At 55.8% G+C, this 57,671-nt stretch carries 52 protein-coding genes (2 of these 52 only partly in view); 16 read left to right on the top strand and 36 right to left on the bottom strand.

Annotation, left to right across the window (positions count from 1 at the left end; all coding sequences use genetic code 11):
- On the bottom strand, positions 1 to 451 hold the beginning of the coding sequence (locus G7064_RS10870) for a serine protease (RefSeq protein WP_166073595.1). Its footprint begins 707 nt before the window's first position; 451 of the gene's 1,158 nt are visible here — the first part of the coding sequence; the start codon lies at positions 449 to 451; its stop codon lies beyond the left edge, outside the window.
- Positions 452 to 500: 49 nt separating this feature from the next.
- Positions 501 to 1,088, bottom strand: coding sequence for an RNA polymerase sigma factor (locus tag G7064_RS10865; protein WP_133271326.1), 588 nt, complete (start codon positions 1,086 to 1,088; stop codon positions 501 to 503).
- 132 nt (positions 1,089 to 1,220) lie between these two features.
- Between G7064_RS10865 and G7064_RS10860 the strand changes: the two genes are divergently transcribed.
- Complete coding sequence (locus G7064_RS10860; protein WP_133271327.1) at positions 1,221 to 1,451, top strand: hypothetical protein; 231 nt, start codon at positions 1,221 to 1,223, stop codon at positions 1,449 to 1,451.
- A 154-nt stretch (positions 1,452 to 1,605) separates the two neighbouring features.
- Here the strand turns inward: G7064_RS10860 and G7064_RS10855 are convergent, their stop codons facing one another.
- The 7 genes from G7064_RS10855 to G7064_RS10825 all read right to left on the bottom strand — a co-directional run bounded on the left by G7064_RS10855 (position 1,606) and on the right by G7064_RS10825 (position 9,907).
- A complete protein-coding gene (locus tag G7064_RS10855; protein ID WP_166073594.1) occupies positions 1,606 to 3,417 on the bottom strand; it encodes a hypothetical protein in 1,812 nt (603 codons plus the stop codon).
- A gap of 12 nt (positions 3,418 to 3,429) precedes the next feature.
- The gene (locus tag G7064_RS10850) at positions 3,430 to 3,609 is read right to left on the bottom strand and encodes a hypothetical protein (RefSeq protein WP_166073593.1); all 180 of its coding nucleotides are present in this window, start codon (positions 3,607 to 3,609) and stop codon (positions 3,430 to 3,432) included.
- Entirely contained in the window at positions 3,585 to 5,711 is a 2,127-nt protein-coding gene (locus G7064_RS10845) for a DUF4175 domain-containing protein (protein WP_166073592.1), read from the bottom strand. The genes G7064_RS10850 and G7064_RS10845 overlap by 25 nt, the downstream gene beginning before the upstream one ends.
- Positions 5,708 to 7,285 (bottom strand): BatA domain-containing protein, encoded by a 1,578-nt coding sequence (locus tag G7064_RS10840; protein ID WP_166073591.1) that lies wholly within the window; start codon positions 7,283 to 7,285, stop codon positions 5,708 to 5,710. Before G7064_RS10840 ends, G7064_RS10845 begins: the two co-directional genes overlap by 4 nt.
- A gap of 54 nt (positions 7,286 to 7,339) precedes the next feature.
- A complete protein-coding gene (locus G7064_RS10835; protein ID WP_166073590.1) occupies positions 7,340 to 8,215 on the bottom strand; it encodes a DUF58 domain-containing protein in 876 nt (291 codons plus the stop codon).
- An 11-nt stretch (positions 8,216 to 8,226) separates the two neighbouring features.
- The gene (locus tag G7064_RS10830; RefSeq protein WP_166073588.1) at positions 8,227 to 9,204 is read right to left on the bottom strand and encodes an AAA family ATPase; all 978 of its coding nucleotides are present in this window, start codon (positions 9,202 to 9,204) and stop codon (positions 8,227 to 8,229) included.
- A 79-nt stretch (positions 9,205 to 9,283) separates the two neighbouring features.
- Positions 9,284 to 9,907 carry a DUF4159 domain-containing protein gene (locus tag G7064_RS10825; protein ID WP_133271332.1) on the bottom strand — a complete coding sequence of 208 codons (624 nt, stop codon included), beginning with the start codon at positions 9,905 to 9,907 and terminating at the stop codon, positions 9,284 to 9,286.
- Positions 9,908 to 10,151: 244 nt separating this feature from the next.
- Between G7064_RS10825 and G7064_RS10820 the strand changes: the two genes are divergently transcribed.
- Positions 10,152 to 10,796, top strand: a complete 645-nt coding sequence (locus tag G7064_RS10820) for a porin family protein (protein WP_166073587.1) — start codon at positions 10,152 to 10,154, stop codon at positions 10,794 to 10,796.
- Positions 10,797 to 10,874: 78 nt separating this feature from the next.
- Here G7064_RS10820 and G7064_RS10815 read toward each other — a convergent pair whose 3' ends face one another.
- From G7064_RS10815 to G7064_RS10790, 6 genes are all read right to left on the bottom strand, one after another.
- The gene (locus G7064_RS10815; protein ID WP_166073586.1) at positions 10,875 to 12,200 is read right to left on the bottom strand and encodes a TldD/PmbA family protein; all 1,326 of its coding nucleotides are present in this window, start codon (positions 12,198 to 12,200) and stop codon (positions 10,875 to 10,877) included.
- An 83-nt stretch (positions 12,201 to 12,283) separates the two neighbouring features.
- Entirely contained in the window at positions 12,284 to 13,936 is a 1,653-nt protein-coding gene (locus G7064_RS10810) for a TldD/PmbA family protein (RefSeq protein WP_166073585.1), read from the bottom strand.
- 85 nt (positions 13,937 to 14,021) lie between these two features.
- Entirely contained in the window at positions 14,022 to 15,359 is a 1,338-nt protein-coding gene (locus G7064_RS10805; RefSeq protein ID WP_166073584.1) for a TldD/PmbA family protein, read from the bottom strand.
- A gap of 63 nt (positions 15,360 to 15,422) precedes the next feature.
- A complete protein-coding gene (locus G7064_RS10800; protein ID WP_166073583.1) occupies positions 15,423 to 17,075 on the bottom strand; it encodes a TldD/PmbA family protein in 1,653 nt (550 codons plus the stop codon).
- A 267-nt stretch (positions 17,076 to 17,342) separates the two neighbouring features.
- Complete coding sequence (locus tag G7064_RS10795) at positions 17,343 to 18,374, bottom strand: 5-methylcytosine restriction system specificity protein McrC (RefSeq protein ID WP_166073582.1); 1,032 nt, start codon at positions 18,372 to 18,374, stop codon at positions 17,343 to 17,345.
- Between the two features lie 9 nt (positions 18,375 to 18,383).
- Positions 18,384 to 19,697 carry an AAA family ATPase gene (locus G7064_RS10790; protein WP_166073581.1) on the bottom strand — a complete coding sequence of 438 codons (1,314 nt, stop codon included), beginning with the start codon at positions 19,695 to 19,697 and terminating at the stop codon, positions 18,384 to 18,386.
- Positions 19,698 to 19,900: 203 nt separating this feature from the next.
- Between G7064_RS10790 and G7064_RS10785 the strand changes: the two genes are divergently transcribed.
- On the top strand, positions 19,901 to 20,275 hold the full coding sequence (locus tag G7064_RS10785; protein WP_166073580.1) for a hypothetical protein: 375 nt from the start codon (positions 19,901 to 19,903) through the stop codon (positions 20,273 to 20,275).
- Between the two features lie 148 nt (positions 20,276 to 20,423).
- Here G7064_RS10785 and G7064_RS10780 read toward each other — a convergent pair whose 3' ends face one another.
- Positions 20,424 to 21,662 carry an alpha/beta hydrolase family protein gene (locus tag G7064_RS10780; protein ID WP_240935448.1) on the bottom strand — a complete coding sequence of 413 codons (1,239 nt, stop codon included), beginning with the start codon at positions 21,660 to 21,662 and terminating at the stop codon, positions 20,424 to 20,426.
- Between the two features lie 189 nt (positions 21,663 to 21,851).
- Between G7064_RS10780 and G7064_RS10775 the strand changes: the two genes are divergently transcribed.
- The 4 genes from G7064_RS10775 to G7064_RS22360 all read left to right on the top strand — a co-directional run bounded on the left by G7064_RS10775 (position 21,852) and on the right by G7064_RS22360 (position 24,832).
- Positions 21,852 to 22,253, top strand: a complete 402-nt coding sequence (locus G7064_RS10775; protein ID WP_166073578.1) for a BlaI/MecI/CopY family transcriptional regulator — start codon at positions 21,852 to 21,854, stop codon at positions 22,251 to 22,253.
- Positions 22,231 to 23,655: a M56 family metallopeptidase gene (locus G7064_RS10770; protein WP_166073577.1), complete on the top strand. Its 1,425-nt coding sequence runs from the start codon at positions 22,231 to 22,233 to the stop codon at positions 23,653 to 23,655. The genes G7064_RS10775 and G7064_RS10770 overlap by 23 nt, the downstream gene beginning before the upstream one ends.
- A gap of 155 nt (positions 23,656 to 23,810) precedes the next feature.
- Entirely contained in the window at positions 23,811 to 24,617 is an 807-nt protein-coding gene (locus G7064_RS10765) for a hypothetical protein (protein ID WP_240935447.1), read from the top strand.
- Positions 24,587 to 24,832: a hypothetical protein gene (locus G7064_RS22360; protein WP_240935446.1), complete on the top strand. Its 246-nt coding sequence runs from the start codon at positions 24,587 to 24,589 to the stop codon at positions 24,830 to 24,832. The genes G7064_RS10765 and G7064_RS22360 overlap by 31 nt, the downstream gene beginning before the upstream one ends.
- Before the next feature lie 95 nt (positions 24,833 to 24,927).
- Here G7064_RS22360 and G7064_RS10760 read toward each other — a convergent pair whose 3' ends face one another.
- The 5 genes from G7064_RS10760 to G7064_RS10745 form a co-directional block, all read right to left on the bottom strand.
- On the bottom strand, positions 24,928 to 26,499 hold the full coding sequence (locus G7064_RS10760) for a DHA2 family efflux MFS transporter permease subunit (protein ID WP_166073576.1): 1,572 nt from the start codon (positions 26,497 to 26,499) through the stop codon (positions 24,928 to 24,930).
- Positions 26,500 to 26,507: 8 nt separating this feature from the next.
- Entirely contained in the window at positions 26,508 to 27,410 is a 903-nt protein-coding gene (locus G7064_RS10755) for an HlyD family secretion protein (RefSeq protein WP_240935445.1), read from the bottom strand.
- Complete coding sequence (locus tag G7064_RS22355; protein ID WP_240935444.1) at positions 27,374 to 27,616, bottom strand: hypothetical protein; 243 nt, start codon at positions 27,614 to 27,616, stop codon at positions 27,374 to 27,376. Before G7064_RS22355 ends, G7064_RS10755 begins: the two co-directional genes overlap by 37 nt.
- Positions 27,617 to 27,720: 104 nt before the next feature.
- Positions 27,721 to 28,152, bottom strand: coding sequence for a universal stress protein (locus tag G7064_RS10750; RefSeq protein WP_166073575.1), 432 nt, complete (start codon positions 28,150 to 28,152; stop codon positions 27,721 to 27,723).
- A gap of 28 nt (positions 28,153 to 28,180) precedes the next feature.
- Positions 28,181 to 29,455 (bottom strand): TolC family protein, encoded by a 1,275-nt coding sequence (locus G7064_RS10745; protein ID WP_166073574.1) that lies wholly within the window; start codon positions 29,453 to 29,455, stop codon positions 28,181 to 28,183.
- Between the two features lie 268 nt (positions 29,456 to 29,723).
- Here G7064_RS10745 and G7064_RS10740 point away from each other — a divergent pair, with 268 nt between their 5' ends.
- Positions 29,724 to 31,811, top strand: a complete 2,088-nt coding sequence (locus tag G7064_RS10740; protein ID WP_166073573.1) for a sigma 54-interacting transcriptional regulator — start codon at positions 29,724 to 29,726, stop codon at positions 31,809 to 31,811.
- A gap of 71 nt (positions 31,812 to 31,882) precedes the next feature.
- The gene (gene pulA / locus G7064_RS10735) at positions 31,883 to 33,907 is read left to right on the top strand and encodes a type I pullulanase (RefSeq protein WP_166073572.1); all 2,025 of its coding nucleotides are present in this window, start codon (positions 31,883 to 31,885) and stop codon (positions 33,905 to 33,907) included.
- Positions 33,908 to 33,934: 27 nt separating this feature from the next.
- Here pulA and G7064_RS10730 read toward each other — a convergent pair whose 3' ends face one another.
- The 6 genes from G7064_RS10730 to ruvX form a co-directional block, all read right to left on the bottom strand.
- Positions 33,935 to 34,537 (bottom strand): pentapeptide repeat-containing protein, encoded by a 603-nt coding sequence (locus G7064_RS10730; protein WP_166073571.1) that lies wholly within the window; start codon positions 34,535 to 34,537, stop codon positions 33,935 to 33,937.
- A 34-nt stretch (positions 34,538 to 34,571) separates the two neighbouring features.
- Entirely contained in the window at positions 34,572 to 36,854 is a 2,283-nt protein-coding gene (locus tag G7064_RS10725; RefSeq protein WP_166073570.1) for a patatin-like phospholipase family protein, read from the bottom strand.
- Positions 36,855 to 36,995: 141 nt separating this feature from the next.
- On the bottom strand, positions 36,996 to 37,367 hold the full coding sequence (locus G7064_RS10720) for a DMT family protein (RefSeq protein WP_166073569.1): 372 nt from the start codon (positions 37,365 to 37,367) through the stop codon (positions 36,996 to 36,998).
- A 22-nt stretch (positions 37,368 to 37,389) separates the two neighbouring features.
- Positions 37,390 to 38,358, bottom strand: a complete 969-nt coding sequence (locus tag G7064_RS10715; protein ID WP_166073568.1) for a zinc dependent phospholipase C family protein — start codon at positions 38,356 to 38,358, stop codon at positions 37,390 to 37,392.
- A 31-nt stretch (positions 38,359 to 38,389) separates the two neighbouring features.
- Positions 38,390 to 39,013: a peptide deformylase gene (gene def, locus G7064_RS10710; RefSeq protein WP_166073567.1), complete on the bottom strand. Its 624-nt coding sequence runs from the start codon at positions 39,011 to 39,013 to the stop codon at positions 38,390 to 38,392.
- The gene (gene ruvX, locus G7064_RS10705) at positions 39,010 to 39,420 is read right to left on the bottom strand and encodes a Holliday junction resolvase RuvX (protein WP_166073566.1); all 411 of its coding nucleotides are present in this window, start codon (positions 39,418 to 39,420) and stop codon (positions 39,010 to 39,012) included. Before ruvX ends, def begins: the two co-directional genes overlap by 4 nt.
- 370 nt (positions 39,421 to 39,790) lie before the next feature.
- Between ruvX and G7064_RS10700 the strand changes: the two genes are divergently transcribed.
- A complete protein-coding gene (locus tag G7064_RS10700) occupies positions 39,791 to 41,473 on the top strand; it encodes a S41 family peptidase (protein WP_166073565.1) in 1,683 nt (560 codons plus the stop codon).
- Between the two features lie 192 nt (positions 41,474 to 41,665).
- Positions 41,666 to 42,340: a HEAT repeat domain-containing protein gene (locus G7064_RS10695; RefSeq protein WP_133271357.1), complete on the top strand. Its 675-nt coding sequence runs from the start codon at positions 41,666 to 41,668 to the stop codon at positions 42,338 to 42,340.
- A 169-nt stretch (positions 42,341 to 42,509) separates the two neighbouring features.
- Here the strand turns inward: G7064_RS10695 and G7064_RS10690 are convergent, their stop codons facing one another.
- Positions 42,510 to 43,526 (bottom strand): transglutaminase-like domain-containing protein, encoded by a 1,017-nt coding sequence (locus G7064_RS10690; RefSeq protein WP_240935443.1) that lies wholly within the window; start codon positions 43,524 to 43,526, stop codon positions 42,510 to 42,512.
- Positions 43,527 to 43,788: 262 nt separating this feature from the next.
- On the opposite strand from G7064_RS10690, the gene G7064_RS10685 reads away from it, so the two are divergent.
- Positions 43,789 to 44,991, top strand: coding sequence for a homogentisate 1,2-dioxygenase (locus G7064_RS10685; protein WP_166073564.1), 1,203 nt, complete (start codon positions 43,789 to 43,791; stop codon positions 44,989 to 44,991).
- 64 nt (positions 44,992 to 45,055) lie between these two features.
- Positions 45,056 to 45,580 carry a hypothetical protein gene (locus tag G7064_RS10680; RefSeq protein ID WP_166073563.1) on the top strand — a complete coding sequence of 175 codons (525 nt, stop codon included), beginning with the start codon at positions 45,056 to 45,058 and terminating at the stop codon, positions 45,578 to 45,580.
- A gap of 73 nt (positions 45,581 to 45,653) precedes the next feature.
- On the opposite strand, the gene G7064_RS10675 is transcribed toward G7064_RS10680, so the two are convergent.
- The 5 genes from G7064_RS10675 to G7064_RS10655 all read right to left on the bottom strand — a co-directional run bounded on the left by G7064_RS10675 (position 45,654) and on the right by G7064_RS10655 (position 50,683).
- A complete protein-coding gene (locus G7064_RS10675) occupies positions 45,654 to 46,448 on the bottom strand; it encodes a hypothetical protein (protein ID WP_166073562.1) in 795 nt (264 codons plus the stop codon).
- A gap of 69 nt (positions 46,449 to 46,517) precedes the next feature.
- Entirely contained in the window at positions 46,518 to 47,246 is a 729-nt protein-coding gene (locus G7064_RS10670) for a hypothetical protein (protein ID WP_166073561.1), read from the bottom strand.
- Between the two features lie 83 nt (positions 47,247 to 47,329).
- Positions 47,330 to 48,889, bottom strand: a complete 1,560-nt coding sequence (locus tag G7064_RS10665; protein WP_205711109.1) for a hydroxymethylglutaryl-CoA reductase — start codon at positions 48,887 to 48,889, stop codon at positions 47,330 to 47,332.
- Between the two features lie 122 nt (positions 48,890 to 49,011).
- Positions 49,012 to 49,770: an energy transducer TonB gene (locus tag G7064_RS10660; protein ID WP_166073560.1), complete on the bottom strand. Its 759-nt coding sequence runs from the start codon at positions 49,768 to 49,770 to the stop codon at positions 49,012 to 49,014.
- Positions 49,771 to 49,855: 85 nt separating this feature from the next.
- Entirely contained in the window at positions 49,856 to 50,683 is an 828-nt protein-coding gene (locus G7064_RS10655; protein ID WP_166073559.1) for a WG repeat-containing protein, read from the bottom strand.
- 100 nt (positions 50,684 to 50,783) lie between these two features.
- Here G7064_RS10655 and G7064_RS10650 point away from each other — a divergent pair, with 100 nt between their 5' ends.
- Complete coding sequence (locus G7064_RS10650; protein WP_166073558.1) at positions 50,784 to 52,103, top strand: amidohydrolase; 1,320 nt, start codon at positions 50,784 to 50,786, stop codon at positions 52,101 to 52,103.
- Positions 52,104 to 52,249: 146 nt separating this feature from the next.
- Positions 52,250 to 53,122 (top strand): RimK family alpha-L-glutamate ligase, encoded by an 873-nt coding sequence (locus G7064_RS10645; protein WP_166073557.1) that lies wholly within the window; start codon positions 52,250 to 52,252, stop codon positions 53,120 to 53,122.
- Between the two features lie 84 nt (positions 53,123 to 53,206).
- On the opposite strand, the gene G7064_RS10640 is transcribed toward G7064_RS10645, so the two are convergent.
- A complete protein-coding gene (locus G7064_RS10640; protein ID WP_166073556.1) occupies positions 53,207 to 54,004 on the bottom strand; it encodes an SDR family oxidoreductase in 798 nt (265 codons plus the stop codon).
- A gap of 272 nt (positions 54,005 to 54,276) precedes the next feature.
- On the opposite strand from G7064_RS10640, the gene G7064_RS10635 reads away from it, so the two are divergent.
- Positions 54,277 to 56,745: a M4 family metallopeptidase gene (locus G7064_RS10635; protein WP_166073555.1), complete on the top strand. Its 2,469-nt coding sequence runs from the start codon at positions 54,277 to 54,279 to the stop codon at positions 56,743 to 56,745.
- Positions 56,746 to 56,836: 91 nt separating this feature from the next.
- Here the strand turns inward: G7064_RS10635 and G7064_RS10630 are convergent, their stop codons facing one another.
- Both G7064_RS10630 and G7064_RS10625 read right to left on the bottom strand, forming a co-directional pair.
- Positions 56,837 to 57,568 carry a hypothetical protein gene (locus G7064_RS10630; RefSeq protein ID WP_166073554.1) on the bottom strand — a complete coding sequence of 244 codons (732 nt, stop codon included), beginning with the start codon at positions 57,566 to 57,568 and terminating at the stop codon, positions 56,837 to 56,839.
- A 79-nt stretch (positions 57,569 to 57,647) separates the two neighbouring features.
- Positions 57,648 to 57,671, bottom strand: partial view of a tetratricopeptide repeat protein gene (locus tag G7064_RS10625; protein ID WP_166073553.1) — the 3' end only. 702 nt of this gene lie beyond the right edge of the window; 24 of the gene's 726 nt are visible here — the last part of the coding sequence; its start codon lies off the right edge, out of view; it ends in the stop codon at positions 57,648 to 57,650.

Genomic DNA, 57,671 nt, shown 5'->3' with positions numbered 1-57,671 from the left:
CGCGCCGCAGCACCGTGTAGCCATAAAGCGAGGGCTTTTGCTGAGCGGTGCGCCACATTTCCAGACCAAGCAAGGTGGCGAATACCGCCAGTATAGCGACCGAAGCCGCTACCGCGATAGTAGCGCGATGGCTGCTCCAGAACTCCCGCAGGTGCTGCTCCGTGCGCGAAATGCGCATGACCGGCATGGTGGGGTGGCCCGTTTCGATAATGGCTTCCGTGGCGGCTTTCTCTGCATCAAGCGCAGCCTGCATGGCCCGTAGCTTACGCCGCGTAGTCAGGCGCCGGCCGTAGCCATGGAGCGTAGCGGTCAGCTCGTTGAAATCAGCAAGCTGCTGGGCTAAATCCGGTTCGGCGGCCAAGCGGCGCTCCAGAGCAGCCTGCTCCTCGGAAGGCAGCTGTCCGCTCTGGTAAGCGTCAAATAAAGCGTAGTAATCAGCTTCAGTTTTCATAGGACTTGTCGGAAGCGAGCTTCCTCTATACTGGGAACCGAGCTTGCCGCTAAAAAGATTCTTCTTCCTTATAATGGGTGAAAAACAGCTTTTTAAGACGCACTAGGCACTTGTATTTTTGATTTTTGGCGTTGTCGGCATTGGTATAGCCAAACTCAGCCGTGAGTTGCTGCATGGATTTCTCCTGCAGGTAAAAACCTTCAAGCAGCGACCGGCAAGGCTCTCCCAAGTGGTTGAGGGCTTCGGCCATCGTAGCGAAGCGCTGGTCGCGCTCTTCCGCCTGGTCGACATCCGCCTCCGCACCGGTTTCGAGGTAGGGCTCATGGTCTTCGAGACGACCGCCAAAACGGTTTTTCTCAGCCAACCGTTTGAGCCACAGTCGCCGACACACCGCGTAGAGGTAGGTTTTGATCTGGCAGCTCAGCTCCAAAGAGCCCTCGCGCACCTTTTCATAAAACACCATTACGCCCTCCTGATACACGTCCTTGGCCTCGTCCTCGGTGCCACTATTTTGCAGCACCAAGTGCGAAATCATGGGCAGATGCAGGCGGTAAAGTTGTGCCAATGCCCGATCGTCGCCGTCCTGAATGGCAGCCACGAACTCTTCATCAGTGTAGGAAGGTTGACCCTTACCCATTCGCTTTGGTCTTTAATACACAGAGGATGACTTAGTAACCCTCCCTAAAAATTATTTTCTATCGCCGGGTTACCTTTTGACCGAATGGGAATGAAGGAAGTTTTTAGACAACTTTTCAAACCTAACACCAAAATGAAGAACTTCCTGAAAGTATCTGCCCTGGCTTTTGTATTTGCTGCTGCCCTGACTTCTTGCGAGTCGAAGCCTGCTGAGACTGAAACTACTACCACCGAAGTAAGCACTGAGACTACCGTTCCGGCTACTACCGACACTACGATGGCTGCTCCTGCTGACTCTGCTGCTATGACAGCTCCAGCTGACGGCACTTCGACTTCGACTACCACTACGACGACCCAGCAGTAAAAGTAAGCAGCTACCGGCTTACACCGGTAAGTTGCCAAACGGCCCGGTTTCCTTTAATAGGAAGCCGGGCCGTTTTTTTGTGTAGATATTCTTTTGTAATCGCTTCAGCTATAAAGCGGTAGGCGTACTAGGTAGGACGGCGTTAGCACTGAGGCTACAGTTTCTCTTCTAACCATAAAAAGCCTGCCCCCAGCAAAAACAAGCCGAAGAACCAAGCTGCCGGCCACGCCTGACGAGTGAGAATAGGCGAAGCCGCAACGGAAGCAGATGGGTCGGCTATCCAGGCTTGCGCTGCCTGCTGACGCAGCTCGGTTTCGGGGCCGAGCCAATTTTGCCCCCCAAACACGTAAAATGAATGTGCTGTCTTTTCGGCCAGCGTCACGCGGTGCCACCCTGTTGAATCGGGCCAAAACTGGCCGGTACTCCACTCGGACAGACGGGTATCTTGACGCATAGCTAAGCGTATGGGCTGCGGACCAGCCCCTTGCACGGTGGGCGCAGTGACAGGAAAGCTCGCCGCTGTTAGCTGTACCTCTACGGGAGTATTGGGGCGAGGCCAGGCTGTTGTTACGCGCCAAGCGGCTGTTACCGGTTCGGGCCGCGCTACGGCAGTCAGCAGGCGGCTCCAATAGGCATTATAGGTCAGTGAATCGTTCTGCAAGGCCCAACGGAAGGTTTCGGGTAGTACCGATACGACCATTGTTCCGGCGCCCAAGCGCTGAGATGCTACCACAGCTTGTCCCTGCCCAGTTGTGATGATGGGCCGCAATCGGGCCGAGGGCCGCAAGGTAGCCGGCACGGTAGCGGTGGTGCGGCCAGGAGCCCCCGGCCACAGAACAGGCTGCGGCTTCGCAGATGCGGCCGTAGCAACGGGCACAATACTAAAGGCGGCCCGAGCAGGCGTGAGGCGCGGCAACGGAGCAGCATCGGCCAGCACGATAAGACCGGGCCCACCGGTGCGCAGCGCGGATGTTAGATGTTGTACTTCGCCCCCGGAAAGTGTGGCCAGCGTACCGACATCGGCAATGACTGCATCGTAGCGTGCTAGCAAGGCGGGCGTTAGGCGGGAAATGTCGTGGGTAGATTGATTGAGAAACTCGGTTTGCGTCAGTCCACGACTAATGCCCACGCGCAAGGCTACCGCATGCTGCCGCGTGCCAAGCTGGTTTTTGAGGAATTTGAATTCAAACGATGGGGTACTTGCCAATAATAGTAACCGCAGGGCGCGGGTGGGCACTACCTCCACGGGTACGGGCTCAGTAGTTAAAATTTGCCCCCCACGTCGTGCTATCAGCTTGTACACGGCTAAGCCCGCCGCCTTCGGTACGTAGCTCAACCGAAAAGCCCCCCGCCCGCTCGTTAAGCGCACCGAATCGCGTGGCGCGCCTACTGCGCGCAGGTGTATCCACGTGGGGGCATTATCGCCTGCTTTGGAAGGCAAATTATCGAAGTAGCCTGCTACTTCCAGCGGTTGCCCTAGCTCTACGCGGGATGCCCAATTAGCTGTTCGGAAGCCCGCTCGGGTTGCAGGCGCATGCGGCACTAGCCGGACCGGACCAAGCAGTGTCAGGTCAGCGACGGGCAATCCCTTTCCAACTACATGCAGGCGGCGCAGGCTGGGCTGTTGCTCCCTGATTTGTAAAATGTTGGCTACCGTCACCGTGTCAGCTCCGGCTACTGCATGGGTACGCCACAAGCGGGTAGCGGGCCCCAAGCGGCGCAGCAAAGCGCGAACGGTATCGGGTTGGAAATTTTCGGTGAGCAGAATGGTTTCGTAGGACGAGCTTGGTACGCTGCGGTAAGGCGGAAAAGCTGTAAACCACAAGCCCGCCCCGGTTAGTACGCCCGCCAATAAACGCAAGACAAGCCGCTGTCGGTTAGGCCGGCGCAGGGCGCTCCAGGTCAAGCCAACAACCAGCAGCATGCACAGCGTAAGCAGGGCGTAATAAAGAAACGTGGGGGGCATTTTAGACAAAACTTACCGGCTTAATTCCTGGAAATACCGCTGGGCCAGCGGGTTGGCAGTCGGCACCCGTGTAGGCGCTGCCGGTGGGGCTGGCAGCAAACCGGTAAGCGCGCGCTCCACGGATGGTACCAACTCAAGACGCAGGGACCGGCCGGCGCGAACATCGGCTACCAGCCCACGCAGGTCACGCAAGGCGGTGAGGTAGGCCCCGGACGCTCCAGCGCGGCTTGCGCCAAGGCTTGACCGGCCTGTTCAAGTAACAAGGCGTCAGCCGGTTTGGCGACTTGGCCGCGGCGGGTAGCCCCTAGCCAACGCAACGCGGTGCGCACGGTTGGTTGCGTAGGCGGGGGGGCAATTTTCTGCTCCCGGCGCGGCGCGGCGGCATTGCCCATTTCGCCCGTAAGCCGCAGCGTAGCCTCCGGTAATACCGGCGGCGTAAAGCCCGATTTCTTGACGTAAGCACGGGTCTGCTGCTGCACTTGCTTAAGCAGACGCAGAGCGCGGTACTCGTACGGCAAGGCTTCCTTCAAACGACTGGTGCGCAGGCGCAACTCCGCTTCCCACATTTGAGCCAGCACGCCGCGCAGCTTGGCCTTCACCTCTGGTTCCAGAAAGTCAGCCGTTTCGCTGTCGTCGTGCAGGTGCATGTAAGGCTCCATGAGGGCGGCCGTGGCAGCCTCACCAGGAACGTCAGTGGCGGAGGGGAACTTGTCGCCGCTGTGGTCGTGGCCATCGTCGGCCGAGTGCTCTTCCGGCTCGGTGGTTTGCTCTTGCTCGGCGGTGGCAGGGTTATCTTCCTCCTTCTTCGCTGCGGGCGGACGAGTGGCCGTCTCGCCAATACCTTGCTCAAACTCTTCACCTAGAAACTTGCCGTAGCGCATACGCAGAATTTTCTGGTCGAAACCCAGGTTATTGCCGCGCTCTGCAACGGTGGCGGCGGGCAGGCGAGGCTGCTCGGCAATCAGCTTTTCGGTGTCGATAATGATCTGACGCTGGCTCCGAAAGTAGGCTGGCACCACATTCACCCCCAACGACAGGTCGGAAGTGCCATCAACAACAGCCGTGTCTTCCCACTGCACCAAATAGGTGTCGGAGCGGGTGCTGCCCCGGGCGTTGTCCCAGGCTTGCACGTAGAAATACACTTCGTCACCATATGTCAAACCGAGCTTTGGCAAGCTAAGCAGGTGAGTAGCCGTGGCTTGCTCAGGCTGTCCGCGCAGCGGACCGCTTAAGTCCGTCACGACTTCCGTAAACTTCACTGCTTCACCCTGCCCTTGCGCAACCGTGGCTACCAAACGGGCCCGACTCAAGCCGTAATCGTCGCGCAAAGCCACTCGAATCGCTATTTGTGGCTTGTCGCCAAACTCGATAAGAGTGTATGGTTTAGGATTCTGAATCTGGACTACGGGCGCTTGGTCAGGCTGCACATCAATGGCATAGTCATCGGAGGCTTTGCCCGCAAAACGCACCCGATAAAGCACCGATGCCGTCAATACTTGCTCAGCCACAAAGGTGTTGGTTTGCCCTGGCATAGCCCGAAAAGCCACCCGCCGCGTGCCTAGCTCTAGTTGAGGCGGCGCGTCGGCCGCTCGGTTTACGCGCACCGTCCACCGCACCCGCGACCCACTAGGACAGCGGAAAGAAGCCATAGCGGCATTCGTAGCAGGGCGGCGGGTATAGGCCGGCGGCGTCACGTTGATGCGCGTATCAGTAATTCGCGGCGCGGCTTGGGCCGCAGGGCTAAGCTTTTCTTCGGGAAAATTCAGCGCTACGGCAGGAGCGACAGTTGGGGCTACGGCCTGCGAAGTTGGCCGCAGCCACCACCCTGCTCCCGCCAGAGCAAGTAGCAGTCCCGCAACACCCAGCGCCGGCCGAACATCAAACGGTAGCAAGGTCTTTTCCGCTGCTTGCAATTCCTGCAAGCGACTACTCACCCGCTGATGCTGTAGGCTTTCAAGCAAATTCAATTCGGACGGCTCACGGAGCAACAGACCAGTGCTATCCTCCAGCTGCGCAAAACGCCGGTCGAGCTGCCGCGCTATGGGCGCCAAGTCAGAGTTCCAGAAGCGCCGTAGCTGGATAAGGGCGTAAGCAGTCAACAGCAGCGCAGCTCCTCCTATGGCCCACACCGGCACAGGCCAATAGTGGGCAACTACCGCCAGCAAAATGCCCCCCGCCACGATGGGCAACAGCAGCGCGCCCGTCCGGCGCAAAGCATAACGGCGCCACTCGGCCCTGAGTGCGGACGAGGCGACCAAAGAAGGCGCTACAGCAGCTTGGGTAGTGGGTGTCATGCGGGAGAAACGGGGGAAGAAATGGGTCGCTGCCGGGCCAGTAAGCGCTCCAAACCAAAGAGCAACGCGGCGAAGAGTACTGCCCAAGCACGCAAATCAGTGAATGTGTCAGGAGCTAGTCGAACTGCTTTCTGGGGAGCTTTTTCGGTAGAGTTTGAGCTACGCTGAATGGCTGCCTGAACTTGGCTCGGAGCAACTGCCCGCTGGTCATTACGGGCTAAATCAAGAGTTGATATAACTGGCTGTAGCAACCCAAGCAGCAAGGCCGGCAATTCTGGACTATCCGGAAAGCCACTCCACGTTGGATTCAAGCGCGTGTGCAGCGTGTATACCTGGCCGCGCCCTTCCGCCCGCCGCGACAGTACAGGCTGCCCTGAGCCATCTGTCCAAATAGTAGTGGCGGCGGGCAAAATAGCGGCCGTATCACGGCGCGAAATCGGAATAAGTGTCTCCGCTCCAACAGGTCCAAATGGAGCTGTAACGGGAGTGCCCATTCCTGTCGCTTGCTGCCACCAGTTCAGCCCTTCGCCCACCCGCAGTTTCCACGCGGCTGGCATAGGCGCTTTGCTCAGCCAGAAAACCCAAGTCAGCGAGTCAGAAGGGGAGGGCGCGGTGGCCGAAACGGTAATGACTGGCGGCACTAACAGGCCACTACTCGCCGCTCGTAACGCCGCTGCTAAGTAGCGCGCATCCTCGGCCTGGTCTGGGGTGTAATGCACGCGCAGACGCATAGGGGCCTGCACAGGTGTAGCTACGGAATCAGATACGAGGTGCACAGCCGCCTGATTGTTAGCGCGTGTTTCATACCGAAAGGCCGGCAAGCCCGGCACTGGCAGAGTACCAGCCGTAGTTGGCCGCGCGACCGTAACCGCCTGAAAAGTGGTTTTTTCTTCATCACTACGCCCAATTAGTAGACGTAGCTTGTCTACCCCACTGAGGCCCGCTGCTTGCACCCACGCACTCGAATCAGGAGTAGGAATAAGCTGCCAAGTTAGGTTAGGGGGCAAATTAGGGCGGGTGCCTTGCAAGTCGGCTAGTTTAGCTGGCGTGAGTAAGTGCACGGGCCGATCCGCAAAACGCTGCGCGGCTTGGGCTGCGCGGGCCCACAAAAAACCTGGTTCGGTTGAATAGCTAATAGAGTTAGAGGCCGCTGGATTCGCTACTAAAGTAGTCCACTCTTCTGCTGAGATTGACGGAAACCCCTTCTCCAAACGACTTACCTCGTACCCACGGCGACGTAGCGAATCAACTAGCGGGCGTACGCTTGGCAGCGCAGCGGAGGTTAGCAGTTCGGGGCTCACTATTACCTGGCCACGGGCCGGCGGCGCGGGCCGCTGCCACGCAGGCCCGGCCAAAGCCACCGCTAATACTGCTACTACAGCCGCCCGCAACAGCAACAGTAGCAACTGCTCCAGCTTCAGGCTGCGCAGGCGCCGGTTGGCCGACGCCGCCAGCCACCTCACGCTGCCCACCTGCACCGTGCGGCCCGGCCGCCGGTTCCAAAGGTGGATAGCCAAGGGCACCAGCAGCCCCAGCAAAGCCAACAACGCAGATGGAGTGAGAAGGGTGAACAAGGTTGACGTAAGAATTAGAATTGAAATGGCTACTCAATAAGGCAGAGCAAGTATTTACATCTGCGCCTCGCGGCGGCGCAAAAACTCGCGCATCGCCTGATCTAGCGGGTCAGTGGTGCTGAGTTGGTGGTAGTCGAAGCCGTGGCGCCGGGCCGATTGGGCCGTGATACGCAGCCATTCTTGGTGGTTCTGCTGATAAGCAGCCCGCTGCTGATCGGCATCAAGCTGGAGAATCTGGCCGGTTTCGAGGTCCTCAAACGTGATGGAGCCCCGGTAGGAAAACTTCAGCTCGTTCTGAGCCACCAAGTGCAGTACTAACACCTCGCCGGCTACCGCCTGCAAACGGGTGAGCAGGCGTTCCATCTCGGCTTCTTCCTCATATAAGTCGCTCACAAAAACGGTCAGGGCCCGCTGGCGCCGGGACGTAAGCGGCGCCAGCGTAGCCGTGCTCGGAAAACGTCCCACTCCCTCCGTCTTCTCTAACATATGGTAAAGACGAGGTAGCTGCCGCGTCTCAGCCCTGGGGGGCAAATGTTGGAGCCCTTCCGGCCGCAGCACGCTGAGCGCTACCGCATCACCCTGATTAGTGGCCAGATACGCCATACTTGCCAACACCAGCCGGGCATAATCCAGCTTGGTCAGGCCGTTGTCGTCGCGGTGATTCATACTGGCACTCGCGTCGAGCAGCAGATGAATCATCAGACTGGTCTCCACCTCCGATTCGCGGATGTAGTAGCGGTCGGAGCGGGCAGCCAATCGCCAATCGAGGCGGCGCAAGTCGTCGCCGGGCTGGTAGGGGCGGTACTGGCTGAACTCCAAGCCCACGCCCCGCCGCCGACTCCGGTGCTGACCAGCCAGAAAGCCCTCCGCCGCCAGTTTGGCAGCCAAAGGCAAGTTGCGCAGGGCGTGAAGGGTTTCTGGAGCCAGCATATAGTTCTTGGCTAAACGGCTACGGCTTTCAGCAATTCGGCTACGGCGTCATCGGCCGTGATATTCTCGGCTTCGGCATTGAAGTTCAACAGCACCCGATGCCGCAATACCGGCGGCGCCAGCGTCCGCAAATCGTCTATGGTAACGGCGAAGCGGCCTTGCAGCAACGCCCGCGCTTTGGCGCATAAAATGAGCGCTTGTCCGGCCCGCGGGCCCGCACCCCAACGGCCGTAGTCCTGAATAAACTTTACCTGCGTAGTAGCTGGCCGTGTAGCCCGCACCAAACGGTTTACGAAATCAAGTAGCTCTGGGCTCAAACTCACTTGGCGCACAAGCTGCTGCAACTGCCGGATATCCGCGCTGCCCAGCACTGGTTTTACTTCGGCGCGGGCTGTGCCCGTTGTGCCGCTGAGTACCGCTAGTTCTTCCTGCTCCGATGGGTAGCTGATGCGCACGTATAGCAAGAATCGGTCAAGCTGAGCTTCGGGCAACGGATACGTGCCAGCCTGTTCAATCGGGTTTTGGGTTGCCAGCAGGAAGAAAGGCTTCGGTAGCGCATGCTCTTGGCCCGCGTACGTCACGTGGCCTTCCTGCATGGCTTCCAGCAACGCTGCCTGCGTCTTGGGTGGCGTCCGGTTGATTTCGTCGGCCAATACCAAGCTGGCGAAAATTGGTCCCTCGTTAAACTTAAACGAACGATGACCGGTGCCGTGGTCTTCCTCCAATACTTCGGTGCCCAAAATATCAGTCGGCATCAAGTCGGGCGTGAACTGAATGCGCCGAAACGACATATCGGTGGCCGCCGCTAAGGTGCGAACTAGCAGCGTTTTGGCTAGTCCCGGCACGCCTTCCAACAGGGCGTGGCCGCCCGCCAGCAGCGCGACGAGCACCTCATCGAGTACTTCACTTTGCCCTACAATGACCTTGGCAATTTCTTCTTTGAGCGGCGGCAGTTTAGCAAGCAGGCGGTGTACTTCTTGTTCGGTCATGCAGGGAGAAGGTTTCTAGCGATGGTCGGGTGTTGGTTCCCGCTCAAGTCGAGGAGTTCGAAGGTTACTGAATTACTGGTTAAGCCGTTAGCGCGTACATTAAGATGTTGACACCAAACTTGGTGTTGTCTTCCGCCAGCCAGCGCTTGTTGCGGTAGTCGTAGTCCCACTCACAGCCGTAGTCTTTGTTGGAATACAAAACCCCAATGCGGCCGTTAATTTCCACCGCTTTCAGGTAGTCGTGGATGAGGTCGTCGCCCCAGCCATTGAGCTCGAAGGCAGTAGGCGGCGGACCATCTTTGAAGGTGAAAAACGACTTATAGATGGCGTGCGTCTTAGGAATCTTCTTGAGCGCCCCAGCCCCAAAGCACTGCCGCATCTGCTCCTCAAACGAGCGGGCAAACAGGCCGTCAATGTCGTGGTTGCAGTCGTCCACAAACACGAAGCCGCCGTTGCGCACGTACTGGGTGAAATTCTGCTTTTCGGCCGCCGAAAACTGCACCAAGCGGTGCCCCGATAGGTAGCAAAACGGGTAACTGAACAGATCGGGGCTGTCTAGGGCCACCACCTTTTCCTTCTGATTGACGGGCACCGTCGTGTACTGAATCAGCGAGTGAAGCAAGTTGGTGGGCATTCGCTCATCCACAGAATCCCAGTCGCCGGAACGGTATTGGAGGCGCACGAAGGTAAACGGAGCGGGCATAGAAGCAGGTAAGCGACGGAAAAGAGACGGCGCGGGGCCAACAAAGTTGCCTGGGGGGCAAATTCTGACCGGAAAATACAACCTGCCGCTGACTCATCCGCAGGAGTTTAAGAAGCTATTCTTGGCTTATGAATTTATTCTGGCCCAATTAATGCAAATCAATCATGTATAAATAATACGCCAATGCCTACAATACAATTTGGCATTTCAGCGTATTAGGTTTTTACTCCAACCTGCAACTACTATGAAACGCACTGTCCTATTGCTGTTTAGCTTATTTTCTCTAGTGCTTAGCGCGCACGCCCAATTCGGTTTGAAAGGCGGAATTAACCGCGCCGTACTCAGCGGCAACGTCGGCGACGATGCGGAGTATCAAACCTCCTATCATGCCGGTATTTTTTATGAACAGAAAATCTTCGGCCCCATTTCTTTGCAACCCGAGTTGCTCTACTCCATGCAAGGCGCCCAAGCCCGTAGCCTCATTCGCGACCAGTCGCTGGAGGAGTTTGATACCAAACTACACTACCTCACCCTGCCCGTACTAGCGAAGGTAAACCTCGGCCCCGTATTCGTGGAGGCTGGTCCGCAGTTCAGCTATTTGGTTTCGGCTCAGGATAACGGCCGCTTGCAGGTAGATATGACCAGCTCCGGCCCACAGGAATACCTCGATTTTGACCGTGATTCGAGTGGCGATTTCAAGAAAAGCGACCTCGGCGTAGCTGTTGGCGCAGGCATCAAATTGCCGCTGGGCTTATCCGTGGGTGGCCGCTTTACCACCAGCCTCAACAACATCAGCGACTACCGCAACATCAGCGGCGTCAACGACCCAGAGCTAAAAAACCGCGTGTTTCAAGCCTATGTGAGCTTTCAGCTAGGGCGAAATAACTAACCTAATCTTTCACACAGCTTCATAAAAAAGCCCCCCAGATAAGTTCCGGGGGGCTTTTTTATGGCAATAATCTACCGATTACACAGCGTCCGATAAGCTAGTGAAGGTGAAGTCGCGAATCTTCAGGGGCGGCACCAAATTGCCCCCCAGTCGTTGCGGCTTGCCTATTGCCTCTATATTATTCAGCATAATAATGGGCGACTCATTGAAGCGGAAGTTCTTCACGGGATGCTTGATCTTACCGTTCTCAATGTAAAAGGTACCGTCGCGCGTCAGGCCCGTAAAGAGCAAGGTTTGAGGGTCTACGTCGCGGATATACCACAAGCGCGTAACCAGAATACCTTTCTCCGTGCTTTTGATCATGTCCTGCACCGTTTGGGTACCGCCTTCCATGATGAAGCCGCTAGGGAAAGCCGTGGGCGCCACGTTGTTCTTCTGCGCCCAGAAGCGCGAGTAATACATGTTCTTCATCACGCCCTTCTCGATCCAGGTGATGCGCTTCGTTGGCAAGCCATTACCGTCAAACACGTTACCGGGCGCCTCTGTATTCAGCGGGTCGGAGTAGATCGTAACGCGCTCGTCGAATAGCTTCTGACCGAGCTTGTTACCACCGCCTTTTTTGCTCAAAAAGCTGCGCCCCTCATCCGCCGAGCGGGCATCGAGTGAGTACATCAGGTTGTTGAGCAACCCTTCATCGGAAACCAGGGCAGCCGGCTCCAGAATAACGGTGTACTTGCCGGGCTCAATGGCTTTCGCATTTACTGAGCCCGCCGCTTTGTCGGCCGCGATTTTGGTCAGGGCTTTGGCGTCGAGCTTGTTAGCATCCGTGAAGTCAGCTACTGCGTAGCCCGAACCCGTGCCATCGGGCGTGCGAACGGTGACGGAGAAGTCGAGGCTGGTGTCCTGCTGATACGCTTCGAGACCTTTGCTATTACGCATGGCCAGGAAACTCGCGCCATCTTCTAAGTAGCCCGCCGCCGTAAGCTTGCGCTCTTGGCATAAAGCAATACTATCGGCGGCAGCTTTGGCCCGGAAATCAGGCGTGACGTTGGCCGTAGTCTGCGCAAACGATACTGGCGTAAGATATTGCTGCGGACCTAGTAGCGGCACATAGTCAGGATCTTCGGGGGCAAGCCGGGCAATTTCTTCGGCCCGCTGCACGCAGCGGCGCAGCGTAGCCTCGTCGAACTCGTTGCAGGTAGCCACACCCGAGCGTTTGCCAAAACCTGACTCCACCACCAGCGACACGTTGTCGGTGGCGCCGGCGGTACTCACGTTGTTGCGGGCGTAGCGGATATTGCCTCGGGTGCGTCCTTGCAAGGTTACGGTGCACTCGTCGGCCTTGCTATAGCTCAGAACCTTCTTGAGAATAGTCTGAGCTTCATCTTTTGAGAGAATGGGCATTGCTAGCTGATTTTATGATAGTTATGCAACAATTGGCCTCCGCTCTAGCTGTTCCTGCGGGAGGGCTAGAGCGGAAGTTCCCATTATCCAATCTTACGGGCGGTGTTAATGACGTTCACGCCGTTGAAGCGCGTAGTCGAGCTGCCGTGGCTCACGGCGCTGCTCTGCGAAGGCTGACCTTTGCCGTCGTTGAAGAAGCCCGAGAAACGGTAGTCAGACTCGTCGCAGATGGCAGCGCACGAGTTCCAGAATTCCAGCGTGTTGGTCTGATAAGCCACATCTTCCAGCATTCCCGTGATTTTGCCTTTGTTAATCTCGTAGAATACTTGGCCCCCGAACTGGGAGTTGTAGCGCTGCTGGTCAATAGAGAAGGAACCGTGACCGGCAATGTAAATGCCTTTATCCACGCCTTTTACCATGTCGTCCACGCTCAACTTGGTTTTACCCGGCTGCAAGCTCACGTTGGGCATGCGCTGGAACTGCACATCGGCCCACGACTGCGCGTAGCAGCAACCATCCGACTCGTTCTGACCCACCATCGCGGCCTGGTCGCGAATCTTCTGGTAGTCGATGAGCATGCCATCTTTGATCAGATCCCACTTCTTGGTTTTCACACCTTCGTCATCAAAACCAACCGCACCCAGAGAGTTTGCCTGCTGCTTGTCGGCTACAATGTTGACGAGCTTCGAGCCGTAGGGCTGCTTTTTGGCGCGCCACTCCAACGTAGCGAAGGAAGTACCGGCGTAGTTGGCTTCGTAGCCCAGCACGCGGTCGAGCTCCGTGGGGTGACCCACGCTTTCGTGAATAGTCAGGCCCAGGTGATGAGGGTCGAGCACGAGGTCGTATTTGCCCGGTGTTACCGATTTGGCAGTCAGCTTTTGCTTTACCTGCTTGGTAGCGGCCGTAGCATCTTCCAGAATGTCGTAGCTGTTTTTGTAGCCAACTAAATCGGAGCCAGCGGGACCAGCAACTTTATCAGCCGCTTTGGGAGTGAGATACTCGTAGCCCATGCCCATGGGCGCGCTAAGCGCTTGGCGGCTGCGGAACTTACCGGAAGCGCGGTCGATGGCCGTTACGCTAAACGTTGGCCAGATACGGTGAATATCTTGGTCGATGTACGAGCCATCGGTGCTGGCAAAGTACTTCTGCTCATTTACTTGGAACAAGGCCGAGTTTACGAAGCTAGCGCCGTTGTCCATAGCTTTCGCGTTGGCACCCAACAGCAATTCCACCTTCTGGGCGATCGGAACTTCGAATGCATTCTGCTGAATAGGGGTCTTCCAGCTTACTTCGCCGTGACCTTTAACGGGCGCCAGTTTCACCTGCTCTTTCTGCACCTTCGAGTTGGCTTTGGCAATCTGGACCGCTAGTTGGGCGGCTTTGGCTAGGCCAGCTTCGCTTACGGTGTTCGTGGACGCAAAGCCCCAGGTGCCATTGGCGAGTACCCGCACGCCCGCACCGTAGCTTTCAGTGCTTTGAATATTTTGCACCTGCTTTTCGCGAGTAAAAATGCCTTGGTTCAGCGAGCGACCAATGCGTACATCAGCGTAGGACGCGCCGGCCGACTTAGCGGCATTGAGCGCCGCATCGGCCAAGCGCTTTTTCAGGGCTACGTCGGCGGCGGGTATCAGCAATTGCTCGGGCGTAACCAAATTGCCCCCCAAGCCTGGGAAGCTGGGCAAGAACAGGGCGCCGGCCGCTAAGCCCGACAGCCCGACAAAATCGCGTCGTTTCAAGAAAGTAGAAGTTTGAGTGAGGAGTAGAATGTAAGTACAAAACCCGCCGGACAAGGCCGACGGGTTTCGTAGCAGTCAACAGAAATTATACAGCGTCCGATAAGCTGGTGAAGGTGAAGTCGCGAATCTTCAGGGGCGGCACCAAATTGCCCCCCACGCGCTGGGGCTTACCGATGGCCTCTATATTATTCAGCATAATAATGGGCGACTCATTGAAGCGGAAGTTCTTCACGGGATGCTTGATCTTGCCGTTCTCGATATAGAAGGTACCGTCGCGCGTCAGGCCCGTGTACAAGAGCGTCTGCGGATCAACCGGGCGGATGTACCACAGGCGCGTAACTAGGATGCCTTTTTCAGTACCCTTAATCATATCCTGCACCGACTGCGTGCCGCCTTCCATAATCCAACCGCCGGGGCGGGGAATATCCGGAATGCCTGCTTTTTGGGCCCAAAAGCGCGTGGTGTACAAGTTCTTCACGACGCCCTTCTCAATCCAAGTCATTTTTTGTTGGGGGCGACCATCACCGGAGAAAGTCAGGGTCGGAATCTCAGCGTTCAGCGGGTCAGAATAGATGGTTACGCGCTCATCGAACAGTTTTTCGCCCTTCCTATTTCCACCACCTTTTTTGCTCAGGAAAGAGCGGCCTTCGTCCGCGTTACGTGCGTCGAGGGCATTCATCAGAGCTGCTAGGAGGGAGGCATCGGTATTGGCTACCAGGGCAGCTGGCTCCAGAATAACGGTGTACTTACCAGGCTCAATAGCTTTAGCGCCCACAGAGGCAGCTGCCTTGTCGGCGGCAATCTGGGTGAGGCGGGCGGCGTCGAACTTGCTGGCGTCGTTGTAATCGGCCGTGGCGTAGCCCGAGCCGGTGCCGTCGGGCGTGCGTACCGTTACGGAGTACTCCAGATTGGTGATTTGCTGATAGGCTTCGAGGCCCTTGCTGTTGCGCTTGGCAATGAAGCCAGCCTCGTCATTCAGGAAGCCGGCAGAGCTGAGTTTCTTCTGCTCACACAGCTTCATGCTCGCGGCAGTTTGCTGAGCGCGGTAGTCAGGGGTAATATTAGCGGTAGCTGCAGCAAACGCCGCTGGCGATGGAGCCAGGTATTTCTGAGCACCGAGGTAGGGAACATATTCAGGGCTTTCGGGAGCCAGACGAGCAATCTCTTCGGCCCGCTGTACGCAGCGACGCAAGGTTGCTTCATCGAACTCATTGCACGTAGCGACGCCTGAGCGCTTACCGAAGCGCGACTCTACGGCTAGCGATACGTTATCAACAGCACCGGCAGTTGAAATAGCATTACGCGCCGAGCGCACGTTGCCGCCCGTTCGACCGTTAAGCGTGACTTCACACTCATCGGCTTTGCTGTAGCTCAGCACTTTGGTCAGGATAGCCTGAGCCTCTTCTTTGGAAAGTATGGCCATTAGTTGGTATGGATGTACTGATTATTTATGTGTGAATTTGCCCCCCAGCAACGGTGGCAATCATTACCCAATTTTGCGGGCAGTGTTAATGACGTTCACGCCGTTGAAGCGCGTGGTGGCGCTACCATGGCTCACGGCTGACACCTGCGAAGGCTGGCCTTTGCCATCGAAGAACGACCCGAACAAACGGTAATCAGATTCGTCGCAGATGGCAGCGCAGCTGTTCCAGAATTCCAGCGTGTTGGTCTGATAAGCCACGTCTTCCAGCATACCGTCAATCTTACCCTTATTGATGGCATAGAACACGGTGCCGCCAAACTGGGAGTTGTAGCGCTGCTGGTCGATGGAGAAGGAACCTCGGCCGGCGATATAAATGCCTTTGTCAACGTTCTTAATCATCTCATCTACCGATAGCTTCGCTTTACCCGGCTGCAAACTCACGTTGGGCATGCGCTGGAATTGAACGGAGCTCCAGGAGTCGGCATAGCAGCAGCCGTCCGACTCGTTCTGACCCACCATCGCGGCCTGGTCGCGAATCTTCTGGTAATCAACCAGTACTCCATCCTTAATGATATCCCACTTTTTGGTCTTCACACCTTCATCATCGTAGCCAACTGCCCCCAAAGAGCCGGGTTGCAGCTTGTCGGCTACAATGTTCACTAGCTTCGAGCCGTAGGGCTGCTTTTTGGCGCGCCACTCTAGGGTAGCAAAGCTGGTACCGGCGTAGTTGGCTTCGTAGCCCAGCACGCGGTCCAGTTCCGTGGGGTGACCCACGCTTTCGTGAATAGTCAGGCCCAAATGGTTCGGGTCGAGCACCAAGTCATATTTGCCTGGCACCACCGATTTAGCCGTGATTTTCTCCTTGGCTTGCTTAGCGGCTAAGGCAGCATCTTCCAGAATGTCGTAGCTGTCTTTGTAACCAACAAGACCGGTGCCGGCCGGACCAGCAATTTTGCCGGCGGCCTTCGGCGTCATGTATTCGTAGCCCATGCCCATGGGCGCACTCAGAGCCTGCCGCGTCCGGAATTTGCCGGAAGCGCGGTCGATGGCCGTCACATCAAACGTTGGCCAAATGCGGTGCACATCTTGATCGATGTACGAGCCGTCGGTGCTGGCAAAGTACTTCTGCTCATTTATTTGGAAGAGCGACGAGTTGACGAAGTTGGCGCCATTATCAAGAGCCTTTGCGTTGGCGGCGAGCAGGAGCTCCACTTTCTGGGCGATTGGCACCTCGAACGCATTCTGTTGAATAGGGGTCTTCCAGCTGACCTCGCCGTGACCTTTGACGGGGGCCAGTTTCACCTGCTCTTTCTGCACTTTCGAGTTGGCCTTGGCAATCTGGACCGCTAGCTGGGCGGCTTTGGCTAAGCCAGCTTCCGTCACCGTATTGGTGGCCGCGAAGCCCCAGGTGCCATTGGCGAGTACCCGCACGCCGGCGCCAAAACTCTCGCCGCTTTGAATATTTTGCACCTGCTTTTCGCGGGTGAAAATGCTCTGGTTTAAGTACCGGCCAATGCGTACATCAGCGTAAGTGGCACCGGCCGACTTAGCGGCATTGAGCGCCGCATCGGCTAAACGCTTGTTCACTGCGGCATCCATAACTGACTCAAGCAACCGCTCTGGGCTAACCAGAGTGCCACCGAAACCGGGGAAGTTGGGCAGGAACACAGCCCCCGCCGCCAGGGCCGAGAGTCCTACAAAATCACGTCTTTTCAAGAGGGTAAGGTTTTGGGAAGATGAGTGAAGAGTTAAGTTTAGAGAGAAATCGGGAGAAACTCAATTTCAAGGACAAAGAATGCCCCCCAGGGCTGCATTGAACAGGATTATATACATTGTTGAATTGATACGAATAGTCCGCATCATTGCGCTCCTTTATCGGTTGACCTCCTGAGACACGAAGAACCTGCTCGCAGAAGCACAAGTTGTTCATCGGTGAGAAGGTCCTTCGTGCCTCAGGAGGACAGATGGGGGCAAGGTTGCATTTTACTCAATTAGCTTCAGCAAATCAGCAGCAATGCCCGGCCAGGGTTGATTCAAGTCCAGCGTCACGACGCGCACCGGGTGGCCGCCGAGCGTGTAGCGCAGGTCTATTTCGCGGGTGGCGGCAGGGTAGAGCAGAATGCCTTCTAAGTGCTGGCTGGGGGGCTTTTTTTGGTTCTGTAAGTAAGCGTACAGCTGATACAGGTGCGGCGAGATAAGCCGCTGCCGGTCGTAGCGCGGCCGCAGGGCGGCACGGTAGTACTTGGTGTCGAGAATGATTTTGCGGTCGGGCGCCTCTAGCGTTGTGTCGGTAATCATGGCGGGCAGCATGCTCAAATCTCCGGGCTCCTCGGCGGCAGCTTGCCAGCTGATTGTCTCTGATAGCACCCGAAAGCGGCGCTGCTCTAGGCGGTAAAAGTTGCGCACAAAAGCCTCAAAAAGCTGGGCCATCAACCGCTCGTCGCGCCGAAAATCCATGAAGCGAGTGCGGCCATCGGCGGCTGGCTCAGGTAAGGCACTGCTGTGCAGTAATTCGCACACATTAAGCAGCAGTGCCTCATGACCAACAGGGCGGGTGCGGCGCACGGCCCGCAGCGCATGACTGCTAAGCGGCGTAGGGGGCAAATCAGCAGGAAAAAGACGCATGACAGCCCGCAGTTCCTGCCGCAACGATGCCGATACCTGCCGCGCCCGACTTACTTGGGCCAGCGCCCCAAGTACTACCCGTAGAAAAGGTGTATCCGGCCCCAACTCATCGTAAGTACACACTGCCCGGCCCCGCCGCAGCAGGTCGCGCGATAGTGAGGTCTCTAGCAACACCCGACCCCGGAGTTCGCCCAACTCTTCCTCGCGCTCTGCATAGGCCTGCCGCAGCCCCTGCCGCAACAGCCGCCGCGTACCCATAAGCAGCACACGGCCCAGCAGTTCCAGCGGCCGGTGAAAAGACGTCGCTTCCGATGTTAGCCACTGCTCCTGCTCGGGTAAGCGGTTCCACGCGTAGCAAAGCAGATAGTAGAGGTTCTGAATCGGAATCATGGGGTGAGGCTACCGCAGCAAGCGTTTCCTGTGAGCCGCCGCTTTCGTGGGCTGATCAAGCCAGTATTCGTCCAGCAATGGCGCAATTTCCTGCTCCAGAATAAGTGTTAGCCAACTGTCAGCAGCCGCTGAGTCAAGGGGCGGCTGGCAGAAGTAGCTGTGGCCTATCTGATAATCTTCGCCTAAATCGGGGTCGTCGCTGATGGCTTGGTTAAGCTCCGTGAGCCGCGCTACCAGCCGCGTAATAACGGCGGCCGGTAGGCCTTTTTGCGCCAGAAACCCTTGTAGCGGCTCGCCAAACTCCGGCTGCATTTTGACGAACGCAAACCTGCGCCGCAAGGCATAATCCAGCGGCGCCAAAGAGCGGTCGGCGGTATTCATGGTGCCGATAACGTACAGGTTGTCGGGCACGAAAAACCGGGGCGCATGCGGTGGCGAGTAAGGAAGGCGGACAGCATGCGCAGGGCCGCGCTTATCAGCTTCTAACAGGAGTAACAACTCGCCAAAAATTCGACCCAGATTGCCCCGATTGATTTCATCAATCAGCAGAAAATAAGGCTTGTCTGGGTCTTGGGTAGCGCGGTGGCAAAACTCCAGTAGCACACCCAGCGTCAGCCGAAAAATGCCTTGGTCATCTGGCCGGAAACCTTGCACAAAATCTTCGTAGCTATAGCTAGGGTGAAACTGTACCAATTCTACCCGCGTCATATCCGTGGAGCCCAGCTCCAGCCAAGCCAAGCGTCGGGCCAGAAAGGTTTTGCCCGTGCCAGGCGGGCCATATAAAATGAGATTGCGCCGGCGGCGCAATGCAGATAACGTGTCCTCAAGCTTTTGCTCCGACACAAACAACTCCTGCAAAGCCGTGGCGCGGTCGTAGGGCTCCGCGGGGGGCAAATTGTAGCTAGAAGTTGGCTCCTGTACGGCCGAGGCTTGCGACGGCTTAGCAGATTTTTCGGGGTGAGTAGGTGGCGAGTCGCTGGGCCGGCCGGTGTACAAATCCTGCATGGCCTGTTGGGCGGCCACATCGCCATCGAGAGGAGAGTTGGCCAGGCTGGGCCGCTTCGTAGCAACCGTAAAATCGAGGTGCTCCAGTAGGCCGTTGGTGGGTCCGCCAGCGGGCAGCGGCCACTTAGCATCCGTCTGGCCGGTAGCCAGGCGGTAGGCTAGCTGAGCCACGGGGCGGGGCGGGTAGCGCCGCCCCCGATACACCAAGTCGTAGACGGTGCTGGGGGGCAAATTCAGCCCTTGCCGGTCGATGTGCCGGAGGGCGCGCAGCACATGGTCGCGGGTGAGTTGAGAAGGGTCGAAAGAAGGGGCTGGCATCCGGTTTAAAGGTAGGAGCAAAACGAATGCAACACCAGAAAGGGTTCGGGTAAAGGCAAAACGATATTTCGTAAGCTGCCGGCCCCTTCACAGGCACAGTGTGGCCGAAAAGCAAACAACTTTTAAGTAACTAGTGCACTCTTTCATTTAGTGCCTTCGCATCACAGCTGGTTCACTACCTTGCTTCCCTCAAGCATTACACTATGACTAATTCTCTACGGCTATTTCTGCTGATTCTCATCGTAGCTACTGCCGCCCAACTGGTGCTGCCCTGGTGGAGCATTACGCCCATCGCCCTAGTATTGGCGTTTGTGCTGGGTCGCCGGGGCTGGGGGGCTTTTTTGGCTGGTTTTGCGGGCGTGGGACTGGGTTGGCTGGCGTTGGCGAGCTGGCTTAATATTCAGAACGAAGGCCACCTGAGCCACCGCGTAGCCGAACTGATTCCGCTGGGCGGTAATGGCTGGCTACTGGTGCTGGTCACAGCCGTGCTCGGCGGACTGGTTGGCGGCTTAGCTGCTCTGGCGGGCGTGTGGCTGCGCCAAGCTATAGCGAAAAATAGCCAAACGGCTTCAACCTAAAACTTTATTTTAGGGCGTAGATAAATAACGCAAAAAAGCCCCCGGCTCCTCTCTAAAAAAGGCTGGGGGGCTTTTTTGCGTATGTTAACTAAAGAAATTTCTCCTTAATAAACGGTCGTTGTAGAGCAAGGACAAGTTTGAAAAGCAATTAGTTAATCTCCTGAAACTCGCCGAAAAAGGCCAGCGCCTCCAGCGTGTATTGAGGCACAGAAGAAAAGTGGTTGCCGTCTTTAATTGGGTGTAGCTCTACCTGCGTTGCGCCGCGGGCGCGCATGGCTTTGTAGGCGTTTTCAGAATTGAAAAAGGGCACATAATCATCGGCAGTGCCGTGAAACAGGGCCAGCGGAGCACGGGGGCGCCAATCGTAAATGTCGTTGTCGTGGAAAGCCGCCAGCATGGGCTGGTCCGTTTTGTTTAGCACGCCCGCCCGGAAGGGTTCCGTGAATAGCTCCTTGGCCTGTTCGGGCACTTTAGCGAACGGATTAGCCTGCAAATGCGTGGCCCAGGGCTCCTGAAAATAACCAGCGTAGGGCCGGTTGATGTTGTACACCCGATTGTATGTGTCCAGCACCCAAACGTAAGAACTGAGGAAGTTCAGTGGCTGCTCCGACTGCAAGATATAGTCGGCAAAGGCTGACTTATTGTAGGCGCCAGCGCCGGGCGCGCTGGCCGTGATGGTAAAATCCGACGCGTGCTGCTCCTCAATCAGCTTGTGCAAGGCCAGCGTAGCAAAGCCGCCCTCCGAGTAACCCAGCAGGAAATTCTTATCATTCAGCTGAATCTTCTCCTGCCTACAAAACTCGCGCGCCGCCCGCATCATATCCAGCGAGGCCGAAGCCAACGAAGCAGCATGCTCATATGGGTGCGGTAAGCTCTTGGAAGCGCCATAGCCAATATAGTCAGGAGCCACCACCAAGTAGCCCGAAGATGCCAGCACCGATATAGCTGTATATACTTCGCCGCCGGACCGGTAGTAGGAGGGAGCCCGCGCTTCGTCTTTAGGCGAAATGGTACCGTGCTGATAGCTCAACAGCGGCAGCGGCTGCGTAGCTACCGGCACCAGCACCGCGCCTGAGGCCGTCACAGGTTGACCATTGGTATTAGGCGTAGTGTACGTCAGCTTATACACCCGAATCGAGTACTTCGTCAGGGCACTGACGATGGGCAAATCGGGTACGCGGCCAGCCAGCGTGCTCGGTGTGTATTCCCCAATGAGGGTGCTGCTAAGCAAGCGGCTACTTGCTACCGGAGTGATAGGTGCCGCTGGAGCGGTAGGCGTAGCGGCTTCTAAAGCCGGTTCCTTCGTGCAACTCAGGCCGGGCGCCACCATCAAGCTCAGCCAGAAAAGGAAGGCGAAATGGGACAAGCGGCGGCTATTGATTTTCAAAGACATTAGGAGGTTGTTGAGGGCAAGCTTCCTTCATAACACCGTTCAGCTCAAAAGATTTCGTGCTATCATAGAGAAAACGGGTAGCCTTATTTCAGCGGCCGTCTTTATGATATTCAATTAAAACTAAAGAATTAGTTGTATAACTAAACAATTAGTTATACATTCATCTATCTCAAAAAGCCCCCCATGCAAACCTTTCCTGAGCTAACCCGCGCCGAGGAGCAAGTGATGCAGGTGCTATGGCAGCGCGGCCCTTCTTTCGTGAAAGAAGTGGTAGCCGAAATGCCTGCCCCGCAGCCCGCCTACAACACTGTCTCCACTATTATTCGCATTCTGGAGCAGAAAGGCTTTGTGGGCCATGAAGCCTTCGGTCGGACGCACCGCTACCAAGCGCTAGTAGCGCAGGATGAATACCGCCGCTTCTCGTTGCGCAAGCTGTTGGGGGGCTATTTTGAGAATTCGTTTCCGCAACTGGTGTCCTTTTTTGCGAAGGAAGAAAACCTCGATGCCGCGCAGCTCGATGAGCTGCTCCGCCACGCTACCCAACCTCCAACTACCGACTCCGATGAACCCAATCAGCCTGCTTAAATGGATGGTGCTCAGTGCGTTGCTGCTGGGCGTGTGGTGGTTTTGCTACCACTTGGCCTTGCGCCGTGAGCGGAGCTTTGGCTACAATCGAGTGTTTTTGGTGCTGGGTCCATTGCTAGCGGTGGGATTACCGCTGCTCCCGCTGAGTTGGCCAAGCACTTGGGGGGCAAATTCAGGTCCGCTCCTGCCGGGTATCACAACCGTGCTATTGCCAACCGCCCAAGTGAATGCCCCTGCCAGCAATACGGTGCTCGACTGGTCGCTGTGGCTATGGGTGGGCTACGTAGGTGGGGTGCTGGCTATGATGGCGCGGCTAAGTTTCGGGCTGACTAAGCTGTGGCTCTGCACCCGCAATTTGCCCCGCGAAAAGCAAGAAGGCTACACGCTGGTACGCACCCAAGGGCTGCCGCCGACTAGCTCGTTTGGCCAAATCGTGTTTTGGGAGGATAGTCTGCCACTTAGCCCGGCAGAAGCTCAGCAAGTACTGCATCATGAGCTGGGGCATGTGCAGCAAGGCCACACCTACGACCGGCTGCTCCTGGAGGTGCTACGTGCCGTGCTCTGGTTCAATCCATTCGTGCACCTGTGCGCCCGTGCCCTGACCCTTACGCACGAGTACCTAGCCGATGCGGCCGCCCTGAGCGCTAATACTGCCTTCTCGAATACTGCTTCTCATTCCTATACCCATCTATTGGCTCGGCAAGTAGCCACCCGCCTCGGTTTCTCTATTCCGCTTGCGCACTCCTTCTCCCATACCCAAACATTACGTCGCATTGCCATGATTCACCGAACTTCCCCCATAAGCCGCTGGAAACAGTGGTTGGCTCTGCCGCTGGTAGCTGTATTAATGGTTACCGTCGCCTGTGAGCAGCACAAGGAATCAATTGCCCCTCACAAGGGAGCTTCTTCGCTGAATGCAGAAGTACCACCACCACCTCCACCGCCGCCCCCGGCACCCGATGCTGAACCGGCACCACCTCCGCCGCCACCTGCCGCTGCAACATCTACTACTCAAGACGCACGATATGCATATGAACAGGCAATGCTGCCATTACCTGAACCAGTGTTTCCTACAGGTAATAACGCTGACATAACGACGTTTATCCAAAGTAAGCTTCAATATCCAGCTGAGGCTATTCGCGACAAAGTAAAAGGAAGTGTTCACGTTGCTTTTACAGTAAAAGAAGACGGACAAGTGGCGGACGCTAATGTCCTGCAGGGGATAGGATCAGGTTGTGACGAGGCTGCATTAAAAGCGGTCCGCCAATTGCCACGTTTTATGCCTGGTAGGCAGAATGGCAAGCCTGTACCGGTGCGCTTCATAGTGTTCGTTCAATTCGCGCCTTACTCTGCTCCAATCAGTAATTTATTTGGCGGCTTAACTGGTTTAAAAGGTTGCTAAAGTAGAATTCGGAGGCTCCCTAGAGCCTACTAAAAGAAGAAACTGCGTGAAAAGCTCCGAATATTGTCGGGGCCTTTCTGCGTTTGGGTCAACGCTAACTGCCCGAAATGGGCTAACTTGCGGGTAGTTTTGGCCTTCTAATCAAGCTTCATCCAGTGTTGTTACCGTTTTCGCCGCGTCACGCCATAGTGGCCGCCACCTTAAGCCTCTTTTCTCTTTCTGCCTTGCCCGGCTGCGGCACCCGCACCGATGGAGAAGCTACTGCCGCCAAAGCCTCCGTGGAGGCTGCCAAGCCTGTTGTCGTTGACTCAGCGGCGCTGAAAGTAGCTGCCATGCGCCGCGACTCGCTCAAGGCCGACTCTATTGTAAAAGCCAACGGCCAGCTGCCAGGAGCCATTCTGCCCGGCAAGCGCATCGTGGCTTTCTACGGCAACATCCGGGCGAAAGGTATGGGTATTCTGGGCCGTGAGCCGAAGGATCAGATGTTCCGCAAGTTTGACAAAGTGCTGGCTGAGTGGCAAGCCGCTGACCCGAGCATTCCGGTGCAGGCTGCCATTCACAACGTGACCATTACGGCCCAGGGGGCGCCTGGTAAGGACGGTAAATACCGTCTCATGAACTCCAAAGCCACCATTGAAGAGGTTATCCGCTGGGGCAAGGAGCACAACTGCATTGTATTCTTGGACGTGCAAGTGGGCCTGAGTAACCTGGAAAATGAGCTGCACAAGCTGGAGCCCTACCTTAAGGACCCTATCGTGCACATGGGCATCGACCCGGAGTTTGCCATGGAAACCAAAGGCGTGCGCCCCGGCAAAAAGATCGGCACGTTCGACGCCAAAGACGTGAACTACGCCGTGAAATTTCTGGCCCGCATCGTGAGCGAGAACAATTTGCCCCCAAGGTGCTCACCGTGCACCGCTTCACCCAGGGCATGGTTACCAACTACAAAAACATCAAGCTAGACCCCCGCGTGCAGATCGTGATGCATATGGATGGCTGGGGCGACCCCATTCTGAAGAAGGACTCCTACAAAGCTTACATTCAGAAAGAGCCCGTGCAGTACACCGGCTTCAAGCTGTTCTACGAGTACGACAACCGCCCTGCTCCGCACCACATCATGACGCCGACGGAAGTGCTGGCCCTCACGCCAAAGCCCATGTATATTCAGTACCAGTAGGCTACGAGATTATAAAAGGTAAAAAAGCCCCCCAGAGCAACTCTGGGGGCTTTTTTTGTGTCAAACAAAGTGAAAGTACTAATGGTGCGCCAGCGTTAGTGGGCCGCGTTTAGATCAACGGCTTGACCGGGCCGATTGCGCTTGATCATGAACATAAGCGGCAGACAAAGCAGAAAGAAAGCACCAATAAGCAGGAAGGTTTGGGCGTAAGTAATGATGGCCGTTTGCTTCATCAGAGAGCCCTCTAAGGCCGCGTAGGCCTGCTGCTGAGCCTGCACGAAGCTGGCGCCTTTAGCCATAAAGCTGGCAATAAAACCTTGCAGACGCTGCTGAGTTTCCGGGTCGTACAAGGAAATATTGGGCAACAGCGACACGCGATTCTGCATCATGGAACGCTCCAGGTAAGTGCCTACCAGCGCCACTCCAAACGAGCCGCCCAACTGACGAATCATCCCGGTAAGACCCGCCGCCTGCCCGGCATCTTTACCGCTGATACCGGATAGCGACATCGTTGTAATGGGCAAGAAAAGTAATGCTAGCCCAAAGCCCCGCAGCATAAGCGGCCAGAAAAAGTCACTTTCGCCGGCCAATGGGGTAATGCGTAAGCTCATCCAGTACGAGAAGATAAAGAAGCAGATGAAGCCCACAGGCAGAATATATTTCTGCGGTATGCCCCCCTGAATCATCTTCCCCACCACCGGCATCATAAAGCCCGACAGCAAAGCACCCGGTAACAACAGATACCCCGTTTGCGCGGCCGTAAAGCCCAGAATTCGCTGACAGAAAATTGGGAAGATGAACACGGACGCAAACAGTCCGAAGCCCAGAATAAACGACAGGAAGGCACCAATGGCCAAGTTGCGGCTACGCGTGAGTACCCGTAAGTCCACGATGGGCTGCTTGGCCGTTAGCTCCCGCCAGATAAAGCCGACCACGCCAATGACAGAAAATACAGTGAAGACGTTGATATAGAGGCTCTCAAACCAGTCCTCACTTTCGCCCTGCTCTAGCACTAGCTGCAAGGAGCCAACCCCAAGAATCAGCAGGAAAATACCCGACCAGTCAATCTCGCGTAGCGGCCTTGGAATCGCATTTTTGATGCGCTCGGGGTCGCGGATGAACAGCATGGTGAAGATGGAGGCGAAAATGCCCACCGGCACGTTCACGTAGAAAATCCAGGGCCAATCGAAGTTATCCACGATGTAGCCGCCCAGTGTGGGGCCAATGGTGGGGCCAATGATGACGCCCATACCAAATATTGCCTGGCCGAGTGCCAGCTGCTTGGGCGGAAAGGTGTCAATCAGAATAGCCTGCGAAGTAGCCATAAGGGCTCCACCCCCAACACCCTGAATGAAGCGGAAAGCCACCAGCTCCCAGATGTTGGTACTTTGTCCGCACGCCACCGAGGCGAGGGTGAACAGTATCACCGAGAACAGGTAATAGTTTTTGCGGCCAAACTGCTCAGCCAAAAAGCCCGTCATCGGAATCACGATAACGTTGGCAATGCCGTAGGAGGCCACCACCCAGCTTACTTCCTGCTGCGTGGCCGACAGGTTGCCCATCATCTGGGTAAGAGCCACGTTCACGATGCTGGTGTCAATTAGTTCCAGCAAGACGCAGAGGACCACCGTCACGACGATGATCCACTTGGTAAATCCGGTTTCCATGTAGGCTGTTACTTGGTTTCCACCGTGGCCGTCACGCTCATGCCGGCACGCAGGGGATGCTGAGGATCAACTTTGTCGAGCACAATTTTGACCGGCACGCGCTGGGTTACTTTCACGAAGTTGCCGCTGGCGTTGTCGGGGGGCAAAAGGGCGAAGCGGGCACCCGTCGCCGCCGAAAGCGACTGAATGTGGCCTTCAAATTCTTCGCTAGGGTACGCGTCAACCTCTACCGCTACCTTCTGGCCCTCGCGCATGTTTTCCAGTTGCGTTTCCTTGAAGTTGGCAATAACCCAGGTATTGCCGCTGGCCACAAGTCCCATAATCTGCTGACCCGGTGACACAACCTGCCCGGGCTGTACGCTTTTCTTGCTTACAATCCCGTTGCCGGGTGCGGTGATGGTGGTATAGCTTAGCTGTAGTTTAGCATTGTCGAGGTCAGCTTGGCGCTGCTTTACTACGGCTTCGGCCACGGCTACTTGCTGCTGCGCGGCGGCTACCTGCTGGCGGGCTACCTGCACCTGGTCGGCGGCCGTAGCACGCTGCGCGCTGGTAGCTTTCAAGTTAGCTTGCACCGCGTCGTACTCGCTTTGCGGAATGATGTCTTGCTGACGGAGGAAAGTGCTGCGCTGCAAGTCTTTTTGGAGCCGGGCGCGGTTGGCTTCGCTTACTCCAATCGTCGATTGGGCGGTGCGCACATTGGCCTGCGCCGTGCCTACTCCGGCGCGAGCCGCCACTACATTGGCCTGAGCCGCTGCCAGAGCCGCCTCCGCAGCATTCACGCGCTGTTGGTAGTCGGCCTGATCGAGAGTCACGAGTACGTCACCCTTCTTTACGAGTTGATTGTCCTGCACTTTTACTTTGAGCACCGGGCCACCTACGCGGGGCAGAATGGGATATACATCGCCTTCCACCTGAGCATCGTCGGTTTCCTCGTGCGTTTGCCCAAACTGGTAGCGCTGCCAGCCAAAATAGCCCCCACGAGGAGTAGCAGGGCCAGAATAACGAGAATAAAAGGGCGCTTTGAGCGGCCTTCCGGTGCCTCAATTTCCGGTGTGTAAGCCGAATCTTGGTGAGGAGCAGAAGCTACAGCCGGCGCTTTTTGAACGGGGGTTGCCATATAAATTACTTGGTTATGCGTGTTTTGAAGTTGGTAGTAAGCCGCTGGGGGGCTTTTTTGAATAGCTAGCAGTAGGGAGCTACAAAGCCATTATTAACAAATTGTCAGGCCGATTGGCGGAGTGTTTCGGCGGGCCGGCACTTCATCAGGAAAGTAGCGCAAGGCGCCGTGCGCACTACCGATTCGGCCGTATTTCCCATCAAGAAGCGCGTAAGACCAGTTTGGCCATGCGCCCCAATAACGATCATATCAGTAGTGTGGCGCTTAGCCTCGGCTACGATCTCCTGGGCGGCGTCGCCGTGTAGGATGACCGTGCTGACCTGGGCACCAGCTAGCTTGGCGGCGGCATGATGGTGGGCCAACTGGCTAGCAATATCAAGGTCCGATACGGCCATAGCCAACGTGGGCTGCGGTTCCAGCACGTGCAGCAAACGCAGTTCCGCTCCGGTACCGGCCGCCAGCGCGGCCGCATACGCCACCAGACGCTCCGTAGCCGCCGAAAAGTCAATCGGGCAAAGAATGGTGGTGTGAGTCATGGCTGAAAGGAAAACGAGGTGCGCACTATTACCAGATCTGCTCGCCGGTGGCGCGCTTCAATTGGTACTGGCCAAGCGTATAGTTATAAATAGCCTGTAAGCGGGCTAGCCGAGCCTGTGCCAGCGAGGTTTCGGCATCAAGCACGTCGAGGTTGGAGCCTACGCCGTAGCGGTAGCGCGACTGCGCCCGCGTGAAGGCATCCGTGGCCTGATTAATCTGCTGCAAGGCGTTGTCGTGGCGCGCCGCGCTTGCCTGCATATTGTTCAAGGCCTGCTGCACATCGGCCCGAATTTGCTCCTGCGTATCCTGGGTGCGCGCCTGCGTGCCCCGAATGGCAGCCAAGGCCTCTACCCGCTGGTTCTTATTCTTGTTGCCATCATAAATGGGCACAGAGAGCTGCACGACGCCCACTGAGTTCGGCCGGATCTGGTCGAGGTTGGGCTGGTAGCCGTTTTTGGCCCCCAACTGAGCCCCAACACCAAGTATTGGCTTGTTGCTGTGCTCAATAAACTTCAGATTCAGATTAGCGGTGTTTTCCGCGTCGCGCGCCAGCTTTACCTCCGGCCGATTCTCGCTCGCCTGCGCTAAGGCTGCATTTACGTCAACAGCCTGCGGCTGATAAGCAAAAGCGCCCCGCACGGGTACGTTCTCATATTCCGGCTTGTGCAGGAGGCGCGCCAGCTGCACCTGCTGGTTGCGGAGCTGGTTTTGCAGATCAATCTTAGTGTTCTGAGCCTGCGTAATGCGCACCTGCGTGGTCGTCACATCAAAACGGGTGCTAACACCGCCTTCCACGCGCTTTTCCATTTCGCGCTGGTGCTGCTGCAAAGAAGCAATCTGCGCATCCTGCACCTTAATGCTTTCGCGCACAAACAGAATATTGTAGTACACCTGTGCCGCGGAGTAAGCCAAATCGCGACGAGTTAGGTTTACTTGGTCGGCGGCCGCTATCCGTCGGCTTTCAGCCAAATTGTACGAGGCATTCTTCTTTCCGAAGTCAAGAATACCGTACTGCAGCGTGATGTGGGCGTCGTAATTGTTGTTAGGAGCAAATTGAAACTCCGGCGAGTCTGGAGAAAGCTGAAGCTTCACCACCGGGTCGATACGAGTATAGGTAGCGGTGCCTGTTATCTGGGGCAAAAAGCCCCCCCGCGTCTGGGTTACGCGGCTGGCAGCGGCATTTACTTCCTCTTCTAGTGTAGTAATGGCTGGGTTAGCATCGAGCACCGCGCGAATTGTGCCATCCAAAGCCAGAGAATCAGAGATAGTTGGCGTTTGCGCGTGTACTGCCCCAACTGTCATAGACAGCCCAAGAGTTAATAGCGGAGCAATAATAGTTAGTCGAGAAAACATGGTTGAAGCAACTGTTGTTGCTGCACTCATAACCAACCATGTGCCAAGTGATTAAAAGATTTTTAATGCATTAAAATATGTCTACTACACGCTCCAATCGCATAAAATTAGTTTATAGGTAGCTGTTTATTGCTGCTTTATACAAAAAATAATTCCTCATATTTGAGAATATCCTCATTATATATCCTGATATTTAAGGAGAAAATTTGTTCCTTTTATGCCTGATCAAGACGACTCATTGCTGCTCTATATCAACGAAGCCATTGCTACGACTCGTGATAAGGATACGCTGTTCCGCAACGTGACGGAGAAGCTCCGGCTGATATTCCCTTTTGACGCAATCACTATTCTGACACTGGATGCGGACCATCAATACCGTCGCGTTTTTCTGCGAGACTACTTAGGGGAAGTGCAGTTGCCATACATGGCGGGGAACAAACCCAGTCAGATGCCCGTGGAGAACACCCCAATCGAAACGTTTATTCGTCAGCCACACCTGCAGCAATTCGACTTGACAGAATTGCTCAAGGCGTATCCGGATTTTCAACCTTTTGAGTCGTTGTTGGCGGGCGGAATGCGTTACCTGACGGTTGTGCCACTGCGCACTAGCGGGCGGCTGGTAGGGCTGCTGTCGCTGGTGGCGCGTCGGCGGCCAGATTTCTCACCCTCTGATGGCGATTTGCTGGAGAAAATTGGAAGCCTAGTAGCCGTGGCAGTCACCAATGCTCTGGCCTTCGAAGATATTGCGCGCCGCCAGCAGGAAACGGCGATGCAATTGGCCTTGAATAATGCGCTTCTGAGCATTAAAGAAAGGGGAGAACTGTTTCGCACAATCGCGACGGAAATCAATCGGGTGGTGCCTTGCGACTATTTTGGGGTGCGAGTGCGTCTGCTCACTACGCCGGGCCGGGCCTTCGCTGAGTTTGGCAAAGATGCTGCTGGCCACTTCGTGGCCCTCGACGAAAACCGGTGGGATGATCTGCCGAACGCGGAAGCAGCCCGTCAAGCCGCCGCCGACCTATTTTCGAAGCCAGGATTCTATGTGGGGGACAATTTTGATGAGCTAGCCAAACACTACGACCTGATGCGCTACATCCGCGAACAGCGTGGTACCCAATCGGTACTTTACGCCCCGCTGGATGTACATGATGAGCAAACGGCTACCCTGATACTTTCGAGCAAAGACCCTTTCGCTTTCACGGAGGAGACGTTGGCCTTGATGCTTAATCTCGTGCCCCAAATCCAATTGGCCGTGCAGAACGTCTTTGCCTTCGAGCAAATTGAGGCGTTGCGGGCGCAGCTGGAGCAGGAAAAAACGTATTTGCTGGATGAAATTAACACCACGGGCAAATTTGAGGATTTCGTGGGCTCAAGTGCCGTGATGCAGCAAGTGCAGGTGCGTATTGCGCAAGTAGCGCCCACCGACACGACGGTGCTGGTAACGGGCGAAACAGGTACCGGCAAAGAGTTAGTGGCCCGCGCTATTCACAACCTATCGACCCGCAAAGAGCGCGCGCTTATCAAGCTCAATTGTGCGGCTTTGCCCGCTCAACTAATCGAGAGTGAGTTGTTTGGCCACGAAAAAGGCGCGTTTACCGGCGCCCACGACCGGCGTATCGGTAAGTTTGAACTAGCGGATGGCGGCACCATTTTCCTGGATGAAATCGGTGAGCTACCCCTTGATCTGCAGGCTAAACTACTGCGGGTATTACAGGAAAAGGAGTTTGAGCGCATTGGCGGCCGGCGCGTGATTCCAACCGACGCCCGCGTTATTACCGCCACCAACCGGGTGCTGGAAGACGAGGTAAGTGCTGGCCGCTTTCGCGCCGATCTATACTATCGGCTCAATGTGGTTCCTGTTCGGCTGCCAGCGTTGCGGGAGCGGCCTGAGGATATTGAACCACTCGTTCGCCACTTTCTGGACCGCCTCAGCCGGAAGCTGGCCAAACCCGTGCGGGGGCTGCGCGAGCGAGATTTGCGAGCCCTGCGGCAGTATACCTGGCCAGGCAATGTGCGCGAGCTAGAGCACGTGCTGGAACAGGCCGTGATAGTGTCGCAGGGGGCTTTTCTGGAATTTGCGGGCTTCTCCGCTACCCGAGCTCCCACCGCCAAACCCACTGATGCGGCTCCGCTTAAAACGCTCAAAAACCAGGAGCGCGACCATATCTTGGCTGCTCTGCAGCGCACGGGTGGCCGGGTAAGCGGGCCAAATGGCGCGGCAGTGCTATTAGATATCAACCCTAAAACGCTGGAAGCTCGCATGAAAAAGCTCGGCATTCGCCGAACGGTAGGCGTGGAAGAGTAGGGGGCTTTTATTGATAAAAATGCCGCGGCCTGGGTAGCGCTACAACCAGGCTGGCTATTTCTTCCTTCTGCATGAAACATATCTTGTTGTTCTCCATATTGTCTTTCCTGACTACCTGTGCTGTTAAGCCTGCTGCTACCAGCCGGCCGGGGTCGGTGCTGCCCGACTTCACCAATTACCCCGTGTACTATGGGCCCGATCTGGGACTCACGTTTCAAGGGGGGCGCGCCACGTTGCGGGTGTGGGTACCGACAGCCGACGCACTCCACCTTAAGCTGTACACAACCGGCACGGGAGGGGAGGCTGTGGCCGATTTTGCCATGCGCAAGGCTGAAAGCGGCACCTGGGTTTTTACTTTACCCCCGCAACCAGCGGGCCGATTCTATGTAGTTCAAGCCACTATTGGGGGGCAAAAAATGGCCGAAGTGCCTGACCCTTACGTGCACGCCGTGGGCCTGAATGGGCAGCGCGGCGTGCTGCTTGATCCGGCTACGGTTAACCCGATGGGCTGGCTGGATGACCAACGGCCAACCCTGGCCAAGCCGACCGACGTGATAATCGGGGAGCTGCATCTACGGGACTTGTCTATGCACCCTGAATCGGGCGTCGAGCATAAGGGCAAATACTTGGGGCTAACGGAGTCTGGAACCCAAGGTCCCGATGGCGTGAGCACGGGCCTCGACCATCTGACGGAGCTGGGTATCAGTCATGTCCATCTGCTGCCGACCAACGATTTTGCTTCCATCGACGAGAGTAAGCTGAGCGAAAATCGCTACAACTGGGGCTACGAGCCTTTGCATTTCTCGGTGCCCGAAGGATCATTTGCCACCGACCCCGCCGACCCTGCTGCCCGCATCCGGGAGCTGAAACAGGTGGTGCAGGCATTGCACCGGGGCGGCCTGCGCTTGGTGCTCGATGTGGTGTACAACCATACTACTGACGCCGCCCGCACTAGCTTTGAGCAGTTGGTACCCGGCTACTACTACCGACACAATGACGACGGCAGCTACTCCAACGCCACCGCCTGCGGCAACGAAATTGCCTCGGAGCGGCCCATGGTGCGTAAGTTGATCGTGGAGTCGGTGGCATACTGGGCCCGCGAGTATCACGCCGATGGGTTTCGGTTTGACCTGATGGGGGTGCTGGATATTGAAACCATGCGCGCCGTGCGCGTAGCCCTAGATCAGCAGGACCATAGTATTCTGATGTATGGCGAGGGTTGGACCGCAGGCCCCAGCCCATTGCCCGAAACAGCTCGCGCGGTAAAAGCAAATGTGCAGCGACTAGAGCGGATTGCCGCCTTCAGCGACGAGTTGCGCGATGGAGTGCGTGGGCATGTGTCGCGGCGCGAGGAGCCGGGCTTCGCCAGTGGGCATCCGGGGCTGGAGGAAAGCGTGAAGTTTGGTATTGTGGCCGCCACCGAGCACCCCCAGATTGATTGCTCGAAGGTGAATTACAGCAAAACGTCCTGGGCCGCGTCGCCTGCCCAGACTATCAACTACGTGGCCTGCCACGATGACCAATTGCTTTGGGATAAGCTACAGTCATCGAACCCCGGCGCAACGGAAGAGGAGCTTATTCAGCGGGATATACTCAGCAACACCATCGTGTTCACCTCGCAGGGAATCCCGTTTTTGCCTATCGGCGACGAGTTTCTGCGCACGAAAGGCGGCTCTCACAATTCCTTCAACCAACCCGACAGCGTTAATCAAATTGACTGGGGCCGCAAAGCCCGCTATGCGCGGGTGTATGCGTTCTACCGCGAACTGCTGGCGTTGCGGCGAGCACATCCGGCGTTTCGGTTGCCCACTCGCGAATTGGTACAGCAGCACCTCGAGTTTTTGCCCAATTTGCCCCCCGGCACCATCGCCTACCGCCTCCGCGACTACGCCGGCGGCGATACATGGCGCAACATTGTCGTGGTCTTCAATGGCAACAAAGCGCCAACTGCCGTCACGGTGCCGGCTGGTAGCTACACGGTGGTGCTGCGCGGCGACCAGTTAGTACCAGTTGGTATCGAAAAATTGCCCCCCAGTGCTAGCCCATTCGCGCTAAAAATGCCCCCCAGCACGGCCATGATTCTGGTGGAGAAATAAGTAGGCTCAAGGGTAGGTAAGGTAATGCTACGCCACGATTATTTCGTGCTTGCTGAGCAAACCAGGTAAGCCTTCCAGACTGAAGCGGGCGCGCTTTACTACGTTCATATCGGGGTCGATGAGGAAGCCGGAAGCGGTGGTAAAATCGGTGGCGGTGAGCTGAGTTTGCTCGAAAACTGCCCCGGTTAGGTTACACTCCTGAAAGACTGCTTCCGTCAAGTCGGTATAGCTGAAATCGGCCTCGGTCAGCACACAGTTCGCGAAGCGGGTGCCGCGCATGCGCTTGCCGTGGAAGGAAGCGTAGGGAAGCTGGCAATGCGTAAACTCCACTTCAAACCACATATCCCGGCAGGCCGCAAACTGCACGCCCGAAAGCTTACACTCTCGAAACGACACATTCTGCAAGCCTGCACCGGCCAACGTTGCCAATGATAGATTACAACGCTCAAACAGGCAGTCGATAAAGCGTTTATCGGTGAAGTCGGCGCCCGAGAAGTCGCAAGCCACGAACCGACATTGCTCCATTTCTTGCTGAGAGGCAATTTCAGCCGCAGTCCACCGCTCAAACACATTCTCAAGTGAAAAAACGAGTGCTTTTTTGACGGTTGGAGTGGCGCGCCGTGGTTTCATTGAACTGAAAATAAAGTGCTTTGTGTCACGTGCTTTAGTCGAGCGAACGGCCATGAAACAGCAGGTAGCCAATATGGCCAAACACCCCAAAGCGCTTGGCTGAGTCGTCGTAGTATATGCCGTGCAGAGCCAGGGGCCCAACCGGCGTCTGATACACGAAACCTGTGCTAGCCGTCAGGCGAGGCCGATCGAAGCCGGACTTTTGGAGTGCACGCTGGCCTTCGCTGTCGCGCAGAGGCTTATACACGAGGTGGGCAAAAGCCTCGGAGCGCCATTCTAACTTACTAGCCAGCAGGCTCTGGGAGAAGCGCAAACCAGCGGCGGCGTAGCGCGGCGAGCGATAGTTATCCAGAAATAGCGTGCGCGAATCAACGAGGGGGGCAAATGTCGGTGAGGTCGTCTGGGAGGAGCGGAAGTTGGCAAAGCGCGCCTGTCCGCTGACAACTACTTCGCCAAAATAGCCCCAGATCTGCTTTTTGCTGGGCAGCATAAAATACTGCTCCGTAGTAGCTGAGAACTGTAGCCATTGGTGGTTGTCGCGGTACTCGTTCTCAAATACTGAGGTGGAGCCGGGGCTATATATCTCAGTACCTTGCACGCCGCGTATACTAGCCAAGGCTCGGCGCCCAGCCGTAGGGTATTGCTTGCGATTCAGGGAGTTGCGGCTGTAGCGGACCGCCGCTGTCAGGCCGCGGAAGCTGGTGCGGTCCAGTACGTCGCTGGAGGATACTTCGCGGGTATTGGCGTAGTTATCTTGGTTGCCAAAATAGCCCGCCTCCAACGAAACCCGACTGCGGTAGCGGGGGCTAATCCCAATCTGCACGCCTAAGGCTAAGTCGCTCTGCTCAATTAGCGTATTCTGAATATCACGTCCCAGCAGGCCGCCGGTTTTCTGATAGCTCCAGTTATTATAAGTCACGCTGGGCTCCACGAAGAAGGGCAGCTTCTCTGGAATACTCACCCGAAACCGGCCCTGCACCGCATTATAAAAGCGCCCCAGATTAGCATTTACGGCCGCCGAATACAGGTATTTAGTCAGCCAGCGGTACTCTAACCCCACATAAATATTGTCCACGGCGCGGGTAGCCAGTACAAAGCCCGCTTCGGCCGACAGGTTGTTATTCTGGCGGGCATCGATGTTGAATACATAGCCCTGCCGGTCCTGATCGTAGCGAATGCGCGGGTAGATATTGCGAAAAAAGTCGTCGGCCGCGAGGCGGTAGTAGCCTTCCTCAATCTCGTCGATGGTATAGCTGCGGCCCTCCCGCCGGAAAAACCGGCTTACGTAGGTGTTTTGCTTTTCGGCCAGACCCTGCACCGTGATGCGTTTAAAAACCGGACCGGGGGCCGAATTCTGAAACTCGCGGCGGCGGCTGGCCAGCGCCAGTGTATCGACGCGGCGCGGAATGCGGTGTAACATCTGCGTGAGCTTATCCTGCGCCGCTTTTTCGCCCAGTTCGATCAGCTCGCGCACTTTGTCGAAGTCGGTGGCTCCGTAGCCTTCCAGATCAGGCTGAATGAATACTCCGTTTGGCCCTACGGCCAGCGTATCGGCTACGTCGGCGCCCAAAAAAACGATGGAGCCCAGTAGCAGCTCGTCGTCCTTCTCAAATGGGTACTTTTTGTACGCCACATCGCCCACGTTCACCCCAATGATAATATCAGGCTGAAATGCGGACCGCATAACATCGGTGGGGAAGTTGTTGTAGATGCCCCCATCAAAAAGATAGCGGCCATCGGGGTTGCGGATGGGGCGAAATACCAGCGGCACTGCCATCGAATTGCGCACCGCATCGGCAAGCGAGCCACTTTCCTGTACTACTTGCTTGCGGGTAAATACCTCAGCAGCAAGGCAGCGGAAGGGAATAAACAGATTGTCGAAATCGTAGTTGGCGGCCGCGGCAGCTGGCGCCAGAAACTTGGCCAGCGCAAAGTTTAGGTTAACGTCGTTGATCAGATTGGGCGAGATACGCGTGTTCAACGACGAGTCGATGGCTACGCCCACGCGCAAAGCCGCCGGGGAAGCATCAGCGTTCAGATAGTTGAAGGCTTTGTCTTGGAGTTGCTCGCCGGACACCCAGTATTGAAAGTCGGGGTCCATCACGATTTCCTCGATTTCGGCTGGCGAATAACCCGCCGAATACATAGCGCCTACCACCGAGCCCATGCTGGTGCCAATGATGTAGTCGATTGGTATCTTGTTCTTCTCCAGAACTTTCAGTACGCCCACGTGCGCCAAACCCTTGGCGCCGCCGCCGCTTAGTACTAAGCCAACTTTCTGCGCTTGAACTGACAGAGTGGGGCCGCTGAGTCCCAAGATTAGGAAGCAGAAAAAAAGAAACCAGTTACGTAACATAGGTAGGAAGTAGCACAAAAAAGCCCCCAGGAGCAGGTAGCCGACGCAAGTTGGCGCGACCGGTGAGCAAATTACCGCTTTCCAACGGCACTACCGTTTAGCTTACCATTTGCGAAAGATGACATATACTGCCGCCACCAGCAGCCCGAAGCCCACTACATGGTTCCAGGCCAGCTTATCAGTTTTGAAGACGTACACCGCGCACAGCGTGAAGACGCTCAGCGAAATGACCTCCTGAATAACCTTAAGCTGAAACAGGTTGAATGGTCCGCCATTTTCATCAAACCCAATGCGATTGGCGGGTACCTGAAAAACGTATTCAAAAAACGCTAGGCCCCAGCTCACCAGAATCACGCCAACCAACCCCAGCCCGTGTAGCCAGGTTATTTTCTTGAACTGCAAATGCCCGTACCAGGCAAACGTCATGAATAGGTTGGAAATCGTAAGCAGCAGAATAGTATAGAGGGCTTTCATACGTGTAAGAGGGAATGTCATTTTAGTCCTCGTGGCCCGGAATACTGCGCTGGGGGGCTTTTTTCAATTCCGTGCTTTCCTTATCCAAGCGGCGTTGCTCAGCAGCAGAAATGCTGGGGGGCAAATTTTTCAGATCGGGCTGGCCGGCGTTTACCCAGCAGGTGTACCAGAAAGCCCCCACAAGCTGCACGGCCCGCCGCATTTGCCGTTCTACCTGCCCATGCAGGCGCTCGTGATAAGCTCGGCTAAACTCGCGCGAATACACCCGCACCGCGCCCTGAGCACCGCGCTCCTCAAAGCCGTATTTCTTGTCGTCGGGAAAACGGCTGGTCAACTCCCGCTCAAACCGCAACACCGAATCTACTGCGGCATTAGAACGGCCCACGGCTTCCCAAATGCTGAAGGCGGGGTTATCAAGGTAGGGTGCCGGGCCAGTGAAAAAATCATAATTCGCACTCAGCAATTCTGGCAAACGACTTTCCCACAACCCATGAATACCCCGCTGACCGGTCAGTTGGCCGTTATAGTTGCGGGTGCTGTGCAGCGGCACGCAAGCGTCAGCAACGTAGTGCCCCAAGTCGGCGGAAAGGTGCAGAATGCGGTCAGCGTCGCGGGTGCGGAAAGCCTCGGTCAGTTGAAGTTGCATGCGCGCCACGTGCCACGGTACAATGCCGTGCCGCTGCAAAGTGTCTTCGCCATAGCGCGCTACGGCGTCGGCCCAGCTACGGGGCAAACGCACTATCGCGCTGTCGCCATAAGCATCCACGTCCAAGAAGTGACGAGCTGCCTCACCCGGTACCACGGCCCGGCGTTGGTCAGGCCGGGTGGCGTGGTCGGTGAGATAGTCAATGTGCTTTTTGTAAAATCCCAGCAGCTCGGTCGGCAGGGTAAATACCGCCAGCCGATTGATCATGCGGTGCCCAAAAAATCCCCACGCCCGCGGCTGCAAAGGCAACAGCAGGAGCAACAGAAGCAGTGGGAGTTTCTTCATAATCGGTGGCTGGGGGGCTTTTTCTTATGGCTTAGCGCCGCCCTTGCCCTGCGAAGCGCAACCGATAATCGGCCTTCACATCGCCCTTACTGATGCGGGTGAGCTTGCCCTTGAGCAATTGCTTCTTGAAGCCCGACAAATGATCCGTGAACAGAATGCCTTCCAGGTGGTCGTACTCGTGCTGGATAACGCGGGCCGTCATGCCGGAGAAGGCTTCTTCGTGCACCACGCGGTTTTCGTCCTCATAACGCAGCACGATATTGGCTGGCCGGTACACCATCTCCCGCACGCCCGGAATGCTCAGGCAACCTTCTTCGAAGCCCCATTCCTCACCGGTTTCGCTCACCATCACGGGGTTAATAAAGGCCCGCTTTATTGGCTGGTCCTGGGGGGCATTTTCGGCAACTGAAGGAGCTTCGGCAGTTTCTTCCTCATCCTCATCTTCGTCGTCCAGCATAGGCGCCGAGTCGATAACAAACAAACGTACGCTGCGCCCAATCTGCGGAGCGGCCAAGCCCACGCCCCGAGCGTGATACATAGTGTCAAACATGTCGGCAATGAGCTGTTTCAGCTCTTTGGCATCAACATCTACTGATATGTCCTTGGCGGGTGTCTTTAATACTGGGTCGCCGAAGGCAACGATGGGATAAATCATCGGGAATTAAGGAAAGATTGCAAAATAAGCGTGGCACTCACGCGGTCGACGGTGGCTTTGTCGCGGCGGTCTTTCTTCGAAAGTCCCCCAGCCAGCATCGCGGCGTGCGCCATGCGCGAAGTGTAGCGCTCATCGAGCTCGTGCACCGGTACAGATGGCAGCTCGCGACGCAAACGCCGCACCAAACCAACCACAGCACTGGTCACATCCGTTGGCTCATTGAGCAAAGTGCGCGGCATCCCCACTACAATAGCTGCCAACGGTTCACGCTGGTGGTACGCCTGTACATAAGCCAACAGGTCCTGACTATGGATGGTTTCGAGGGGCGTGGCAATGAGCTGCAACGGGTCGGTCACGGCCAGTCCCACGCGCTTGTTGCCGTAGTCAATGGCAAGAATTCGGCTCATTGCATCGAGATGAAAATAGAAAGGTGCAGCAATCTGGCTACTCGCCCAAAGATACGGCACCTATCGCTATTGCTCGCCTCCATTAAGTTGATTTCTAGCCTTCCTAAACTGTAATGAGCTTTATTCTTTTTATTGGAAAGTTTATATATTTTCAGTGCAAGATTTTATTAATAACTCTGGTATAATGCCAGCGTATTTACCTTGTTATCTTATAAATATGTCTTACAAAATATAAAATTGCATTGTTATTTGAAAATAATGTAGGGGTATAAATAGGCATGATTTTCCCGTAATAGTTTTACTAGATTTGGAATGTTGCCTTGTCGCTAACTGCCGTTTATAGTTAAAACATCTACTCTTCCAGCCTTTTATGAACGCCAAGTCGAACACTGTTTCGACGCCTACTCCGGAGCTTACTCCGACGTCGGCGCCTCGTGCTTCCCGCTTCCAAGTGCGGCAGCCATGGCTGTTAGCGTTGGTACTAGCTGGCGGTATGTTGGTAGGTGCGAATCCATTTAGGCCCTCAGGCCAAAACCCCGATAGTACCTCGCGCGGCTATCTGAAGTTCAAAGAGATTTTGAGCTACGTAGACCGCGATTATGTTGATTCTGTTGATGCCGAAGCGCTTTCCGACTACGCCATTGGCCGTATGCTAGAGCGCCTCGATCCACACTCGGTATTTATACCAGCAAAAGAGCAAACCCAGGCTTCCGCCTTCCTTCAGAGTGATTTTGACGGCGTAGGAGTGGAGTTCAATATATTTCAGGACACAGTTACAGTAATAGCTTCGCTGGGGGGCGGCCCGGCGGAGCATGCTGGCCTTCAACCCGGCGACCAACTGCTGGCTGTGAATGGCGAGGCCGTATCTGGGGTGCGCATGACGACCGAGCAGGTGTATGGCAAACTGCGCGGTCCGCGGGCTAGCCGTGTGCAAATTCAGGTTCAGCGCCGTGGCTCACTCAAGCCACTGAACGTGACGGTGACCCGCGAGCGGGTACCAAATAATTCAGTGGAAGTAGCTTATATGGTCGATAACCAGACTGGCTATATCAAAGTGAGTCGGTTTGCCAACAATACCTATGAGGAGTTCAAACAGGCATTAGGTGATTTGCGCCGCCAAGGTATGTCGCGTTTGGTGCTAGACCTGCGGGGCAACCCCGGCGGCTACCTCGACCGCGCCACCAAAATGGCCGATGAGTTCATCGCCGGTACCCGCAAAATCGTGTATACCGACGGTAAAGGCGACCAATACGATACCCAAACCTACTCCCGCGTACTGGGCGAATTTGAAGAAGGTCCTCTGGTAGTGTTGGTAGATGAGGGCAGCGCCTCGGCCGCTGAGGTAGTGGCTGGTGCCTTGCAAGATCATGACCGCGCCCTGCTGGTAGGTCGGCGCACGTTTGGGAAAGGTTTGGTACAGCAGCCCATTGCTCTCAATGATGGCTCAGAACTGCGTCTGACTATCGCCCGCTATTATACGCCCTCGGGACGCTCTATCCAGAAATCGTATCAAGCGGGACACGCTGAGTATGAGCAGGAACTGGCCAAGCGTCAGCGCCAAGGTGAGTACTTCCACGCCGACAGTATTCACTTCGCTGACTCTCTGCGATATCGCACGATGCACGGTCGTACGGTGTATGGCGGGGGCGGTATCATGCCCGATTTATTTGTACCCCGCGATACCACGGCTTTCTCCAAGTATTTCCGCCGGTTGCAAAGCCGCAATCTGGTGCGTGAGTTCGCGCTGAAGTTTTACCAAGATCATCAGCCAGAGCTAGAAGGCCTTCGTTTTGAGCAATTCAATGCATCGTTTCGCATCACGGATACCCAGCTTCAAGCTCTAAGCACTTTAGCGGCCCGCGCAGGTTTGGTGGCCGATGCAGCTGGTTTGCGCCGGGCGGCTCCGCTCCTACGCACACAACTTAAAGCGCACATTGCCCGAAGTGCTTACGGCAAAAACGCCTATCACACGGTGTTAGCTGAGCAAGATGTAGAGTTTCAACAAGCATTGCGCGCTATTGATACGAGTACGGCCCAGCTTACTGGGAACTGAGCATAGTTCTTGCCTATCGTACGTTCGCCACCACTTAGCACAGAGAGTAAAGGTGGCGGATGGATAGGTAATTAATGGATTTAATTGATTGATGGGTGATTGTTGATAATGCTCCAACACCTGCTTAGGCTGTTTTTTTGGTGGAAAGCCCCGCCGTTACGGTAGACGCAATTAACCTTTTTCGGAAAACGAATGAGCGACGCACACAAAGATTTACAGCAGGCTTTAGAGCAATTCTGGAGCTATATGGCGCGGCGGCAGGGTGGAGCAGTATTGGTGGAAGAACTAAAGCTGAACTTCTGGGACGACGACCACGATACCATGGAGCGTCGGCGCTACCGCAGCGACCTGCACCGGGCCACTATATCCGAAATTGAAAAGCAGAACGGCGGTTGGGGCGACGTGAACGGCATTGACTTGCTGCTGGAAGCCATCACGGCCGACTATCTACATGAGGATGTTCTGTATGAGTGCCTCGAAACCCTTAAGCCTGCTCGTCGCACTATTCTACTGGAGCGTGGGTTGCTTTCGCCGCTCTACCACACGCGCTACCTGGCTGCTGAGCATGTAGCTCACTATATCATTCCTCATCGCACGGAATTGATGGAATTCCTTATCTGCCACGATGATCATAAGCTCGTCAGCCGATATGCACTCAATACATTGTCGGATTTGCACCCCGCAAAAGCAGTAGAATATGCGTTGCCTCGCCTTACCGATGAGGATGCGTATATGCGGCTGGCTAGCGTAATGGCGCTACAAGCAGCCGGGCATAGTTTACCAGCTGAGTTGGTAGCCGCCCTGCGCACCGATTCGAATGAGTATGTCCGCGAAGCCGCTACCGAGTTGGTAGTAGCTAAACAATAACCTCTTATCTATATCTATTTGCTAGAAATCTACTATTACTAAGTGCTAACAAGAAAAGGCCGGTTGCCTCTCCGTAAGGAGACGATCGGCCTTTTTGCGTTTAGTAGCTGTTATTCCCAGCTTTGTTTTGACACCTATAGCTTCCCGATCTCTATAGACGGCTGTTCTATTATTTCCGCTTGCTGGGGGGCAATTTTAGGTCCTGATAATAGAAGTTTTGTTCTAAACTGGTGAAGGGCTGACCATCTACTTCAGCATAGGGATAAACGAAATAATTTAGCGGCGCGCCTTGCTGGCGGGGAGCTAGTGTAAGGTCGCGGCCACGGGTCAGTTCCACGCGATTTTCATCGTGGGCTCCAAAAAAGTAGGTGCGCTGGGCCGGGTTTTTGGCCGCCTCCGACGCGTCGATAGGCACCCAGCCGGTTTCGCGAGTATAAAACTCGGCCCAGCAGTGATACCCTTTCACCTCGCCTGTACCGCGCTCGGGAGGTAGCGGAAAGCCAATGCTGAAGCGCGCCGGAATACCAAGGGCACGGCAGTAGCCAATAAAGACAGCGTGAAAATCGGTGCAGTTGCCGCGGCGAGCATCACAGGCGTAATAGATATCGCCACGCCCCCAGCCCTGACCCGTTTTATCGTACTTAACGGTAGAAACCACGTGGTTATAAATAGCCTGCGCCTTTTCGAGGTCGGTATGGGCATTGGCTTGCGAAACCACCTCATTTGCCCATTGCTTGATCTTACCATCCAAGGGCACAAGGCGGTCGGGCTCTAGCCAGCGGGCCATATTGGGGTCTCCAGCTTCGGTGTTCTTCGTAGCCGCCGCGGCTGACTTTGGTGCCACGGCAAGGTTCAGGTGCTCGCGCCGGGCTGCCTGAAAACGCACTGATACAGTGAAAGGCTCTGCCGACGGATTCATCACCTTCAGGTGCAGCATTTGGTTGTTGTACTGCGCCTTTACTACTTCGTACGGATGCGGAGACTGTATTTTTAAGTCGCTAATAGTTTGCGACTTATCGGAATGCGGTACCGGAAGCCACAGGTCGACGGCCTTGGCACCGGGGGGCAAATTGCGAACAGTCGTTTTGTATTCGAAAGCAAAGGTGCGAACGCGGGCCGGCTGGGGGGCTTTTTTAGCTGCTGACTCCGCCCACCGACCGGTGTGAGGAATAAAGGCAGTAAGCAAAAGCAGAAGAGCAAGTGGCCCAAGCCGTTTAGGCGAAAAAAAAGTACAAATCACAGTAGAGGATAGTTTTGCTACAAACTCCTGCTCCAATAAAAAGTTGGTGAGCAGCAGCTTATAAATGAAGCAGATACGACGGGCGATGTAGGTCTGCAAAGGTACGGCGCCAGCGTGAGGTGAGCTTCGCACGTAGCGTTTTTAGGGGAATTTGCCGACCTTCCAGCTTGCATTACTAGGCAATCCCACCCTTGCTTTCCCTATTTCTATGGCTTACTACCACCGCCTCGGCCAGATTCCGCGTAAGCGCCACACCCAGTTTCGTCAGCCCGATGGGTCGCTGTATGCGGAGCAGCTTGTGGGCACGCTCGGTTTCCACGGCGTCTCTTCCTTGCTTTATCATATTCACCCGCCCACTCAGATAAAAGAGGTTGGTGAGCCAGTGCCCTATAGCGCAAAACTGCTAAAGGACAGAGCATTACAGCCTAGCCATCTGCGCACCCTCGCCCAAACCACTACGGGTGGCGACTATCTGCAGGCCCGGCAGACGCTGATGGGCAACGCAGACGTGATGCTCAGCATTTGTAACCCTACGGAGCGCCGCATGCAGTACTACTACAAAAACGCGTTGGCCGATGAGGTGATTTTCGTGCATGAAGGCCGTGGCGAGCTGTGGAGTCAACTAGGAAAAGTCAGCTTCGAGCCCGGCGACTACGTTGTGGTCCCGCGCACCATTATTCATCAATTTCATTTCGAAGAAGGGCCTGTGCGCCTGCTCATTATTGAGTCGTTCAGTCCCATCGAAACGTGCCGACGCTACCGCAACCACTTCGGGCAACTGCTGGAGCATTCTCCTTACTGTGAGCGGGATATGCGACCGCCAACTGAGTTGATCATGGAAGAAGAGCCCGGCGAATACCGCGTGCAAGTAAAAAAGGAGGGCTATCTGCACCAACTTACTTACGCTCATTCGCCCTTCGATGTGGTTGGCTGGGATGGGTATTTTTTCCCCTATGCCTTCTCCATTCACGATTTTGAGCCGATTACGGGTCGCATCCACCAGCCCCCGCCCGTGCATCAGACGTTTGAAGCGCATAACTTCGTCATCTGCTCCTTCGTGCCGCGCCTCTTCGACTATCACCCGTTGAGTATACCGGCGCCCTACAACCATTCCAACGTCGACTCCGACGAGGTGCTCTACTACGTAGCCGGCAATTTTATGTCGCGCAAAGGCATTGATCTAGCATCGTTTACGGTGCATCCCAGCGGTTTGCCTCACGGCCCGCACCCCGGCACGGTAGAGGCTAGCATTGGCAAAAAGGAAACCCACGAGCTAGCGGTCATGGTAGATACCTTCCGGCCCATGTACCTCACCGAAACAGCCATTCAATACGTGGACGAAAAATACCCTATGAGTTGGAATCCGGACTTTAAGCACGAGCCTCCTCGCGCCGCCGATATGATGGACTAAATGGTTTGTCATCTATGAAATCGATTGGCCAAATTGTTGCTCAAATGCAGTAAAAGCCAATCACATGAAAAAAATACTATTCATCATCCCACTTGCGCTCCTCTTTTTGACAGTTGGTTGTGAGAAAATCGATCAATTGCTCTCCTTCTACATTGATGACACTCAGAATATTAAGGTTGCTGGCAATGCTGTTGTGGGGCTAATCCCGGTAGCTCCGGTAGCCGTGACAACCCGTTCAGAGGAACGCTTCAAGAATGAAGATACCCGCGCCGATTTGGTGAAGGATGTGAGCCTGAACAAGCTTACGCTCACTATTACCGACCCAAATAATGAGAATTTCGACTTTTTAGAAAGCGTAACCCTTTATATCAGTACTGATCAGAGTGATCGGGTAGCACTGGCTTCGCTTAATCCAGTGCCGACAGGGCAAAAGGTTATCGACCTTAAGCCAAGTGGCGCCAAACTGGATAAGTACCTCAAGGCATCCGGCTACACACTTACCACGGAAGCTCGCGTGAAGCGCGCCGTTGCTCAGGATATTACTATGCGTGCCGACTCACGCTTCAAAGTGACTGCTGATCCGCTGTAACCAAGAGGTGCAAACCACATAAAAAAGCCCCCCGGAGTAGCTCTGGGGGGCTTTTTTATGTGACTTAAGTAGGTTACTCGGGCTGAACTGTCCTATTGTATTCGTCGACTATCTGGACTACGTGCGCCAAATCGACGAATGTGAGCTTGTGAGCTGAAGCGTAGCTGGCCATCCGGTTCGCATCCTTTCCAAATAGATACAGAACACCGGCCTTGTTAAGATTTATTTCCTGCACGGTAGTGCGCTTGGGCGTACGGGCATACAGACGACTTACGCGCTCTATTCTTTGATCGGCGGGCCGCCCAGTACCGCCAGGAGCGAAGGCGGAAGATGTAGTTTGGGCAACTACTTCGTGCAGCAGCAATAGATCCACGGGCCCTGGCACGGAGTTTATCTTTTCAAACAGGTTAAGGTCGTGGCGCGATTGATCCGACTGGTAAGGATGAGCCACAAACTCCCGAAATATGGATGGTAAAACAGTGCCAAATTGTGCTCCCTGAAACTGCGGGAGTAGTAATACGCTGTCTGGCTTGGCTGGAGGACCTGGGCGCTGAATCTCCAGGGCCCGCGCCACCAAATTGTAGCGCATAGGAGCTTTGATTTCCTGTCCATTAGCCAGTTTTACAGTGCCCGGCCGCCAGTCGCTATCATAATAGGTCAGGGGTGAGGCCATCTTAAGCTGCTCCACTATTTGCTGTTGATGGGCATTCCGAACGCCCACCTGAAAGGTTTCCTGACGCAGCTGTGCCATAGAAGGCCCATTTACGCCCGGACTCATGTTAACAGTCTCCTGCGCGTAGCTAGCCGAGCAAAAAAGCAGAGGTAAGGTAGCACCAAACCCAAGGCAGATAATAAAGGAGCTTTTCATAAATGTAATGCCAGTAGCAAAATCATGCTTTACTATGCGGAAGCTATACGAAAGATAACTATTTGACTGTTATTTGATTAAGCTCTGGTAGTGTTCCATCATTCTTACTACGTTGGGCAGCTGTTCATAGCTTAGATTGTTCTGACTAGCGTATGCTTCTATCTGGGGGGCTTTTTCATTGAACAGCCGCAGCACAGCTTTCTTGGTCAGGCTTAAGGGCTCAACTCGCTCCTGACCTGCGCGCAAAACGTACGGCTGCGTACTGCGCAGATATTGTGCAGCGCGTGTTTCAACGCCAAGGGCCTCGTTGCGGGCGGCTGGACGCTCTACCACTTCGTGCAGCAAGAATAAGCGCACAGGGCCTTGGTTGAGCGATTCAAAAAAGTTTTTGCCGCTGTAGCTGGCCGACCGATACGACTGAACTTCAAAAGCCTGCCCGTTTTTGCCGGCGGGCCCCAGAATAAATCCTCGGATACTGGCAGCGGGAATTATCCGAATACCGCCTTCGGCAGTTGGGTCCTGTACCTCTACAAGGCGCATGGCCATATTGAAGCGCATGGCTGGTACGGCCAGCGCCTGTTCGTTGGTAAACAGCAGCGTACCAGCTTTCCAGTCAGGCGTGTAATACGCTTGTTCGGGCGTGAGTTTCGTCTGATCTACGAGGCGCTTGTATTCAAATGGTGTGTAAGATCCACCTGTTAGTCGCCCTACTTCGCTCATTGTAATGTTTTGATTCTGAGCCATGCTCAGGCTAACCAACGCCACATTCAATAATACCAGTAAGCTTATTCTTTTCATTTTCGGATGGAGTAGCTATCAATCTGTTAACTAAATACCAGTGTCTCTGAAGCGACTGTGCTAGCTGGCCTGGGGCTCTGCTCTTATCGATTGCGGCCGTACTGCTCGTGGCTGCTGACCCAGTCGCTGCTCGAAATGGCAGCACCCAGGCTTAGTTCGCCCGCCAGTACCACGCCGGCCACGATTTCGGCAAACTTATTCACAGTGCCCCGGCCCACGCATCCTAGCATTCGCAGGCATTCATTCTGAGTGGCCAGACCGGTGCCGCCACCATGCGTTGCCACGATGAGCGACGGAATTGTGATGTTCAAATACAAGTCGCCCTCCTTCGTTACCTCCGAATACAGCACGCCCGCCGATGATTCCGACACGTTAGCTACGTCTTGGCCAGTAGCAATGAATAGGGCGGTAATGCCGTTGGCTGAGTGCGCGCCGTTGTTGTTGGCGCCCGAAATAAAGGCTCCTACATTGCTTACTTGCCCATGATAAGCTAGTTGCTCGGGCGTCACGCGCATGCGTTGCTGCAGGATGTCGCGCTTCACGACGGCCTCGGCCACTACGCGCTTGCCACGCGTGCGCATCACGTTGATTTGGGAGGCTTTTTTGTCGGTGGCGAAGTTCGATTCGAGGTAGAAATGACGGATGCCAGGGCCCTTATAGTTTTCCAGAATCCAGGAACAGGCGGCGAAGGTGGCGCGCCCCACCATATTTTGCCCGGCCGCGTCGCCGGTGCTGTAGTTGAAGCGCAAGTAAGCAAATTTGGTGGCTAGATACGTATCGATATACTGGAGCTTAGCTACGCGTGAAGTGCTTTCGGCCTCCTGCCGAATAGAGTCGATCTCGGCTTCTACCCACTTGGAAAAGTCGCGGGCGCCGCGGGCATCGTCGAACACGAACACGGGAGCTCGCTGCATGGCGTCGCCAATGACAGTGCACTTCACCCCCCCGCACAGGTTGAGCACCTGAATACCGCGGTTGTAGCTGGCTACCAGCGTGCCTTCCGTAGTTGCCATCGGAATGAGGAAGTCACCCTGGGCATGCTCGCCGTGCACAGTTAGTGGGCCGGCCAAGCCTAGCGGAATCTGGGCTACGCCCACAAAATGCTCGCAGTTGCCCTGGAGCATGTGAGGGTCGAAGGAGTAGTTTTTCAGATGCTCGAATTCCTGGCCAGTGTATTCCTGCGCAAAGCGCTGTCGCTCCTGAATGGCCGACTCGGCGTAGTCGTCGGCATCTTGGCGCGGAATGCGCGTACGGTTAGTCGACTGATTGACAATACTGTCCTCTACCTCCACATGCAGATCGCCAAACGGATCGGCCGCAAACTGCACCTGTACGCCGTGCAGGCCTTCGGTAAGAGCAGCAGTGGTGAGGTAAAATGTGATGCTGTGACCCACCAAAAACTCCAGGCCGCCGGGGGTGCGGCTCAGCACATCGGGTGCGGGGCGAATGTCGCCGTCGCCCAGGTCCAGGGCAATATGATCGGGGGTGATTCGCTCCCCATCGATCTGCACATAGTCGAGGCGGGTGAAGCGGACGGTGTCGAGACGGTTCTTGATGCTGAAAGCCACGCCATTAGGCGTGTTGCGCAGGCTGCCACGGGTATAGAGCAGCTTGAGCAGCATAGGACTGGGCGTAAAGATCATAAGCCGGGAGAGGTGGGGTTAGAACTATCGGCTTATAAGGTGCGAATTTTTTGGGAAGGATCAAGGCAAGAATACCTAGTAGTCGTTCTGTCCTTCACCATAAGGGGCAAATAGTGAGAGAATTATTCTCGAGCGAACGTGATGGGCATGGTATAACTTACATCGACTGCCCGGTCTAGTTGATAGCCCGGTTTCCAGGGTCCCATTAACTGCATTACGCGTAGTACCTCCAAATCAGCTGCTGGCTCCAGACTTTTTACTATACGAAAGTCTTTGACCTGGCCCGTTTTTGTTACGATAAAGTTGACAAACACTTTTCCAACTGGCATTGATTTGATAGGATATTTTAGATTCTCTTGGATAAATCTTCTTAGCCCATCCGAACCGCCATTCTTATAAACGGGCATTACCTCGGTTATCATGCCAAGCATCAACTTAGGTTTCGGCAAAGAGCCTATAGGAGCTAATAGTTGCTCCTGATTCGAAAGAAGAGCTACTGGACTTAGATCTTCCACTGTTTCAAACTTCAGCACAGGATCTGAGTGCTGGCTACACTGGTGTGCGGCCTTCTGCACTTGTGCCAATGCTTCATGCCTCGTCAGCCCCAATCCGCACACCAGCATCAGCGCCACTAAAAACCGCCGCAGCTTAGGCCGCATCCGCATCGAAGGCACTAACTGCTCAAAGGTGAACCGGCCGCACACCCGACCATCCGGCGAAGCCGCCCGCGCCTGCTCCAAGTCGGTTTGAGTGCTACGGGTGAAGTCCTGCACAAGCCGGTCACAGAGGGCGCAGTGGTGACCCTGCGCCTGGGGTGACAGGTGTTGCTCGCCTACTCCGCAAGGTTGAATCCGGACGTTGAGAATGGGCAGGGTGAGCACAAAAAGAGCCTTATGGGGTTGAGACTTGCTCGATAATTTAGTAGAAAAGCCTGAAAAAAGCCCCCCGCCGAGCGACTCACAGATTTTACTCCTCAAAAAACTCCCTGCCCCGCGTATTAATATAGCCCGCCTGCCCATCTTCCGTCAGCACCCGCGCGGTGCCGGCCACGAAGGGCTGCGCCTCACGATACCGAGGCTTCACCAGCAGCTTGCCATCGGCATCGAGGTAGCCGAAGCGGCCGGCTTGCTCAACGATGGGGAAGGCGTAGCCGTTGGCGGGCGTGGCCCGAATGGCGTCGTATTCCAGGGGCAACACCAACTTGCCTTTTTGGTTGATGACACCCCAATTTGCCCCCCGCCGCACGAAAAGCAAGCCGTTGTAGCTGTCTCGGATTTCATCATACTCGGCGGGAACTACGGCGTGACCGACGGTGAAGCGGAAGCCGACTTTGCCGTTGCGGCGCACCAAGTCGCCCTGCTCCATAAAATCGGTTTCGGGGGTGGAATCAGGAGCCATACTGAGGCGGTTGCCGGTTCGGTCTATCTGATAAGTCTCGCCGTTTAGCTCAACGGTAGCGCGGCCCTGAAAGAAGTTTTCGGCGCGGGTGAAGTGCAAGGGCGTGAGCGGGTTGCCATCGGGGCTGATGTAGCCAAAATTTGCCCTCCGGCGCACCCAGGCAATGTCGTCGATGAAGGGTCCGGCATCGTCGTAGCCTAGGGGCAGCACCAAACGGCGCTGCTGGTCGGCGTAGCCCCAGAGGCTGCCGCGACGGAAGGGCACGAGACCACTGGGGGACAGTTGAGCCAGCGCAGGTGTCAGTAGCAGGAGGTGAAAAGCCAGCAACAGCAGCAGGACGCGCCGCCCCGCTGGGCCGGAAATGCGGAGAAGCCGAAGAGAAAAAGAGGCAGGCATCAGATTGATAAAGATAGGCGCGCACCAACTTAGGCGGGCTGCCGGGTGTTGCGTTCGGTTTGTACCTTGTGTGTCCATTCGTTCGCCAACACCTACTCTTATGAAATCTATATACTCCGCGCTTACGGTCGTTGCTCTGCTGACCAGCGCTGGAATCGTGCCGGTTTCGGCCCAGAATGCTGCCCTCGACGCTCGCATTGCCAAACTGGCCCAGCAGCAGGAAGCCCAGGTAATCGCCTGGCGCCGCGACTTCCACGAACACCCCGAACTGGGCAACCAGGAGAAGCGCACCGCCGAGATTGTAGCCGCCCACCTCAAAAAACTGGGCCTGGAAGTGCAAACAGGCGTGGCCCGTACGGGCGTCGTGGGCATTTTGCGCGGTGGTAAGCCCGGCCCCGTGGTGGCCCTACGCGCCGACATGGACGGCCTGCCCGTAACCGAAAGCAACGAGCTGACTTTCCGCTCTAAAGCTACCGCTACCTACAACGGCCAGCAGGTAGGCGTGATGCACGCCTGCGGCCACGACTCGCACGTGGCTATGCTGCTGGGCGCTGCTGAGGTGCTCACGCAGGTGAAAAAGGATCTGCCAGGCACGGTAAAGTTCATCTTTCAGCCCGCGGAAGAAGGCTCTTTGCCCGGTGAGGAAGGTGGTGCCAAGCTGATGGTGAAGGAAGGTGTGCTCGACAACCCTAAAGTGGATGCCATCTTTGGGGTGCACATCAACGCCCAAACCGAGGTAGGTACGCTCAAGTATCGGCCGGCCGGTACCATGGCCAGCTCCGACGTGTTCACAATTAAAGTAAAAGGCAAGTCGGCCCACGGCGCTTACCCGTGGCTGAGCGTAGACCCGGTGGTAACCTCGGCCCAGATTATTACCGGCCTACAAACCATCATCAGTCGCCAAACGGAGCTGACGGAGGATGCGGCCGTCATTACGGTGGGCATGGTGCACGGTGGCGTGCGCAACAATATCATCCCGGAGCAAGTGGAGCTGACCGGCACCATCCGGACGCTGAGTAAGGAGATGCAAACCAAGATCTGGGCGGACATCCGCCGCACGGCCACCAACATTGCCGAAAGCACTGGCGCAACGGCGGAGGTCGATATTGTGAACTATGCACCTGTGACTTACAACGACCCGCGCCTCACCGAGCGTATGGTACCCACGCTACGCACGGCGGCCGGCGCGGCAGATAAAGTGGTGCTGCAAAAAGCCGTAACCGGCGCCGAGGACTTTGCTTATTTTCAGGAGAAAGTGCCCGGCGTGTTCGTCTTCGTTGGCGGCATGAGCAAGGGCACCGATCCGGCCACTACCGCACCCCACCACACGCCCGGCTTCCGCCTCGACGAAAGCGGCTTTACGCTGGGCGTGAAAACCCTCGCTATACTGGCCGCCGATTACCTGACAATGAAAAAGTAGAGCCCCATCCTCTTTGTCATCCTGAGGCACGAAGGACCTTCTCCCCGATGAACGACTCGTGCAATTGGCACAAGGTCCTTCGTGCCTCAGGATGACAAGAGGAATATTTGATTTTGAATAAGTTAAAAACCCAAGTTTCTAGACCATTGAATATCGCTTTAGTAACCTACGAGCCCGTAGGCAAATACACCGGGGCCGGGGTAGAGCAGGAAGATGCCCTGCTTACCAGCTACTTACAAAGCTGCGGCCACCGCATAACGACTGAAATCTGGAGTGACTTGGCTGTTGACTGGCCCAGCTACGAGGTGGTGTTGTTAAAATCGCCTTGGGATTACTTTGACCGCATAGCTGAGTTTTACGCATGGCTCGACACCTTGGAGCGCCTCGCGGTACGTGTGCTCAATCCGGTGGCTACGGTGCGCTGGAATTCCGATAAAAAGTACTTGCTCGATATGCAGGCCGCTGGCGTGCGCATTGTGCCCACGCACTGGCTACCCCGCGGCTCCCGCTTCGTACCCGATGTCTTGTTTGCGGAGCTACAAACCAACCAGCTTATTGTAAAGCCTGCCATCAGCGGCGGGGCCAAAAACACCTTCTCTCTGCTGCCGACCGATGCCGCTACCCGCACTGCGGAACTGGATCTACTACTGGCCGAGGAAGATTTTCTGGCTCAGCCATTCCTGCCCCAGATTCAGACCGAAGGTGAATGGTCATTTATCTATCTGGGGGGCAAATTCAGCCATTGCGTGCTCAAAACGCCCAAACAAGGCGACTTTCGGGTGCAGCATTATCTTGGTGGTGGAGTAGAGCCACGTCAGGCACCTGCCCATTTGCTGCGCACTGCCGATGATATTGTGACTCGGTTTGCCCAGGGCTGCCTGTACGCCCGCGTCGATGGGGTAGAGGTAGAAGGCAACTTTCTGCTTATGGAGCTAGAGCTTATTGAGCCCTTCCTATACCTCGACGCAGACCAAAAAGCCCCCCAGCGTTATGAAGAGGCCTTGCAAGCGCTCCTGTAAGAAACTCATACTTGCAAGTAACCAGAAAGGCCAGTTGGGTAGTAAAGCGACTGCTCCGCTGGCCTTTCTGGCTACACGCAGGTTTTAAAAGCTAAACCCATTCACGGCAAAGCCGCCATCCACGCTCAGACATTGGCCAGTGATGTAGCTGGCGGCGGGCAAACACAGAAAGGCCACGGCCGCTCCTACTTCCTCTGGCTCGCCAATGCGCTTCATCGGGGTGCGAGACAGTACCTGCTGCAAGAATTCGTCGTCGCTGAGAACCCCGGCTACCAGAGGCGTACGGATGTACCAGGGAGCAATGGCATTCACCCGAATACCGTCGGCGGCCCATTCAACGGCTAGGTTGCGGGTGAGCTGAAGGATGGCCGCTTTGGTCATGCCGTAAATGGAGCCCGTGCGCAGGTGTATCAGTCCTGCCACCGACGATACGTTCACTATACTGGCTCGGCCGGCGGCTTGCAGCAGCGGAAAAGCTCCCTGGCACATTCCAAACACCGATTCGAGGTTGGTAGCCATGATGTGTTGGTACTCTTCGGGTGTGTACTCGGCCGTGCGCTTGCGGATGTTGGTGCCCACGTTGTTCACCAGAATATGCATCTGCGGCCACCGCTGACTTACTTCAGCCAAGAGCGCCGCCCGTCCGACAGCGCTGCTGACATCGGCCGGTATGGCGTGCGCGTCGAGACCGCGGGCGCGCCACTGCGCTACCTGAGCGTTCAAATCTGTTGGGTTGCGGGCTACGGCTACAACTGTAGCGCCAAAGCTCAGCAGCTCCTCTGCCGCGGCCGCGCCGATGCCTTTTGAGGCACCCGTAACGAGGGCAACCTGACCCGTTAGCTGCCAACGGTTGGGGAAAGTAGAAGGATTCGAGGCTGGCATTTTGATTATAGGAAGATTACAGGACGGGAGACGAATAGCTCAAAAGTCACAAATGAGGGATTTTTTAGGCTGAAAGCGAGCGGTTTTAGTTTCCAAATGCCCGCAGAGAGGATTCTTTAAGCATAAAAGACACTTTCTGTTTTCTATATAGCCACGTCACATTTTGGGGGTTGTTGGGTGGTGAAGGAGTGGGCAAAATCGTAATTTGAGGCATAAGTCGATTGCAGTCGGCTGTACTCCGTTCCCTTTTCCATCACCAAACCTCCTCATTAATGGTTAACAAGTACTCTGTTGCCACCCTGCTTTTGCTGGGTGGTATTTCTTCCGCTTACGCACAAGGTCAGGATTTGACGCGCGTAAAACACAAAGAAGTAGGCGAAAAAGGCATGCCTACGCTTATCCAATTCCGTCTGGAGGGCAAATCGTACCAGATGAGCGAAGCCCGAAAGGCGTTAGCTGAACAACTCGAACTGACGGCCGACGACCAGTTCCAGAGTGCCAAAATCGAAGCGGACCCAGAAGGTTTTGTGCACGAAAAGTTTAACCAGTATTACAAAGGCATTAAGGTAGAGCACGCCGAATACACTGTACACGCCCGCCAAGGCACGGTTGAAACCATGACGGGCAACTTTGAGCGGGTGCAAAATGTAAAGACGGCGCCAACTATAAATGAGAACGCCGCATTGCAACGCGCTCTCCGCTTCGTGGGGGGCAAAAAATACATGTGGGAAGATGCTGGCGAAGAGGCTACCCTGAAAGAGCAGGAAAATAACCCGCGCGCCAGCTACAAGCCAGAGGGCGAATTGGTGATTGTGGCCAATACCCAAGCGGAACCCGGAAGCCCCGAGTTTGAGCAGCCTACGTTGGCCTGGAAGTTTAATATCTATTCGCAGCAGCCGGTAAGCCGGGCCTATATTTATGTAGATGCGCAAACCGGTGACATTGTAGCCAAGGATGCCATCATCAAGCACGCGGCGGCCACGGGCACCTTTGCCACCCGCTACAGCGGCACCAAAACCAGCGCTACGGAAAGCATTAACGGCAGCTACCGCCTGCGTGAGCTTACGCGCGGCTCGGGCATCGAAACCTTTAACTGCCGGAAGGGCAACAGCTACACCACTGCCGTCGATTTCACCGACGCCGATAACAGCTGGACGGAGTATGCCAACGCTAATTTGGACAACGCCGCCCTCGACGCGCACTACGGCGCCCAAAGCACGTACGACTACTTCAAGAACGTGCACGCCCGCAACAGCTATAATAACGCGGGCGCCAAAATCAAGAGCTACGTTCACTTCGACGACACGCCCGGTGACGGCAAAGGCTACGAGAATGCCTACTGGAATGGCTCTGTAATGACCTACGGCGACGGCTACACGCGCTTCGATCCGCTGACCTCGCTCGACGTAGCGGCCCACGAAATCGGCCACGCTGTGTGTTCCAGCACTGCCAATCTTACCTATTCGTATGAGTCGGGGGCGCTGAACGAAGGCTTCTCCGATATCTGGGGAGCAGCTGTGGAGTATTACAAAGACCCCAATAAAGCTACCTGGTTGATTGGTGAAGACATTGATAAAGTACGGCCTTCGTTGCGCTCGATGAGCAACCCCAACGCCGAAGGCCAGCCCGATACGTATAAAGGCACCAACTGGTACGCCGGCAGCGGCGACAACGGCGGCGTGCATACCAACAGCGGCGTGCTCAACCACTGGTTTTATCGGTTGGCCGTGGGTGGCAGCGGCACCAATGACATCGGCAGCAGCTTCAGCGTAACGGGTATCGGCATTGACGCGGCGGCTAAAATCGCCTACCGTACGGAGAGTGTATACCTCACGGCCTCAAGCAACTACGCGGCGGCTCGCACTTATTCCATTCAGTCGGCCACCGACTTATATGGCGCAGGCTCGGCTCAGGTAATTGCCACTACAAATGCCTGGTATGCAGTAGGTGTGGGCGCGGCATATAGCGGCGGCACCACTCCACCTCCACCCACGGGCGTAACGTATTGCGCTTCTAAAGGCACCAATAACACGTATGAGTGGATTGATCTGGTGAGCTTGGGTACTATCAATCGTACTTCCGCCAAGGAAGTAGGTGGCTATTATAACGGCACGGCCATGAGCACCAGCGTAGCAGCAGGATCTTCACAGACCATTAGCTTTAGCGCCGCCTTCTCCTCCACGGCCTACACCGAATACTGGAAAGTGTACATCGACTGGAACAAGGACGGTGACTTTGTGGACGCCGGCGAAACAGTAGTAAGTGGTACGTCCGCCAGCGCAGCCACTCTCAGCGCTACCTTCACGGTGCCCACCACGGCCCGAAGCGGCAGCACCCGCATGCGTGTTTCGCTGAGCGACGCGGCCCAAACCAGTTGCAGCAGCTTTACTTACGGCGAAGTAGAAGACTACACCATCAACGTGACGGGCGGTGCCGCCCTCACCAGCAACGTAGTAGCCGTAAGCAACACGAGCAGCAACGCTACGCTTGGCAGCGACAATTTGGTAGGCACTGAGGTTGGCGTGTATCCAAACCCGGCTACCGATGTGCTGCGCGTAACGTTGCCCAACAATGCCTCCGCCGTATCAGCGCAGGTAGCGGATATGCAGGGCCGGACCATAAAAGCCCCCCAGCTGACGAGCAACGGCGAGCTAAACGTGACGCAACTTGCTAAAGGGATGTATATGCTCAGCGTAAGCGACGGGCAGAAAACCTTCCGCCAGCGTTTCGTGAAGCAATAAGCTGATAACAAGGGCCGAAAAAGCCCCCAGAATAAAGAAAGTCGGTCGCACGACCGACTTTCTTTATTCTGGGGGCTTTTTTAAGGTGAGCTTACTTAATGGAGTATTCAATTTTTAGCTCCACAGTACCGTAGCCATCGTTCTTCTTGGTGTTGCCGCGCAGGCTGACATCGTCCAGCTTATCGGTGCTGGTGAAGTTGTAAGCCGCTTCGGCCGTCGCGCTGAAGTCGCGGGAAAGGCGGAAAGTAAGGCCGCCACCTACTGGCGCAATCACGGCTACGTTTGGATAGCCAGTGCTTTCGGGTGCCAAATACACTTGGTTGTTCACGGGCCGCCCGGTGCCTATGTAAGTCTTCGGATCATACATGGCTAGGCCAATGCCGGCCTTCACGTACGGCTTCAGAATGGCTGCCGGCCCGCGAGGCGAAGCGAACTGCGACTCATCGCCGAACAGCTCATAGCGCAAGAAGGTGGTCAGTGACCCATTGCGGCCCCGGAAAGCCAGATTACGCTCCGGCAGCTGGTCGGTAGCGCCTATTTGGAAGTAACCTACTTCGCCACCCACCAACAGGCGAGGCCGCAGCAGATACAGCCCGCCCACGCTTATGCTGGGGCCCGGCAGGTTCTGCGACCATTTGCCCAAGTCGCCGGTGTAGAGGGCCACGCCCCCGCCCACCGTCACGCGAAATGGCCCCCGATAGTAGGGGCGGGCTTGGCTGCTAAAATAGCGCCGCCGCTGGCCGGGACCTTGGGCGGCAGCAATGTAGGAAGAGGCTAAAGACCAGAACAGCAAGGAGCTGAGAAGAAGCAAACGAGGTTTCACAGGCAAAAACTTAGTTGAAAGTAGCCGCGACTTACGCGATTAACTACCAGTTCGTTGCCTAACGTTGTTGCCTCCAGCTTTATTTGAACTTGCCTGTGGGATC

Origin of the sequence: Hymenobacter sp. HDW8 (assembly GCF_011305775.1) — a bacterium.
Classification (GTDB): Bacteria; Bacteroidota; Bacteroidia; order Cytophagales; family Hymenobacteraceae; genus Hymenobacter; species Hymenobacter radiodurans.
Note: the sequence above shows the minus strand (reverse complement) of the source record. Positions and strands in the feature narration are given on the sequence as shown.

Excerpts from the sequence above, each read along its gene's own strand:
- G7064_RS22360 (WP_240935446.1), top strand. The coding sequence starts at position 24,587 with ATGGTTACCAACTACAAAAACATCAAGCTAGACCCCCGCGTGCAGATC.
- G7064_RS10770 (WP_166073577.1), top strand. The coding sequence starts at position 22,231 with ATGAACCCAATCAGCCTGCTTAAATGGATGGTGCTCAGTGCGTTGCTG.
- G7064_RS10695 (WP_133271357.1), top strand. The coding sequence starts at position 41,666 with ATGAGCGACGCACACAAAGATTTACAGCAGGCTTTAGAGCAATTCTGG.
- G7064_RS10825 (WP_133271332.1), bottom strand. The coding sequence starts at position 9,907 with ATGCCCGCTCCGTTTACCTTCGTGCGCCTCCAATACCGTTCCGGCGAC.
- G7064_RS10775 (WP_166073578.1), top strand. The coding sequence starts at position 21,852 with ATGCAAACCTTTCCTGAGCTAACCCGCGCCGAGGAGCAAGTGATGCAG.
- G7064_RS10675 (WP_166073562.1), bottom strand. The coding sequence starts at position 46,448 with ATGAAAAGCTCCTTTATTATCTGCCTTGGGTTTGGTGCTACCTTACCT.
- G7064_RS10685 (WP_166073564.1), top strand. The coding sequence starts at position 43,789 with ATGGCTTACTACCACCGCCTCGGCCAGATTCCGCGTAAGCGCCACACC.
- G7064_RS10670 (WP_166073561.1), bottom strand. The coding sequence starts at position 47,246 with ATGAAAAGAATAAGCTTACTGGTATTATTGAATGTGGCGTTGGTTAGC.
- G7064_RS10860 (WP_133271327.1), top strand. The coding sequence starts at position 1,221 with ATGAAGAACTTCCTGAAAGTATCTGCCCTGGCTTTTGTATTTGCTGCT.
- G7064_RS10665 (WP_205711109.1), bottom strand. The coding sequence starts at position 48,889 with ATGATCTTTACGCCCAGTCCTATGCTGCTCAAGCTGCTCTATACCCGT.
- G7064_RS10650 (WP_166073558.1), top strand. The coding sequence starts at position 50,784 with ATGAAATCTATATACTCCGCGCTTACGGTCGTTGCTCTGCTGACCAGC.
- G7064_RS10760 (WP_166073576.1), bottom strand. The coding sequence starts at position 26,499 with ATGGAAACCGGATTTACCAAGTGGATCATCGTCGTGACGGTGGTCCTC.
- G7064_RS10655 (WP_166073559.1), bottom strand. The coding sequence starts at position 50,683 with ATGCCTGCCTCTTTTTCTCTTCGGCTTCTCCGCATTTCCGGCCCAGCG.
- G7064_RS10805 (WP_166073584.1), bottom strand. The coding sequence starts at position 15,359 with ATGGCCATACTTTCCAAAGAAGAGGCTCAGGCTATCCTGACCAAAGTG.
- pulA (WP_166073572.1), top strand. The coding sequence starts at position 31,883 with ATGAAACATATCTTGTTGTTCTCCATATTGTCTTTCCTGACTACCTGT.
- def (WP_166073567.1), bottom strand. The coding sequence starts at position 39,013 with ATGATTTATCCCATCGTTGCCTTCGGCGACCCAGTATTAAAGACACCC.
- G7064_RS10815 (WP_166073586.1), bottom strand. The coding sequence starts at position 12,200 with ATGCCCATTCTCTCAAAAGATGAAGCTCAGACTATTCTCAAGAAGGTT.
- G7064_RS10720 (WP_166073569.1), bottom strand. The coding sequence starts at position 37,367 with ATGAAAGCCCTCTATACTATTCTGCTGCTTACGATTTCCAACCTATTC.
- G7064_RS10820 (WP_166073587.1), top strand. The coding sequence starts at position 10,152 with ATGAAACGCACTGTCCTATTGCTGTTTAGCTTATTTTCTCTAGTGCTT.
- G7064_RS10745 (WP_166073574.1), bottom strand. The coding sequence starts at position 29,455 with ATGACAGTTGGGGCAGTACACGCGCAAACGCCAACTATCTCTGATTCT.
- G7064_RS22355 (WP_240935444.1), bottom strand. The coding sequence starts at position 27,616 with ATGGCAACCCCCGTTCAAAAAGCGCCGGCTGTAGCTTCTGCTCCTCAC.
- G7064_RS10680 (WP_166073563.1), top strand. The coding sequence starts at position 45,056 with ATGAAAAAAATACTATTCATCATCCCACTTGCGCTCCTCTTTTTGACA.
- G7064_RS10835 (WP_166073590.1), bottom strand. The coding sequence starts at position 8,215 with ATGCTGGCTCCAGAAACCCTTCACGCCCTGCGCAACTTGCCTTTGGCT.
- G7064_RS10635 (WP_166073555.1), top strand. The coding sequence starts at position 54,277 with ATGGTTAACAAGTACTCTGTTGCCACCCTGCTTTTGCTGGGTGGTATT.
- G7064_RS10730 (WP_166073571.1), bottom strand. The coding sequence starts at position 34,537 with ATGAAACCACGGCGCGCCACTCCAACCGTCAAAAAAGCACTCGTTTTT.
- G7064_RS10845 (WP_166073592.1), bottom strand. The coding sequence starts at position 5,711 with ATGACACCCACTACCCAAGCTGCTGTAGCGCCTTCTTTGGTCGCCTCG.
- G7064_RS10750 (WP_166073575.1), bottom strand. The coding sequence starts at position 28,152 with ATGACTCACACCACCATTCTTTGCCCGATTGACTTTTCGGCGGCTACG.
- G7064_RS10790 (WP_166073581.1), bottom strand. The coding sequence starts at position 19,697 with ATGCCAGCCCCTTCTTTCGACCCTTCTCAACTCACCCGCGACCATGTG.
- G7064_RS10830 (WP_166073588.1), bottom strand. The coding sequence starts at position 9,204 with ATGACCGAACAAGAAGTACACCGCCTGCTTGCTAAACTGCCGCCGCTC.
- G7064_RS10785 (WP_166073580.1), top strand. The coding sequence starts at position 19,901 with ATGACTAATTCTCTACGGCTATTTCTGCTGATTCTCATCGTAGCTACT.
- G7064_RS10740 (WP_166073573.1), top strand. The coding sequence starts at position 29,724 with ATGCCTGATCAAGACGACTCATTGCTGCTCTATATCAACGAAGCCATT.
- G7064_RS10855 (WP_166073594.1), bottom strand. The coding sequence starts at position 3,417 with ATGCCCCCCACGTTTCTTTATTACGCCCTGCTTACGCTGTGCATGCTG.
- ruvX (WP_166073566.1), bottom strand. The coding sequence starts at position 39,420 with ATGAGCCGAATTCTTGCCATTGACTACGGCAACAAGCGCGTGGGACTG.
- G7064_RS10795 (WP_166073582.1), bottom strand. The coding sequence starts at position 18,374 with ATGATTCCGATTCAGAACCTCTACTATCTGCTTTGCTACGCGTGGAAC.
- G7064_RS10865 (WP_133271326.1), bottom strand. The coding sequence starts at position 1,088 with ATGGGTAAGGGTCAACCTTCCTACACTGATGAAGAGTTCGTGGCTGCC.
- G7064_RS10700 (WP_166073565.1), top strand. The coding sequence starts at position 39,791 with ATGAACGCCAAGTCGAACACTGTTTCGACGCCTACTCCGGAGCTTACT.
- G7064_RS10640 (WP_166073556.1), bottom strand. The coding sequence starts at position 54,004 with ATGCCAGCCTCGAATCCTTCTACTTTCCCCAACCGTTGGCAGCTAACG.
- G7064_RS10715 (WP_166073568.1), bottom strand. The coding sequence starts at position 38,358 with ATGAAGAAACTCCCACTGCTTCTGTTGCTCCTGCTGTTGCCTTTGCAG.